Source organism: Promicromonospora iranensis, assembly GCF_028994805.1.
Lineage (GTDB): Bacteria > Actinomycetota > Actinomycetes > Actinomycetales > Cellulomonadaceae > Promicromonospora > Promicromonospora iranensis.
This window is the reverse complement of the sequence record NZ_JAJQQP010000008.1, coordinates 221,877-279,399: the sequence shown is the minus strand read 5'-3', so window position 1 is coordinate 279,399 and position 57,523 is coordinate 221,877. Positions and strand designations below refer to the sequence as shown.

Annotated in this window: 50 protein-coding genes, 1 tRNA gene and 1 riboswitch (2 of these 52 only partly in view); of the genes, 20 read left to right on the top strand and 31 right to left on the bottom strand. The window is 71.5% G+C overall.

Annotation, left to right across the window (positions count from 1 at the left end; genetic code table 11):
- The 3 genes from LUM46_RS15740 to LUM46_RS15730 all read right to left on the bottom strand — a co-directional run.
- Window positions 1-708 carry the 5' portion of an ABC transporter permease gene (locus LUM46_RS15740; RefSeq protein ID WP_274995109.1) on the bottom strand. The gene continues 234 nt to the left of window position 1, outside the view, so only the first 708 of its 942 coding nucleotides appear in the window; the start codon lies at window positions 706-708; its stop codon lies off the left edge, out of view.
- A gap of 105 nt (window positions 709-813) precedes the next feature.
- Window positions 814-1,809 (bottom strand): ABC transporter permease, encoded by a 996-nt coding sequence (locus LUM46_RS15735; protein ID WP_274995107.1) that lies wholly within the window; start codon window positions 1,807-1,809, stop codon window positions 814-816.
- Between the two features lie 3 nt (window positions 1,810-1,812).
- Window positions 1,813-3,444 (bottom strand): ABC transporter substrate-binding protein, encoded by a 1,632-nt coding sequence (locus LUM46_RS15730; protein ID WP_274995106.1) that lies wholly within the window; start codon window positions 3,442-3,444, stop codon window positions 1,813-1,815.
- A 384-nt stretch (window positions 3,445-3,828) separates the two neighbouring features.
- Here LUM46_RS15730 and LUM46_RS15725 point away from each other — a divergent pair.
- Window positions 3,829-3,901 (top strand) — tRNA-Arg (locus LUM46_RS15725).
- Between the two features lie 115 nt (window positions 3,902-4,016).
- Here the strand turns inward: LUM46_RS15725 and ehuA are convergent.
- The 4 genes from ehuA to ehuB are packed head-to-tail and all read right to left on the bottom strand — an operon-like array spanning window position 4,017 to window position 7,165.
- The gene (gene ehuA / locus LUM46_RS15720) at window positions 4,017-4,796 is read right to left on the bottom strand and encodes an ectoine/hydroxyectoine ABC transporter ATP-binding protein EhuA (RefSeq protein WP_274995105.1); all 780 of its coding nucleotides are present in this window, start codon (window positions 4,794-4,796) and stop codon (window positions 4,017-4,019) included.
- Window positions 4,789-5,433 (bottom strand): ectoine/hydroxyectoine ABC transporter permease subunit EhuD, encoded by a 645-nt coding sequence (ehuD, locus tag LUM46_RS15715; protein WP_274995104.1) that lies wholly within the window; start codon window positions 5,431-5,433, stop codon window positions 4,789-4,791. The genes ehuA and ehuD overlap by 8 nt, the downstream gene beginning before the upstream one ends.
- Entirely contained in the window at window positions 5,433-6,215 is a 783-nt protein-coding gene (ehuC, locus tag LUM46_RS15710) for an ectoine/hydroxyectoine ABC transporter permease subunit EhuC (RefSeq protein ID WP_274995102.1), read from the bottom strand. The genes ehuD and ehuC overlap by 1 nt, the downstream gene beginning before the upstream one ends.
- An 8-nt stretch (window positions 6,216-6,223) precedes the next feature.
- Window positions 6,224-7,165 carry an ectoine/hydroxyectoine ABC transporter substrate-binding protein EhuB gene (ehuB, locus tag LUM46_RS15705; RefSeq protein ID WP_274995100.1) on the bottom strand — a complete coding sequence of 314 codons (942 nt, stop codon included), beginning with the start codon at window positions 7,163-7,165 and terminating at the stop codon, window positions 6,224-6,226.
- A 244-nt stretch (window positions 7,166-7,409) separates the two neighbouring features.
- Between ehuB and LUM46_RS15700 the strand changes: the two genes are divergently transcribed.
- Entirely contained in the window at window positions 7,410-8,186 is a 777-nt protein-coding gene (locus LUM46_RS15700; protein ID WP_274995099.1) for a GntR family transcriptional regulator, read from the top strand.
- Here LUM46_RS15700 and LUM46_RS15695 read toward each other — a convergent pair.
- Both LUM46_RS15695 and LUM46_RS15690 read right to left on the bottom strand, forming a co-directional pair.
- Window positions 8,140-9,822, bottom strand: coding sequence for a BCCT family transporter (locus tag LUM46_RS15695; RefSeq protein WP_274995097.1), 1,683 nt, complete (start codon window positions 9,820-9,822; stop codon window positions 8,140-8,142). The genes LUM46_RS15700 and LUM46_RS15695 overlap by 47 nt on opposite strands.
- Window positions 9,823-9,978: 156 nt before the next feature.
- Window positions 9,979-11,208, bottom strand: a complete 1,230-nt coding sequence (locus LUM46_RS15690) for an ROK family transcriptional regulator (RefSeq protein ID WP_274995095.1) — start codon at window positions 11,206-11,208, stop codon at window positions 9,979-9,981.
- An 89-nt stretch (window positions 11,209-11,297) separates the two neighbouring features.
- Here LUM46_RS15690 and xylA point away from each other — a divergent pair, with 89 nt between their 5' ends.
- From xylA to LUM46_RS15670, 4 genes are all read left to right on the top strand, one after another.
- Window positions 11,298-12,452 (top strand): xylose isomerase, encoded by a 1,155-nt coding sequence (xylA, locus tag LUM46_RS15685; protein ID WP_274995094.1) that lies wholly within the window; start codon window positions 11,298-11,300, stop codon window positions 12,450-12,452.
- Between the two features lie 132 nt (window positions 12,453-12,584).
- Entirely contained in the window at window positions 12,585-14,078 is a 1,494-nt protein-coding gene (gene xylB, locus LUM46_RS15680; protein ID WP_274995091.1) for a xylulokinase, read from the top strand.
- A 93-nt stretch (window positions 14,079-14,171) separates the two neighbouring features.
- Entirely contained in the window at window positions 14,172-15,590 is a 1,419-nt protein-coding gene (locus tag LUM46_RS15675; protein WP_274995088.1) for a serine hydrolase domain-containing protein, read from the top strand.
- A 109-nt stretch (window positions 15,591-15,699) separates the two neighbouring features.
- Entirely contained in the window at window positions 15,700-15,828 is a 129-nt protein-coding gene (locus LUM46_RS15670) for a hypothetical protein (RefSeq protein ID WP_274995087.1), read from the top strand.
- A 108-nt stretch (window positions 15,829-15,936) separates the two neighbouring features.
- On the opposite strand, the gene LUM46_RS15665 is transcribed toward LUM46_RS15670, so the two are convergent.
- The 3 genes from LUM46_RS15665 to LUM46_RS15655 all read right to left on the bottom strand — a co-directional run bounded on the left by LUM46_RS15665 (window position 15,937) and on the right by LUM46_RS15655 (window position 17,928).
- Window positions 15,937-16,443 carry a dihydrofolate reductase gene (locus LUM46_RS15665; protein WP_274995086.1) on the bottom strand — a complete coding sequence of 169 codons (507 nt, stop codon included), beginning with the start codon at window positions 16,441-16,443 and terminating at the stop codon, window positions 15,937-15,939.
- Window positions 16,443-17,246, bottom strand: coding sequence for a thymidylate synthase (locus LUM46_RS15660; RefSeq protein WP_274995085.1), 804 nt, complete (start codon window positions 17,244-17,246; stop codon window positions 16,443-16,445). The genes LUM46_RS15665 and LUM46_RS15660 overlap by 1 nt, the downstream gene beginning before the upstream one ends.
- Window positions 17,247-17,307: 61 nt before the next feature.
- Complete coding sequence (locus LUM46_RS15655) at window positions 17,308-17,928, bottom strand: hypothetical protein (protein WP_274995084.1); 621 nt, start codon at window positions 17,926-17,928, stop codon at window positions 17,308-17,310.
- Window positions 17,929-18,075: 147 nt separating this feature from the next.
- Here LUM46_RS15655 and LUM46_RS15650 point away from each other — a divergent pair, with 147 nt between their 5' ends.
- The 4 genes from LUM46_RS15650 to LUM46_RS15635 all read left to right on the top strand — a co-directional run bounded on the left by LUM46_RS15650 (window position 18,076) and on the right by LUM46_RS15635 (window position 22,186).
- Complete coding sequence (locus LUM46_RS15650) at window positions 18,076-18,549, top strand: OsmC family protein (RefSeq protein WP_274995083.1); 474 nt, start codon at window positions 18,076-18,078, stop codon at window positions 18,547-18,549.
- Window position 18,550: 1 nt separating this feature from the next.
- Entirely contained in the window at window positions 18,551-19,330 is a 780-nt protein-coding gene (locus LUM46_RS15645; RefSeq protein ID WP_274995082.1) for a hypothetical protein, read from the top strand.
- A 68-nt stretch (window positions 19,331-19,398) separates the two neighbouring features.
- On the top strand, window positions 19,399-20,889 hold the full coding sequence (gene rocD, locus LUM46_RS15640) for an ornithine--oxo-acid transaminase (protein WP_310243065.1): 1,491 nt from the start codon (window positions 19,399-19,401) through the stop codon (window positions 20,887-20,889).
- A 16-nt stretch (window positions 20,890-20,905) separates the two neighbouring features.
- Window positions 20,906-22,186 carry an aspartate aminotransferase type Ic gene (locus tag LUM46_RS15635; protein WP_274995081.1) on the top strand — a complete coding sequence of 427 codons (1,281 nt, stop codon included), beginning with the start codon at window positions 20,906-20,908 and terminating at the stop codon, window positions 22,184-22,186.
- Window positions 22,187-22,268: 82 nt separating this feature from the next.
- On the opposite strand, the gene LUM46_RS15630 is transcribed toward LUM46_RS15635, so the two are convergent.
- The 3 genes from LUM46_RS15630 to LUM46_RS15620 all read right to left on the bottom strand — a co-directional run bounded on the left by LUM46_RS15630 (window position 22,269) and on the right by LUM46_RS15620 (window position 25,288).
- Window positions 22,269-23,231 carry a universal stress protein gene (locus LUM46_RS15630; RefSeq protein WP_274995080.1) on the bottom strand — a complete coding sequence of 321 codons (963 nt, stop codon included), beginning with the start codon at window positions 23,229-23,231 and terminating at the stop codon, window positions 22,269-22,271.
- A gap of 162 nt (window positions 23,232-23,393) precedes the next feature.
- Complete coding sequence (locus LUM46_RS15625; protein ID WP_274995078.1) at window positions 23,394-24,146, bottom strand: C40 family peptidase; 753 nt, start codon at window positions 24,144-24,146, stop codon at window positions 23,394-23,396.
- A gap of 50 nt (window positions 24,147-24,196) precedes the next feature.
- Window positions 24,197-24,372: riboswitch (cyclic di-AMP (ydaO/yuaA leader) on the bottom strand.
- Window positions 24,373-24,571: 199 nt separating this feature from the next.
- Window positions 24,572-25,288, bottom strand: coding sequence for an iron-dependent transcriptional repressor DtxR (locus LUM46_RS15620; protein WP_274995076.1), 717 nt, complete (start codon window positions 25,286-25,288; stop codon window positions 24,572-24,574).
- 89 nt (window positions 25,289-25,377) lie between these two features.
- On the opposite strand from LUM46_RS15620, the gene serC reads away from it, so the two are divergent.
- The 4 genes from serC to LUM46_RS15600 all read left to right on the top strand — a co-directional run bounded on the left by serC (window position 25,378) and on the right by LUM46_RS15600 (window position 29,322).
- Window positions 25,378-26,481 carry a phosphoserine transaminase gene (gene serC / locus LUM46_RS15615; protein ID WP_374727016.1) on the top strand — a complete coding sequence of 368 codons (1,104 nt, stop codon included), beginning with the start codon at window positions 25,378-25,380 and terminating at the stop codon, window positions 26,479-26,481.
- Window positions 26,482-26,600: 119 nt separating this feature from the next.
- Window positions 26,601-27,452 (top strand): MHYT domain-containing protein, encoded by an 852-nt coding sequence (locus tag LUM46_RS15610; protein ID WP_274995071.1) that lies wholly within the window; start codon window positions 26,601-26,603, stop codon window positions 27,450-27,452.
- A gap of 125 nt (window positions 27,453-27,577) precedes the next feature.
- The gene (locus LUM46_RS15605) at window positions 27,578-28,021 is read left to right on the top strand and encodes a MarR family winged helix-turn-helix transcriptional regulator (protein WP_274995070.1); all 444 of its coding nucleotides are present in this window, start codon (window positions 27,578-27,580) and stop codon (window positions 28,019-28,021) included.
- Window positions 28,018-29,322: an MFS transporter gene (locus LUM46_RS15600; RefSeq protein WP_274995068.1), complete on the top strand. Its 1,305-nt coding sequence runs from the start codon at window positions 28,018-28,020 to the stop codon at window positions 29,320-29,322. Before LUM46_RS15605 ends, LUM46_RS15600 begins: the two co-directional genes overlap by 4 nt.
- Here the strand turns inward: LUM46_RS15600 and LUM46_RS15595 are convergent.
- The 4 genes from LUM46_RS15595 to LUM46_RS15580 all read right to left on the bottom strand — a co-directional run bounded on the left by LUM46_RS15595 (window position 29,319) and on the right by LUM46_RS15580 (window position 34,585).
- The gene (locus tag LUM46_RS15595; RefSeq protein ID WP_274995067.1) at window positions 29,319-30,782 is read right to left on the bottom strand and encodes an NCS2 family permease; all 1,464 of its coding nucleotides are present in this window, start codon (window positions 30,780-30,782) and stop codon (window positions 29,319-29,321) included. The two genes, LUM46_RS15600 and LUM46_RS15595, sit on opposite strands and share 4 nt — an antisense overlap.
- 19 nt (window positions 30,783-30,801) lie before the next feature.
- Entirely contained in the window at window positions 30,802-32,889 is a 2,088-nt protein-coding gene (locus LUM46_RS15590) for an acyltransferase family protein (protein WP_274995065.1), read from the bottom strand.
- Window positions 32,890-33,074: 185 nt separating this feature from the next.
- The gene (locus tag LUM46_RS15585) at window positions 33,075-33,623 is read right to left on the bottom strand and encodes a CAP domain-containing protein (protein WP_274995063.1); all 549 of its coding nucleotides are present in this window, start codon (window positions 33,621-33,623) and stop codon (window positions 33,075-33,077) included.
- Window positions 33,624-33,742: 119 nt separating this feature from the next.
- On the bottom strand, window positions 33,743-34,585 hold the full coding sequence (locus tag LUM46_RS15580; RefSeq protein WP_274995062.1) for a CAP domain-containing protein: 843 nt from the start codon (window positions 34,583-34,585) through the stop codon (window positions 33,743-33,745).
- A 245-nt stretch (window positions 34,586-34,830) separates the two neighbouring features.
- On the opposite strand from LUM46_RS15580, the gene LUM46_RS15575 reads away from it, so the two are divergent.
- Window positions 34,831-37,092, top strand: a complete 2,262-nt coding sequence (locus LUM46_RS15575; RefSeq protein ID WP_274995061.1) for a polysaccharide lyase 8 family protein — start codon at window positions 34,831-34,833, stop codon at window positions 37,090-37,092.
- Window positions 37,093-37,095: 3 nt separating this feature from the next.
- On the opposite strand, the gene LUM46_RS15570 is transcribed toward LUM46_RS15575, so the two are convergent.
- Entirely contained in the window at window positions 37,096-39,186 is a 2,091-nt protein-coding gene (locus LUM46_RS15570) for an acyltransferase family protein (RefSeq protein ID WP_274995059.1), read from the bottom strand.
- Between the two features lie 180 nt (window positions 39,187-39,366).
- On the opposite strand from LUM46_RS15570, the gene LUM46_RS15565 reads away from it, so the two are divergent.
- On the top strand, window positions 39,367-40,323 hold the full coding sequence (locus tag LUM46_RS15565) for a sulfotransferase family protein (RefSeq protein WP_274995057.1): 957 nt from the start codon (window positions 39,367-39,369) through the stop codon (window positions 40,321-40,323).
- Window positions 40,320-41,279 (top strand): sulfotransferase family protein, encoded by a 960-nt coding sequence (locus tag LUM46_RS15560; protein WP_274995056.1) that lies wholly within the window; start codon window positions 40,320-40,322, stop codon window positions 41,277-41,279. The genes LUM46_RS15565 and LUM46_RS15560 overlap by 4 nt, the downstream gene beginning before the upstream one ends.
- 46 nt (window positions 41,280-41,325) lie before the next feature.
- Here the strand turns inward: LUM46_RS15560 and LUM46_RS15555 are convergent, their stop codons facing one another.
- Genes LUM46_RS15555 through LUM46_RS15545 form a run of 3 tightly spaced genes read right to left on the bottom strand, consistent with a single transcriptional unit; the run spans window position 41,326 to window position 44,371 of the window.
- Window positions 41,326-42,177 (bottom strand): glycosyltransferase family 2 protein, encoded by an 852-nt coding sequence (locus LUM46_RS15555; RefSeq protein ID WP_274995055.1) that lies wholly within the window; start codon window positions 42,175-42,177, stop codon window positions 41,326-41,328.
- Entirely contained in the window at window positions 42,174-43,334 is a 1,161-nt protein-coding gene (locus tag LUM46_RS15550) for a hypothetical protein (protein WP_274995054.1), read from the bottom strand. Before LUM46_RS15550 ends, LUM46_RS15555 begins: the two co-directional genes overlap by 4 nt.
- Complete coding sequence (locus LUM46_RS15545; RefSeq protein WP_338109895.1) at window positions 43,331-44,371, bottom strand: glycosyltransferase; 1,041 nt, start codon at window positions 44,369-44,371, stop codon at window positions 43,331-43,333. Before LUM46_RS15545 ends, LUM46_RS15550 begins: the two co-directional genes overlap by 4 nt.
- Before the next feature lie 205 nt (window positions 44,372-44,576).
- Here LUM46_RS15545 and LUM46_RS15540 point away from each other — a divergent pair, with 205 nt between their 5' ends.
- Window positions 44,577-46,355: a tyrosine-protein kinase domain-containing protein gene (locus LUM46_RS15540; protein WP_274995052.1), complete on the top strand. Its 1,779-nt coding sequence runs from the start codon at window positions 44,577-44,579 to the stop codon at window positions 46,353-46,355.
- Between the two features lie 18 nt (window positions 46,356-46,373).
- On the opposite strand, the gene LUM46_RS15535 is transcribed toward LUM46_RS15540, so the two are convergent.
- The 7 genes from LUM46_RS15535 to LUM46_RS15505 form a co-directional block, all read right to left on the bottom strand.
- Window positions 46,374-47,000 (bottom strand): serine O-acetyltransferase, encoded by a 627-nt coding sequence (locus tag LUM46_RS15535; protein ID WP_274995051.1) that lies wholly within the window; start codon window positions 46,998-47,000, stop codon window positions 46,374-46,376.
- The gene (locus LUM46_RS15530) at window positions 46,997-48,133 is read right to left on the bottom strand and encodes a glycosyltransferase family 4 protein (RefSeq protein WP_274995050.1); all 1,137 of its coding nucleotides are present in this window, start codon (window positions 48,131-48,133) and stop codon (window positions 46,997-46,999) included. The genes LUM46_RS15535 and LUM46_RS15530 overlap by 4 nt, the downstream gene beginning before the upstream one ends.
- A 49-nt stretch (window positions 48,134-48,182) precedes the next feature.
- Window positions 48,183-49,673 carry a lipopolysaccharide biosynthesis protein gene (locus LUM46_RS15525; protein WP_274995048.1) on the bottom strand — a complete coding sequence of 497 codons (1,491 nt, stop codon included), beginning with the start codon at window positions 49,671-49,673 and terminating at the stop codon, window positions 48,183-48,185.
- A complete protein-coding gene (locus LUM46_RS15520; RefSeq protein ID WP_274995046.1) occupies window positions 49,670-50,749 on the bottom strand; it encodes a glycosyltransferase in 1,080 nt (359 codons plus the stop codon). The genes LUM46_RS15525 and LUM46_RS15520 overlap by 4 nt, the downstream gene beginning before the upstream one ends.
- A 113-nt stretch (window positions 50,750-50,862) precedes the next feature.
- Window positions 50,863-52,401: a sugar transferase gene (locus tag LUM46_RS15515; protein WP_274995043.1), complete on the bottom strand. Its 1,539-nt coding sequence runs from the start codon at window positions 52,399-52,401 to the stop codon at window positions 50,863-50,865.
- Between the two features lie 127 nt (window positions 52,402-52,528).
- Window positions 52,529-53,089 (bottom strand): hypothetical protein, encoded by a 561-nt coding sequence (locus LUM46_RS15510; RefSeq protein ID WP_274995041.1) that lies wholly within the window; start codon window positions 53,087-53,089, stop codon window positions 52,529-52,531.
- A gap of 126 nt (window positions 53,090-53,215) precedes the next feature.
- Window positions 53,216-54,937, bottom strand: a complete 1,722-nt coding sequence (locus LUM46_RS15505) for a DUF4012 domain-containing protein (RefSeq protein ID WP_274995039.1) — start codon at window positions 54,935-54,937, stop codon at window positions 53,216-53,218.
- Window positions 54,938-55,432: 495 nt separating this feature from the next.
- Here LUM46_RS15505 and LUM46_RS15500 point away from each other — a divergent pair, with 495 nt between their 5' ends.
- Together LUM46_RS15500 and LUM46_RS15495 are read left to right on the top strand one after the other, a co-directional pair.
- Window positions 55,433-55,984 carry an arsenate-mycothiol transferase ArsC gene (locus LUM46_RS15500; RefSeq protein ID WP_274995037.1) on the top strand — a complete coding sequence of 184 codons (552 nt, stop codon included), beginning with the start codon at window positions 55,433-55,435 and terminating at the stop codon, window positions 55,982-55,984.
- 73 nt (window positions 55,985-56,057) lie between these two features.
- Window positions 56,058-56,294, top strand: a complete 237-nt coding sequence (locus LUM46_RS15495; protein ID WP_274995035.1) for a DUF2530 domain-containing protein — start codon at window positions 56,058-56,060, stop codon at window positions 56,292-56,294.
- On the opposite strand, the gene LUM46_RS15490 is transcribed toward LUM46_RS15495, so the two are convergent.
- A protein-coding gene (locus tag LUM46_RS15490) for a sacsin N-terminal ATP-binding-like domain-containing protein (protein WP_274995034.1) crosses the window boundary here: on the bottom strand, window positions 56,291-57,523 show its 3' end. The gene runs 2,031 nt beyond the window's last position; only the last 1,233 of its 3,264 coding nucleotides appear in the window; its start codon lies off the right edge, out of view — the gene reads right to left on this strand; it ends in the stop codon at window positions 56,291-56,293. The genes LUM46_RS15495 and LUM46_RS15490 overlap by 4 nt on opposite strands.

Genomic DNA, 57,523 nt, shown 5'->3' with positions numbered 1-57,523 from the left:
CAGCAGCACGAACGTCATGAAGAGGTAGGAGTACATGTTGGGCGCGACCTCGCGCCGCAGGATCGTGCCCACCCCCACGCCCGACAGCCGGGCCAGGTCGATGAAGTCCCGGGACCGCAGCGACAGGGTCTGCGAGCGGACGGCACGCGCCACCCACGGCCAGGTGAAGATGCCGATGTACAGCGCCTGCATCGGGACGCTGCGCACGCCCAGGTAGGCGTTGATGATGATGAGCACCACGAAGCCCGGGATCACGAGCACCACGTTGGTGAGCATGTTGAGCAGCTCGTCGATCAGGCCGCCGCGGTAGCCGGCCACGAACCCGATGGTCATGCCGATCACCGCGGCCACCCCGCCGCCCAGGAGGCCGACGAGGAACGTGGACCGCAGGCCCGCGACGAACTGCGCGAAGACGTCCTGGCCGAACGTCGTCGTACCGAACGGGAAGTCCGCCGACGGCGGTGCCATGGGCGGGCCGGCGTAGTCCATCGGCGCGTGCCGCAGGAACAGCGGGCCGAGCAGCCCGAGCAGCAGGAACCCGAGCACCACCACCAGACCGATCAGCACCTTGGGGTTGCGCAGGGCGAAGTACAGGGTCTCGCGCACGTCGCCCTGTGCCTTGCGGCCGCCCGACGCCACCGGGCCGGTCACGCCGGGCGTTTCGCCCGCCTCGGCCCCGGGCGCCGCCGTGGGTTGAGTCGCCGTCATGCCTTTCTCCTTCGGCTCATGTCGTTCTCTTTCCGCACGAGCCTGCGGCTCCGCTACGGGCGGGCACCTCGTACCTCGGCCCCCACCCTCCGCTGCGCCTTCGGCTCATGCGGTCGCCCCCGTCAGTCCGGTCCGCGTGCGGGGGTCGACCAGCACGTAGACGATGTCGATCACGAAGTTGGCCAGGAGCACGCCGATCACCACGAACAGCAGGGTGCCCTGCAGCAGGAAGAAGTCCTGGTTCTGGATGGCGGACAGTACGAGCCTGCCCAGCCCCGGGTAGGCGAACACGATCTCGGTCACCAGGGCACCGCCCAGGATGGTGCCGAGCTGCAGCGCGAGTCCGGTGATCTGCGGCAGCATCGCGTTGCGGAACGCGTACTTCCGGATGAGCCGCTTCGGCGCGCCGAGCGCGGCGAGGTAGTTCGAGTAGTCCGACTCGAGCTCGTAGATGATCAGGTTCCGCATACCGATCGCCCAGCCGCCGAGCGCCACCAGGAACAGTGACAGGAACGGCAGCACCCAGTGCTGCAGCAGGTCCAGGGCGAACGACCACGACCACTGCGGCACCAGGCCGAAGTCGTATCCGCCGGCCACGGGGAACCAGCCGAGCGCCACGCCGAAGCCCCACGCGAGCAGGATCGCGAGCCACATGTACGGCATGGCGGTGATCAGGTACCCGATGGGCAGGGCCACGTTGTCGAGCCAGCGGCTGCGCGCCGCCATCGCGCCCACGCTGTTGCCGACCACCCAGCTGAGCAGGATGGCCGGGATCATGATGCCCAGCGTGTACGGGACGGCGTCGAGCACGACCTGGCTCACCGGCGCGGGGAACAGCCACACGCTGGTGCCCAGGTCACCGCGGAACAGCGCAGCCCAGTAGTTCAGGTACTGCTGCCAGACCGGCAGGTCCAGACCGAAGGTGCGCTCGTAGTAGTCGGTCATCGACGCGATCGTCTCGGGGTGCTGGACGGCGGCGCGCGCCACCATCCGCTGAACCGGATCCCCCGGCATGAGCCGGGGGATCAGCCAGTTCAGCGTGACCGCTACGACGAAGGTCAGGCCGTAGACCAGGGTCTTGCGTGCGAGATATCCGCGCATACGTCAGGAGGCCGGTTCGAGGGCGAGCAGCGTGTTGAGACCACCCATCTGCACGTACCCGTTCCACATCACGGGGAAGTAGGCGTCCTCACGCCCCTCCGTGGGCCAGTTCGTCCACTGCGACTCGTTGTACTGGGCCCACGCGCCGTTGTACCAGAGCGGGATGGCGGGCAGGTCGGTCATGAACTTCTCCTGGACCTGGGAGAGCGTCTCGGAGAACTCCGGTGTGCCGCTCTCGGTCCGGGACAGGTCCTGCACCAGGTCCCAGGCTTCCTCGTCCTCGTAGCGGCCGAAGTTACCGGCCAGCATCTGCTCCTGGACGGGCTGGTAGAACGCGTAGTTGTAGTAGGTCCACGGCGTGTTGCTGATACCCGCGTTGCCGTTGATGAGCAGGTCGAAGTCGCCGGTGGCCCGTGCGTCGTCGACGGCGCCCGCGTCGGGGAAGTCGGCGGTGACCTTGATACCGACCGCGGAGGCGTCCTCCGCGATGACGCGCGCCGACTCCATCCAGTCGGTCCAGCCGGCCGGGACGATCAGCTTGAGGTCGATCGTCTCGCCGTCGGGCGTCTCGACGAACCCGTCACCGTCGGTGTCCTCGTACCCGGCGTCGGCCAGGATCGACTTGGCCTCCTCCGCGTCGAACGTATAGCCGTGCTCGGCGGCGACGTCCTCGTCGTAGTACTCCTCGAACGCCGGCACGAGGCCGGACGGGTGAGCCTTCGACACCAGGCCGCCGTAGGCGTTCGCGACGATCTTGTCGACGTCGATCGAGCGCGCCAGCGCCTGCCGGAAGTCGACGTCGTCCATCGGTGCCCGCGTCTGGTTCGGGATCAGGTTCGCCGAGGCTGCCGCCAGCATGTACGGCTCGCCGTCGTAGTAGGTGCTGACCTGGCCGGAGTCGGCGAGCGTGTTGACGCCGGGCAGGAAGTTGTTGCTCAGGTCGAGGCTGCCGGACAGCATCAGGCCGAGCGCCACCTCGTTGGAGGTGTTCACGACGTCGACGATGTACTTCATCGGCATCTCCAGGCCGAGCTCGCTCTTGGCCCACCAGTCGTCGTTGCGCTCCCAGACCATGCGGTCCTGCCCGACGGCGGAGAACTTGAACGCCCCGGACCCGATCGGGTCCTCGTTCGGGTTGGACAGCAGCTCGTCGTCCGACCACTCACCCATGATGTGCTCCGGCAGGATCATGGTGGTGTAGAGCCAGTTGTCCCACTCCTGGTAGCGGGGGTCGGAGAACGTGAACTCCACGGTGGTGGGGCTCGTGGCCTCCACCTTGTCCAGCCAGGTCCACAGGTTGCTCCACGGCACGGCGTCGACCTTGCCGAGCTCCGCGGTGAAGGCCACGTCGTCGGCGTCGAGCGTCTCGCCGTCCTGCCACGTCAGGCCCTCACGGAGGGTGAGCTCGTAGGTGTCGTCGCCGGTCCACTCGCCGCCCTCGGCGAGCCAGGGCTTCAGCTCGAGGGTGATCGGGTCGAACTGGAACAGCGGTTCGTAGAGCAGACCGCCCAGGCCGGTCGCACCGCCGGCACCGGGGATCGGGTTCCACGACGACGGCGGTCCCCACTGGGTGCCGCTCGTGAAGAGCGTCTCCTCGCGGGGGTACTCACCCACGAGCTCGGTCGCCGAATCCATTCCCTCGGCTGTCGCGTACGGGTTGGGCGCTTCCGTGGGTGCGCTCCCACCGCCGCCGGAGCAGCCTGCCAGCAGCAATCCGGTCACCGCGGCCGTCGCCAGGGCCAACGTGCCCCGAGACCTGGTCTGTCGAAGGAACATCATTGATCCTCTCGTCCACCCGCACGGCCGTCGTGCGGACCCGGTGCGCCGTCGCACCGGGTTGCTGAGCATCGTTCTGCCCTATTGGCGGACACGTCAAGGTTTGTCACCCATGTTGCCAAAATGTGACAACGCTGTCGAAGGTCGGACTTCGCGCACGGGGCCGGGCTGACGCTAGGCTGTGTGCGCCGGCCCGGGCACTGCCCGACACCGGACGCGCCCCTCCCCCGGGGAGAGGCGTGAGCGCCTGTAGCTCAGTGGATAGAGCACCGCTCTCCTAAAGCGGGTGTCGGCAGTTCGAGTCTGCCCAGGCGCACCTCTCGCAGGACGCGCCCCTTGGCGCTCCTCGACAGAACGACCCCTCCACTCTGCAGCCCGCCATCGGCGTGTCGCGTGCAGTGTGCAGGGGTCGTCCTACAGCGGGTGGACGGTCAGAGGATCGCGCGGAGGAACTCCTGGGTCCGCTCGTGGGCCGGCGACGTGAAGATCGTCTCGGGGTCGGCCTCCTCGATGATCTTTCCCTTGTCGAACATCAGCACCCGGTTGGAGACCTCCCGGGCGAACTGCATCTCGTGCGTGACGATCAGCATCGTGATGTCCGTGGTCTCGGCGATGTTCCGGAGCACACCGAGCACGTCGGCGACGAGCTCCGGGTCCAGCGCCGAGGTCACCTCGTCGAGCAGCAGGATCTCGGGCTCCATGGCAAGCGCCCGCGCGATGGCCACACGCTGCTGCTGCCCGCCGGACAGCTTGTTCGGGCGCTCGTCCCGCTTGTCCGACAGGCCGACCTTGTCCAGGAGCTCCTCGGCGATGGCGATCGCCTCCGCCTTGGACTTGCCGAGCACGTGGATCGGCGCCTCGATGATGTTCTCCAGCACCGTCATGTTGGGGAACAGGTTGAACTGCTGGAAGACCATCCCGACCCGGCGCCGCACGAGGCTGCGCCGCTTGTCCGGGATGGCTACCCGCTTGTCGCCGCGCATCTCGTGCGTGTACGGGTCGCCGTCGATGTAGATGAGGCCGTCGTTCGCCTCCTCCAGCGTCATGAGCAGGCGCAGGATGGTCGTCTTGCCGGAGCCCGACGGACCGATCAGGGTCACCCGGTCGCCCTGGGCGACGGTGAAGTCCAGGCCGTCGAGAACGACGTTGTCGCCGAAGCGCTTGACGACCCCCTGGAACTGGATCGCAGGGGTGGTGTCATTCTCAGGCAAGGCGGTTCTCCAATCGGCGGACGAGCAGCGAGGTCGGGTAGCTCACCAGCAGGAACAGCAGGCCGACCATCGTGATCGCCTCCATGTAGCGGAAGTTCGAGCCGCCGTACGCCTGGGCGGCCGCGTACATCTCGACGACGTAGATGAAGGCGAGGAACGGCGTCTCCTTGAACATGGAGATCGCGTAGTTCCCGAGGCCCGGCAGGGTGTTGCGGATCGCCTGCGGCAGCACGACGGCCCGCCAGGTGCGCGAGCGCGGAAGATCCAGCGCGATCGACGCTTCCCACTGCCCCTTCGGCACCGCGTCGATGCCCGCGCGGTACACCTCCGACATGTACGTCGCGTAGTGGACGCCGAGCACGACACAGCCGATGGCCAGCGACGGGAACTGCGTGAACAGCAGGTTCGCGAAGACGAGCTGCACCAGCAGCGGCGTGGACCGGATGAACTCGACCAGGAAGCCGACCGGGAAGGTGACCACCCGCATGCGCGAGCGGCGCACGATGGCGACGACCAGACCGAGGATCGAGGCGATGACCATGCCGACCACCGTCGCGAGGATCGTGATCTGCAGGCCACGGAGCAGCTCGGGCAGCACGGCGATGGCGTGCTCCCAGCTCCAGAACTCGGTATCCATCAGACACCACCCTTCGACGTAGGCGGCAGCTGGCTGGTGACCATCGGCTTCGGCGTGCCCACCTCGGCGCGGGTCTGAACGGGAGCCACGCGCAAGATCTCACGCAGCGACGGCCCCTGTCCGACCTTGTTCTTCGCCCGCGCCTCGAGCGCGTTCATGAGCAGCGTGAGCGCATAGGCGATCGCGAAGTAGAGCAGCAGACCCACGGTGTAGGAGAACACCGTGTCGGTCGTTCCCCTGCGCAGCTCCACGATCATGAAGTTGAGGTCGTGGAGCGTGATGTACGCCGCCAGCGCGGATCCCTTGACCAGCTGGATGAGCAGGTTGGTGAACATCGGGATCATCAGGGGCCACGCCTGGGGCAGGATCACCCGGCGCAGGCGGTGCACGGGGCCGAGGTCAAGAGCGGTCGCCGCCTCCCACTGGCCCTTGTGGACCGAGTTGATCGAACCGCGCACGACCTCGGAGGCGTACGCACCGTAGTTGAGCCCGAGCGCGATGATCCCGCAGGCCATCGGGTCGAGCTCCACGTAGAACGGCGGGAGCGGCAGCACGTAGAAGAGCCAGAAGATCTGCACGACGAGCGAGGTGCCGCGGAAGAACTCCATGACCACACGGGACGGCACGCTCGCCCACCGAGTGCGTGCGCGCGCGCCGAGCCCCAGGACGAACGCGACGAGCAGTGCGAGGATCGCGCCGCCGAGAGTGAGCTGGAGCGTGACGAGGATGCCTTCGCCGAACTGCGGCAGCAGTCCGGCGAAGGTCTCAAGGTTTTCCGACACGTGCTCGGTCAGCCGTCCAGGCCGAGCTCCGGAGCCAGCTCCTCGGCCAGCGTCTCGAGGTCACCCTCGCAGAGCTTCTCGGTGGTCAGACCCTCGACGGGACGCTCGGCCGCGGTGAACCCGAACGGGCCCACGATCTCGAGCCAGCGCTCCTCGTCCGAGACGATCTTCGCGAGCTCCTCGTTGTAGGCGTCGCGCAGCTCCTCCTCGCCCAGCGGGAAGGCTTCGGCGCCCGCGCCGATCTGCGGCACACCGTCGATCACGGCCACGAACGACTCGGTGACCTCCACCGGGGCGTCCGTCTGCTCGACCAGGGTGTTCAGCGAGATGGCGGTCAGCGCGGAGGCGTCGGCACGACCGGACGTGACGGCGTCGAGAGCGTCCTGCGGGGTACCCACCGCGATGGTCTCGATGTCGAGCGAGTCGGAATAGCCCTCCTCGATCGCACCGCTCAGGACGGCGAGCTTCACGCCGGCGTCCTTGGCGGACTGCATGTCCGTCAGGTTGTCCGGGTTGCCCTCCGGCACCATGAACGCGGTGGTGTACATGATCTCGGGCTCGGAGAAGAGCGCCTGCTCGCAACGCTCGGGCAGGATGGACATGCCCGCGCTGACGGTGTCGTACCGGCCGGCGGTCAGGCCCGGGATGAGCGAGTTCCACTCGGTCTGGACACCTTCGACCTCGTCGACGCCGAGCGCGCCGAAGATCTCGCGGTCGAGGGCGATGGTGGCGCCGGTGAGGTCGCCGGCGTCCTCGTAGCTGTAGGGACGCTCGCCGTTGAACGCGACGGTGACGGTGCCCTCCTCCTGGAGCTGCTCGAGCGTGCTGGCACCGTCACCACCGCCGGCATCGGGGGCTGTCGACGAGCACGCGGCCAGCGCAACGAGGGTGAGTGCTGACCCTGCGGCGAATACGGCTCTGCGAAGCGGGCGGACGCTTGAAGTAGACATGGTTCCCTTCACGCCACCCGGCGGATCTGGCAAAGCCTGGGTGGGCTGGAGTTCACGGACGAATGGCACCGTAGCGCGCCACCGACGTTCAGACAATCTAGCGTTCGACATTAGTATTGTCTACAATCTGCAAGTTCACCCGGCCGGCGCCGCCCCGGACCTCGCCGCCCTGGACCTCGCCACCACGCTGTCCGCGCACCGGGGATGATGTCGTCATCGACGTGCGCTCACGGAAGGAGCACCGATGTCCCACCCGTCGCGGGCCACCCTGACGACCGCCCCGTCGTTCTCACGTGTGACGCGTCCCTCGACCGTCGACCTGATCCAGGCGGAGCTGCGCAACGCGGTCTACGCGGGAGTGCTCGCCGTCGGCTCGCCGATCCGTGAGGTGGACGTCGCGGCGCAGCTCGGGGTGAGCCGTGGCCCGCTGCGCGAGGCCGCGCAGCGGCTGGTCCAGGAAGGCCTGCTCGTCGCGACGCCAGGACGCGGCATGCGCGTGGCCACCATCGGCCGGGAACGGCTCCCCGCTCTCTACGAGGCGCGCCGGTCGGTGGAGGTCACGGCCGCCCGCCAGCTCGTGCGCTCCGGCGACGCCGCGGCGATCGCCGGCGTCCGTCGAGCCCACGACGAGCTGGTCGCCGCGAACGGCACCGGTGACGCCCGCCGGATCGGCGGCGCCGACCTCAACCTGCACTGGGCGCTCGTCGCGGCGGCCGGCAACCCGTGGCTCACGCGCTGGATGACCACCCTGATCGTCGAGGTGCGGATGGCCACGTTCACCGTGTCCGACGAGTACGTGGTGCGCAAGGACACGGCGGACGCGCACGCCGTGATCGTCGAACGCCTCGAGGCACGGGACGAGCCCGGCCTCGTCAAGGCCATCGTCGAGACGCTCGACGGCGCCGTCGCGCGGCTCCTGGGCCGGGAGGACGAGGCCGTCGAGACGTTCGAGGAGCCTGCCGACGCACCGGAGATCACTCTTGGCCCGATCGACGCACCGGACGAGGCGTCGATCGGCTGATCCGGGTCCGCACGCCCTCGGCCTCCGGCTGCAGGGTCTCCACCTTCGAGCCGGAGATCGGCAGCCGGATGGTCACGAACTTCTCCGTGGACAGACCGCGCCAGAGCGCGAACATCGCCAGGAACATCAGGATGAAGATGGGCAGGCCGATCACCGTGATCACCTGCTGCAGCGCGACCAGCCCGGTCTCGCCCGCCAGCACGATCAGCGCGATGGCGACGGCGCCCTCCGACACGCCCCAGAACACACGCTGACGAACCGGCCCGGAGTCCTCGTTCCCGGTGCAGAGCATGTCCACGACCAGCGAGGCCGAGTCGGACGACGTGGCGAAGAAGATGGCCACGATCACGACCACCAGGCCAGAGACGAACGTGGCCAGGCCACCCACCCCGAGCAGCTGTTCGAAGAAGGTGAACATCGCCGTGGCGGGGTTCTCCATCACCGCCTCGGTGATCGGGTGGGCAGCGTCCGCAGCGGAGCCGATGCCGTCCAGCTCCATGGCCGACCAGCCGAAGATCGCGAACCAGACCAGCGTGAAGAGCGACGGTGCGAGCAGCACGCCACCGACGAACTCCCGGATCGTGCGGCCACGGGAGATGCGCGCCAGGAAGATCCCCATGAACGGCGCCCAGGTCACGGTCCACGCCCAGTAGAAGACGGTCCAGCCGCCCTGCCAGCCCCAGCCCTCGTCGGTGGTGAAGGGGGCCAGCGCGTCGTTCCAGAAGGCGAGCGGCACGATGTTCTGCGCGTAGAGCCCGATGGTCTCGATGATCTCGCGCAGCAGGAAGACCGTGGACCCGGCGAACAGCACGAAGAGCATCAGCGCGACAGCCATGCCGATGTTGATGTTCGACAGCGTCTTCACGCCCTTGTCGAGGCCCGCGACGATCGAGGTCACCGCGATGCCGGTGAGGATGCAGATGATGATCACCTTGGGCACCACCCCGTTCGGGATCGCCGTCAGATCCGCCAGCCCGGTGTTGATCTGCTGCGTGCCCAGACCGATCGACACGGCGACGCCGAAGAGCGTGCCGAGGATCGCGAAGACGTCGATCGTCTTGCCGATCGGCCCGTAGATGCGCTCCTTGAGGAACGGGTAGAACACGGAGCTGACCCGGAGCGGCAGCTTGTGCCGGTAGATGAAGTACCCGAAGGCGAGGCCGGGCAGCGTGAAGATCGCCCACGTGTGCAGGCCGAGATGGTAGATCGAGATGCTCATCGCGTCGTTCGCCGCCTGAGCCGAGAAAGGCACGGCGCCGCGCGGCGCGGAAGCGAAATGGTTGATCGGCTCGGCGACGCCCCAATACATCAGGATGGTGCCGATACCACCGGCGAAAAGCATGGTGAACCACGAGACGTTGGAGTACTTGGGCCGCTCGTGGTCACCGCCGAGCCGCACGCTGCCGTACTTGCTGATGGCCAGGTAGACCAGAAACAACACCCAGACGGTCACACCGAGGATGAAGAACCATCCCAGCCGGGTCACCACCCAGGTCCGGCCCGCGGTGAACAGCTCCCCGATAGGGCCCGGGAAGACGACCAGCAGCAACAGGAAGACGACCATGAGCCCGGCCGCGGAGAAGAAGATCACCGGGTCCGTCTTGAGCCCGAGCCGCTTGGCGAGTGAATCCAGCACAGACAACGCCTCCTCGCGGGGGAACTGGGCGGATTCTTATCGGCCCGATATCCCCTCTCGTACCGGGCCAATGGGCAGGCATGCTGCCAACAATTCGACCTGACGTCTATCCCAGAGGTTTATCTTGCCGCGCCGGACCGCGATCTGCGCCCTGAGTCAGACCCAGGCGGCAGGGTCGGCGAGCACCGCCTGCAGCACCTCCCGCGCACCACCCGTCAGCGCCGCGTGCGGCCCCGCCTGGGCTGCACGGACGTCCAGGTCGACGAACGGCGCGGAGAGCACCCGGTCGGCGAGCACCTCCTCGACGTCGGCCCGGAGCCACGGCAGCAGCTCGGTGTAGGCGCCGCCCAGCACGATGGTGGAGACGTCGAGCAGGTTGACGAAGTCGGCGAGGGCGGAGCCGAGCGCGCGCCCGGCCGGCAGGGTGCGCCTGCCGTCAGCCGGCCGCCCGGCATCACCCGCCTCCGTGAGGCGGGTGATGAGCGCGCTCAGGGCCGAGTCCAGCGGCAGCCCGGCCGCGCGCATCATCGCCTCCTTGCCCGCGTACTGCTCCAGGCAGCCGAATGCTCCGCACGAGCAGCGCGGTCCGGCGGGGTCGACCACGACGTGCCCGATCTCGCCGTTCCATCCCCGCTCCCCCAGGAACAGCGCGCGGTCGACGACGATGGCCGCGCCGATGCCGACGTCGCCCGACACGAAGATGAAGGAGTCGGGCGCCGCGACGTCCGAACCGCCGGCCAGCTCCGCGAGCGCGGCGAGCTTGGCCTCGTTCGCGATCCGGACGCCGAGGTCGCCCAGCCCGAGCAGCGGGACCGGGTCGAGCGACGACCAGCCGAGGTTGGGTGCCACCTCCAGGAGCCCGGTGCGCGGGTCGACCAGGCCGGGCAGCGCGAGACGTGCGCCGGCGACCGTCATGCCGGACGCCGCGACACCGTCGGACACCTCGCGGGCGAGCGCGCCGAGCCGACCCAGCACCACGGTCGGGTCGCTGTCGTGGAGAGCGCCGGGAACCACCTGCTCCGACACGACCTCACCGGTGAGATCGAGCACACGCGCGCCGAGGTAGTCCACGTTCACCTCGAGCCCCAGGCCGACGACGGAGCGGGGCGCCGGGACGAGCGGCACCGCGGGCCGGCCCGCGCGTCCGCCGGTCACGGCGGGCAGCTCCCGGACGAGTCCGGCGGCCACCAGCTGGTCCACCAGCGTCGACACCGTCGCCCGGGCCAAGCCGGTCGCGGCGGCCACGCCTGCGCGCGAGAGTGGTTCGGGCACCTCGTACACGGCGCGCGCAACGAGCTCCAGGTTGCGTTCGCGCAGGGTGTGCTGGCGGGCCGCACCAGGGCCCGTCCGCGTGGTGGTCTCGCGTGCGGTCCCGGCGGTGGTCACGCCTTGACTGTAGCCGAGCCCCGGGTAATAGTTCATTCGTACAACAAAAGCGGCGCCGCACGTCGGGGCCGCCTCGATGAGGAGACCCCGTGAGCGACATCAAGTACTCGTTCGGCCTGTGGACCATCGGCTGGCCCGCTGCCGACCCGTTCGGCACGGCGACCCGCCCCGAGCTCGACCCCGCCGAGTCCGTCCGCAAGCTCGCGGACCTCGGCGCCTGGGGCTTCACGTTCCACGACAACGACGTCTACCCCTTCGGCGCGGACGACGCCGAGCGTCAGAAGCAGATCGACTCCGTCAAGCAGGCCGCCGCCGACACCGGCATGGTCTGCGAGATGGTCACGACCAACACGTTCACGCACCCCGTCTTCAAGGACGGCGCGTTCACCTCCAACAACCGCGACGTGCGCCGCTTCGGCCTGCGCAAGGTGCTGCGCAACGTGGACCTGGCCGCCGACATGGGCGCCTCCACGTTCGTCATGTGGGGTGGCCGCGAGGGCACCGAGTACGACAACTCGAAGGACCTCAACGCGGCGCACGCGCGCTACGCCGAGGGCATCGACACCGTCGCCTCGTACATCAAGGAGAAGGGCTACGGGCTCAAGATCGCCCTGGAGCCCAAGCCCAACGAGCCCCGCGGCGACATCTTCCTGCCGACGATCGGCCACGCCATCGCGCTGATCGACTCGCTCGACAACGGCGACATCGTGGGCCTCAACCCGGAGACGGGCCACGAGCAGATGGCCGGCCTCAACTACACGCACGGCATCGCCCTGGCCCTGCACCTGGGCAAGCTGTTCCACATCGACCTGAACGGTCAGCACGGGCCGCGCTACGACCAGGACCTCGTGTTCGGCCACGGCGACCTGCTGTCGGCGTTCTTCACGGTGGACCTGCTGGAGAACGGCTTCCCGAACGGCGGCCCCCGCTACGAGGGCCCGCGCCACTTCGACTACAAGCCGTCGCGCACCGAGTACCTCGACGGCGTGTGGGAGTCGGCCAAGGCCAACATGGAGACCTACGACATGCTCGCGGCCAAGGCCGCGGCGTACCGTGCCGACGCCGAGGTGCAGGCCGCGTTCGAGCACGCGGGGATCTTCGAGCTGGGCCGGTCGACCCTCGCCGAGGGCGAGACGTTCGACTCCTTCCTCGCCGAGGCCGACCCCGACGTCGACGCGCTGGCCGAGAAGGACTACGGCCTGGTCCGCCTCCACCAGCTCGCGCTGAAGCACCTGATCGGCTGACCCCCTCACCTTGAGTGCTGGCTATTTGTTGTCCCGGCCCGGGAAGACCAACAAATAGCCAGCACTCAACGTGTCTTGTGCGGCGCGCGGTAGCGTGGCCGCCGGTCCCTTCCCACATCTTCTGGAGCACCGATGCCCCTCGTCGCCGGCGTGGACACGTCCACGCAGTCCTGCAAGATCGTCGTCCGCGACGCCGAGACCGGCGCGCTGGTCCGGACCGGTTCCGCCAAGCATCCGGACGGCACGGAGGTGGACCCGCAGCACTGGTGGGACGCCTTCAAGGAGGCGGCTGCAGCGGCCGGTGGCCTGGCCGACGTCGCTGCGCTCTCCGTGGGTGGTCAGCAGCACGGCATGGTCGTCCTGGACGCCGACGGCAACGTCATCCGGCCCGCGCTGCTGTGGAACGACAACCGCTCGGCGCCGTCGGCGGAGGCGCTGATCAGCGAGCTGGGCGACGGTAGCCGCGAGGCCGGTGCCCAGGCCTGGGCCGACGCCGTCGGCTCCGTGCTCGTCGCGTCGCTGACCGTCACGAAGCTGCGCTGGCTGCGCGACAACGAGCCGGAGAACGCCGCCAAGGTCGCCGCCGTCGCGCTGCCGCACGACTGGCTGTCCTGGCGCATCGCGGGCTACGGCCCCGCAGGCGACCCGACTGCCCCGCTCGGGCCGCAGCTGGACAAGCTGTTCACCGACCGGTCGGACGCGTCCGGCACCGGGTACTACGACGCCTCCGCGGGTCAGTACCGGCCTGACCTGCTCGAACGTGCCCTGGGGCGGACCGACGTCGTGCTGCCGCGCGTGGTCGGGGTCGCCGAGGCGGGCGCCGTCGCGCACCCGGCCGTCGCGGGCGGGGCGACCGCCACGTCCCTCGGCTCGAACGGCTGCCTCGTCGGGCCGGGCGCCGGCGACAACGCTGGGGCGTCCCTCGGGCTCGGCATGACGTCCGGCGACATCGCCATCTCGATCGGGACCTCGGGCGTGGTCTCGGCCGTCGCGCCGAAGCGCACCGCCGACGGGTCGGGCGCGATCAACGGTTTCGCCGACGCGACGGGCAACGCCCTCATGCTCGCCGTCACGCTCAACGCGGCACGGGTCCTGGACGCCGCCCGCGAGGTGCTCGACGTCGACTTCGACGGCCTGGCCGAGCTCGCACTGCAGGCCCCGCCCGGGTCCGACGGCCTCGTGCTCGTGCCGTACCTGGAGGGCGAGCGCACGCCCAACCGACCCTCCGCCACCGGCACCCTGCACGGCATCCGCCTCGCCACGTCGACCCGTGCGCACCTGGCGCGCGCCTACATCGAGGGCATGCTGTGCGGGCTCGCGGACGGTCTCGACGCCCTGCGCGCGCAGGGCGTCTCGGTGGACCGCGTGATGCTGATCGGCGGCGCGGCGCAGTCGCCGGCCGTGCAGCAGATCGCCCCGCAGGTCTTCGGCCTGCCGATCGGCATCCCCGAGCCCGGCGAGTACGTGGCCGACGGTGCCGCGCGCCAGGCAGCCTGGGTCCTGGCAGCCGCGGCCGACCCGGACGCCGCGGCTCCGGCGTGGTCCACGACGATCGCCACGACGCTCGCCGCCGACCCGCGGCCGGTGATCCGCGAGCAGTACGCCGCGGTGCGCGACCTCGCATGAGCCAGAGGTGCGGCGCAGGGTGCGGGCCGAGGAACGAGGCACGCGCCCTGAGCGGAACCGCAGACTCATGCGACACGAGGAGAGCCTGAGCCGGTGCCCGCGCATCCTGACAGCACGTCCCTGGCAGGTCTGATCGGCGCGCTCGCGCGCCGGTCGTCCGCGCTCGACATCGCGCTGCACACCGTCCAGGTGAGCGTCCGCGGTGAGACCGTCGCGCAAGCCGTCAGCGAGCCGGCCGGGCTGGACACGCCACAGCGGATGTACTCGGTGTCCAAGACGGTCACGGGCCTGGCTGTCGGGCTGCTCGCGGACGAGGGCGCACTGAGCCTCGACGACCCGATAGTGCGCCACTTCCCCGAGATGGGCCCGGTGCATCCGTGGCTCGAGGCGACGACGATCCGGCACATGCTCGCCATGCGCGGCCCGCACCAGTCGACCACGTACCAGCGCACGGACGGCGCCTGGCTGGAGTCGTACTTCCGGGTGCCGCCGACGCACCCGCCGGGCACCGTCTTCACCTACGACACCAGCGGTTCCTACGTGCTGGCCGCCCTCGTGGAACGCTTGTCGGGCACGTCGCTCCCGGACTACCTGCGCCCGCGCCTGTTCGACCCGCTGGGCATCGGCCCCGACCTGCGGTTCCTCACCGGACCGGAGGGCATCGCCCACGGCGGCTCGGGACTGATCTGCACCCCACGCGACCTGCTGCGTCTGGCGCACCTCCTGCTCTCCGACGGCGTGCACGACGGCGCCCGGCTGCTGCCGCCCGACTACCTCCGCGCCGCGACGAGCCCTCAGGCGGACACCGCCCTGCAGAGCTCCGCCGCCGCGCTGCGCGGCGGCTACGGCTACCAGCTCTGGGTCCCCCGTCCGGGATGGTGGCTGATGTTCGGGCTCGGCGGCCAGCTCGTGTACGGCAACCCCGAACGAGGGCTCGCGGTGGTGGTCACCGCGGACTACCAGGCCTGCCCGACCGGTGACCGCTTCCTCGACGACGTGCTCGGCCTGCTGGTGGACCCGCTCGTCCACCGGCTCGACGCCGGTACCCCGGACCGGCCCAGCACCGCCGTCACCACCGTCGAGCTGGCCTGGCCGGCGCCTCGTCATGCCGCCGCGCACGCCCGGCCCGTCGCCGAGCACTACGCGAAGGCCGCCGACGGGCCCGGGCCCGCCGAGCTCGTGCTGTCGCTGGACGGCGGCGGCGGCCGGCTGACCAGCGTCGGCGGCCTGACCGGTACCGATGGCCGAAGCGCGGCCCGCTGGGACGTGGAGCTGCGGTTCGACGGCCCTGTCCGGACGGTGATCGAGGACCGGCCCGCCGTCATCACGGCCGGATGGACCGGTGAGGACACGCTGGACGTGCGCTGCTCGCTGTTCGGCGACCACCTGACGACCTGGCGCACCCGACTCGCCTGGGCGTCGGGCGGCACCCTGACCGTCCAGTCACAGCTGTTCGGCGAGACCGCCGACCACGGGTGGAACTTCCGCGCCGGCTACCGTCCAGCGCTCTGAGGTCGGCGGCCGTCGAGCCGGCCAGGTGTCAGAGCTCACCCGTGCGGGCGAGGCGGTTCACCTGGTCAGGGGAGAGATGCGGGCCGGTTCGGCGGCAACGCTGGGGCACATGAACACCTCGATGAGAGCCCCCGGCTCCGGACTCACCCGCGCCGGAGGCATCCTGATGATCGTCATCGCCGTCGTGCACGTCGTCTTCACCAGCAGTCCGTACTGGCCCGGCTGGCTCGGGCTCTGACTCGTCCTCCTGGGACCGGCGAGCGGGTTCAGCCTGGCGCTGGTCCCCGTCCTCCTGCTGCTGGCGGGCGACCTGCGTGCGCGGACGTCCCGGGCAGGCGCACGGGGCTCAGCGGCGCCGGTAGGTGAGGTGCCGGAACCGGAGCCCCGATGACGACGTCGTCCACCCGGTCGACGAGGTGACCGTCCACTCGGGGCCGATCTCGGGGGCGAACACGTCGCCCTCGACCTCCGTGTTGATCTCGGACACCTCCAGCGCGTCGGCGACCGGGAGCGCCTCGCTGTAGACCTGCGAGCCGCCGATGACCCAGATCTCGTCGCCGCCCGGTGCGTCGGCCGCGATCTGGAGCGCCTCGCCGATGGTCGCTGCCGGGACCGCGTCGGCGTCCGGCACGCCGTACGGGCCGCGCGAGGAGACGACGATGTTGGTGCGGCCGGGCAGCGGGCGCTTGGGCAGCGACTCCCAGGTGAGCCGGCCCATCACGACCGGGTGTCCCGCCGTGGTGCGCTTGAAGTGGGCGAAGTCCTCGGGGACGCGCCAGGGGATGTCGCCGCCCGCACCGATCACCGGCCGGCCGGCTCCGTCACGTGCCTGTGCCCAGATGAGTCCGATCATCAGACGGCGATCGGTGCCTTGATGGTGGGGTGCGAGACGTAACCGAGCACCTCGACGTCCTCGAACTCGTAGTCGAAGATCGACTCCCGTGGTGCGAGCCGCAGCGAGGGATACGGGTACGGGTCGCGCTCGAGCTGCGTGCGCACCTGCTCCACGTGGTTGTCGTAGATGTGGCAGTCACCACCGGTCCACACGAACTCCCCGACCTCGAGCCCGGTCTGCGCCGCGACCATCTGCGTGAGCAGGGCGTAGGAGGCGATGTTGAACGGCACCCCGAGGAACAGGTCCGCCGATCGCTGGTACAGCTGGCAGCTGAGCTTGCCGTCGGCGACGTAGAACTGGAACAGGGCGTGGCACGGCGGCAGGGCCATGTCGTCCACCTCGGCCGGGTTCCACGCCGTCACGATGTGCCGCCGCGAGTCCGGGTCGGTGCGGATCTGCTCGACCACCTTCGCGATCTGGTCCACCTGCCCGCCGTCGGGCGTGGGCCAGGAGCGCCACTGGACGCCGTAGACGGGGCCGAGCTCGCCCGACTCGTCGGCCCAGTCGTCCCAGATCTTGACCCCGCGCTCCTGCAGCCAACGGACGTTGGAGTCACCACGGAGGAACCACAGCAGCTCGTACACCACCGACTTGAGGTGCACCTTCTTGGTGGTGATCAGCGGAAAGCCCTCGGCCAGGTCGTACCGGATCTGCCGCCCGAACACGCTGCGCGTCCCCGTGCCGGTCCGGTCGCCCTTGTGGGTCCCGTTCTCGAGCACGTCGCGCAGCAGGTCCTCGTACGGGGTGGCGATCTCGGTCATGCGACAACCCTACGTCGAGCGTCCCGGTGGACCGGATGGCACGCGAGCCGACGTCGGGCCATCAGTTCTGCTTCGCCCGGAACTGCTTGAGCTGGTCGCCGCGGCGCCGGTACAGCACGCTCATGGTCACGATCACCGCCGCGACGACACCCCCGATCACCGCGCCCCACGCGGTCCCGCCGCGGAACGCCGGCCCGTCGACGTCGAGGATCCGTTCGCCGGCGTGGGCCGCGGACGACGTGCCCAGCGCGATCCCGAGCGTGAGGAGGTTCGGGATCGCGAACAGCACGGCCAGCACGACGAAGCCGAGCCGGAGCTGCCACGACCGCCTCGGCAGCGCCGCCTGCGCGAGGAACAGGACCGGGACCACCGTGAACACCGCCCCGGTCACGATGCCCCACCAGGCACCGGCGGCGAACGACCCGTCCACCGCGTTGCCGATGACCTGCGCCCACCAGCGCGGCAGGAAGGCCGACAGGAACAGGTAGAGCAGCCAGACCACGACGATCACGGCGACGACGCCGAGCACCCGCTTCAGGGCATCGCGCCAGCTCGGCCTCCACCGCGCGCCGGCCGGGGGCGGGCCGGCCGGGGGCGGGCCGGAGGGCGTCGGGCCGGCCGGGGATGTGCCCCCGGGCGGTGGGCCGGCCGCCTCAGGCTTGTCGCTCGGGTTCTGCGCCATGAGCAGATCGTCGCAGCGCCGGCGCCACCCTGCGCGGCGAACGGGAACGTCACAGGCCGCGTTCGCGTTGTGCACTAGTCCGACCGACCGGGACGCGCGGGGCCTCGCTCCGTGACCGTGTCGGTGACCAGTGGAAGGATGATCCTCATGACGGAGCAGACCACCACCCCGAGCGCCACGAGCGCAGCAACCCCCTCGCCCACGGACCCGCTCTGGGTGGAGCGCAACGGCATACGCACCTACACGGGCTTCTCGGCCCGCGGCGCGCGCGTCGACATCGGCCCCGCCGATGCGGGTGCCGTGTTCACGCCGGGTGAGCTGCTGAAGATCGCGCTCGCCGCGTGCGCGGGGATGAGCAGCGACAGGGCGTTCGCACGCCGGCTCGGCGACGACTACAAGACCACCATCCGGGTCGAGGACCCGAAGGACATGGCCGAGGACCGGTACCCGGTGCTCACGGAGAAGTTCGAGATCGACCTGTCCATGCTCGACGACGAGGACCGCGAGAAGCTCCTCACCATCGCGCAGCGGTCGATCGACAAGACATGCACGGTGGGCCGCACGCTCAAGGCGGGCGCCCAGGTCCCGGACGCGCAGTTCGAGCAGCCGACGGAGGGCTGACATGGCCGATGACAAGAAGCTGACGGCGCGAGGCCCCGACGACCGGTCGGCACCGGGCGACGCGGTGCTCAAGCCGGACAACTCTCTCGAGGTAACGCCCGCAGACTGGGTCAACTACAAGCCGGAGAGCCCGCTGGACCACCTGGTCGGCAGGGCCGTCACCATCCCGTCCGCGACCATCCACAAGCATGTGGACAAGGTGCGGGCACGTAACCCCGACGCCAGCCCGGCGGAGGTCATCCGGCTCCTGGAGAAGGAGTACCTGCGGGTGATCCAGACCACGGGCACCGCCGTCGGCGCGGCCGCGGCGATCCCTGCCGTGGGCACGGCAGCGAGCGTGGCACTGTCCACGAGCGACGTGGCGACGTTCTTCGCGTCGTCCGCCGCGTTCTCCCTCGCGGTGGCGGACGTGCACGGCATCGATGTCCAGGACGTGCCGCGCCGCCGGGCGCTGCTCCTGGCCACGGTGCTCGGCGACCAGGGCGCGCAGGACGTCGAGAACGCCATCGGCGGCTCGGGCGTGGCATGGGGCAAGGTGCTGCTCACGAGCATGCCGCGCACCACCCTGCACCGCGTCAACAAGGCGCTCACCCACCGGTTCATCCAGAAGCAGGTGGCCAAGCAGGGCAGCCTGATGCTGGGCCGCATCCTGCCGTTCGGCGTCGGCGCGGTCGTCGGCTGGGTCGGTGCGCGCGCGCTCGGGCACACGGTGATCGGACAGTCCCGTATCGCGTTCGGCGCTCCCCCGGAGAACTTCCCGCGCGTCATCGAGCACAAGTAGGCGCCGCCGGGCAGCCCATATATGCACTTGCTCGGCGGGATCCTGGGACCCGCTCTAGGCTGCGGGGCATGGCGGACACGACGCACGGCGCACTCGCCCCGACGTACCATCCACTGCCGATCACGATCGCGCGGGCTCACGGTACGCATGTATGGGACACGGACGGCAACGAGTTCCTCGACTTCCTGTCGGGCTACTCGGCCCTGAACTTCGGGCACCTGCACCAAGGCCTGGTCGCGGCGGCGATGACGCAGCTGCGCCAGGTCACGCTCACGTCCCGTGCGTTCGACCATGACCGGCTGGAGGAGTTCGCGCAGCGGCTCGTCGAGGTGGTGGGGCCGTTGACCACCGGTGGCGAGGACAGCCTCGTGGTGCCGATGAACACCGGCGCGGAAGCCGTGGAGACCGCGATCAAGGCGGTCCGCAAGTGGGGCTACGACGTGCGCGGCGTGCCTGAGGACCAGGCGACGGTCATCGTCGCCGCCGGCAACTTCCACGGCCGCACCACCACGCTCGCCGGCCTCTCGGACCACCCGACCACGCGGGACGGGTTCGGGCCCTTCGCGCCGGGCTTCCGGCAGGTCCCGTTCGGCGATCTGAACGCGGTGGCCGACGCCGTGGACGACACCACGGTGGCCGTCCTCATGGAGCCGGTGCAGGGCGAGGCAGGGGTCGTGGTCCCGCCGGAGGAGTTCTGGCCTGGCCTGCGCGAGCTCACCACGACGCAGGACATCGCCCTCGTCGCCGACGAGGTCCAGTCCGGGCTCGGCCGCACCGGCACCACCCTCGCCTGCGAGCTCTGGGACGTGCAGCCCGACCTGGTCTGTCTGGGCAAGGCGCTCGGCGGCGGGATCGTCCCCGTCTCCGCGGTGGTCGGCAAGCCCGAGATCCTCGGCGTCCTGACCGCCGGCACGCACGGTTCGACGTTCGGCGGCAACCCGCTGGCGTGCGCGGTCGGCGTCGCGGCGCTCGACCTGCTCTCGACGGGGCAGTACCAGGCCAGGGCCGCGGCGTCGGGCAAGGTGCTCGCGGAACGGCTCGACGCGCTCGTCGAACGGGGCCTGCTGACGGAGGCCCGCACGGTCGGGCTGTGGGCCGGCATCGACCTGGACCCCGCGCTCGGTACCGGGCGCGAGCTCTGCGAGGCGCTGCTGGAGCGCGGGGTGCTCGCCAAGGAAGCGCGCACCGAGACGATCCGGCTGTCACCGCCCCTGTCGATCGTCCAGCCCGAGCTGGAGATGGCGCTGGACATCCTCGAGGAGTCCCTGGTCGCACTCCGTGGCGAGCGCTCGGCCGCGGCCTCGAACGAGGCGGCGAACGCGGCGACGGTCGCTGCTGCGGACACCACATCTGGCGAGGAGACCTCCGGCGAGGAGTCGTCCGGCGAGGAGACCTCCGCCGTGGCGGACGCCGCCTTCGGCGACGAGCCCGCCGATGACCTGGGCGAAGACCTCGGCACGGCCGACGACGCCCCCGCGGGCACGGCCGACGTCGCCGACATCGAGGCCGCCGCGGAAGGCAAGGACGAGCGCTCCGAACTGTCACCGACCGCCGGCTGAGCGTAGGCTCCCGGGGGTGACCACTACGACGTCGTCCCACACCACCGCAACGCTCCCCGCCCTCCACGAGCTGCAGCAGGCCTACGCCGAGCTTCAGGCCAAGGGGCTGAAGCTCGACCTGACGCGCGGCAAGCCGTCGGCCGAGCAGCTCGATCTCGCCGAGCCCATGCTGGCCCTGCCCGGAGTGGGCGTCCACGCCGACGAGACGGGCACGGACGCCCGCAACTACGGCGGGCTCGACGGCGGACCGGCGATCCGGCGCATCTTCGCCGAGCTGCTCGACGTGCCGGTCGAGCAGCTCCTCGCGGGTGGCAACGCGTCGCTCACGCTCATGCACGACGTCGTCGCGTTCGCCGAGCTGTTCGGCTTCCCCGAGTCGCCGAAGCCGTGGGCGCGCGAGGAGAAGGTGCGCTGGATCTGCCCCGTGCCGGGCTACGACCGCCACTTCACGATCTGCGAGTCCCTCGGCATCGAGATGGTCCCCGTCCCGATGACACCGGACGGCCCGGACGCCGAGGCCGTGGCCGCGCTCGTCGCGTCGGACCCCACCATCAAGGGCATGTGGGTCGTCCCCACCTACTCGAACCCGGACGGCGCGGTGATCGCCGACGACGTCGCCCGTGCACTGGTCTCGATGCCCACTGCGGCACCGGACTTCCGCATCATGTGGGACAACGCGTACGCGGTGCACCACCTGACCGACGACGAGGTGACCAGCCCGAACGCCATCGCCCTCGCGGCCGAGGCGGGCAACCCCGACCGGGTGATCCTGTTCGCCTCCACGTCCAAGGTCACGTTCGCGGGCTCGGGCGTCGCGTTCCTCGGTAGCTCACCCGCCAACATCGCCTGGTACAAGAAGCACCTGTCGGCGGCGTCCATCGGCCCGGACAAGCTCAACCACCTGCGGCACGCGATGTTCTTCGGCTCGGCCGACGGTGTGCGCGAGCACATGCGCAAGCACCGCGCCATCCTGGCGCCGAAGTTCGAGGCAGTGGTGCAGATCCTGACCGAGCGCCTGGGCGGGTACGGCGTCGCGTCGTGGACCGAGCCCAAGGGCGGCTACTTCGTGTCGCTCGACGTGACACCGGGCACCGCGTCGCGGGTGGTCCAGCTGGCCAAGGAGGCGGGGATCGCCCTCACGCCGGCGGGCGCCACCCACCCGTACGGCAAGGACCCCGAAAACAAGAACGTGCGCCTCGCGCCGTCGATGCCCCCGCTGGACGAGGTGCGCACGGCGATGGACGGTGTCGCGACCTGCGTGCTGCTCGCGGCCGCCGAAGCCACCTCACCGAAGTAGAACCACCGCGAGGTAGTCATCTGGCGAGGTAGTCGCCCAGCGGCGATCGGGTGACTACCTCGCCAGATGACTACCTCGGCGGTCAGTCCGTGCAGTGCTTGTTGACCACGAGTACCGGGCACGCCGCGTGGTGGAGCACCGCCTGGCTCGTGGAGCCCAGCAACAGCCCCCGGAATCCGCCCCGGCCGCGCGAACCCAGGACCACCAGGTCCGACGCCGTCGAGAACTCCGTCAGCAGCTCCGCACCGGTACCGTCCAGCACGATCCGCCGGATCCGCAGGCCGGGGTTCTCCGCCTCGTACCGGTCGACCAGGACGTCCATGCCGGCGCCGATGTCGGCGAGGACCTGCTCGCGGTCGATGTTGGACGGCAGCCATGCCAGCATCCCCGCGTTCCCCACGGGCACGCCGGTGACGGCGGTCAGCTCCGCGCCCCACGCGTTGGCCTGCAGGATCGCGTACTGCAGCGCCCGCTCGGCCTGCGGGGAACCGTCCACGCCCACGACGATGCGGCGCACCTCACGGATCTCGGCCGCACCGGGCGCCACCGCGCTCGTCTCGGTGTCCGCACCGGAGCCCGGCGTGTTCCAGGAGACGCCCCGGTTCGCCTCGGTGCGCAGCGGGACCACGACGACCGGGCAGCGCGCGTGCGCGGGCAGCGCGGACGACACGGTGCCCAGCAGCCGCTCCGTGAACCCACCCTTGCCGCGCGTCCCGACGACCGCGAGCCCGTAGTCACCGGACAGCTCCACGAGCACGCCCGCGGCGTCACCGGTGGCGACCTCCGTGGTGGCGCGCACGCCGGCGTCGGCCACCCGGGCCTCCGCCTCGACCAGGACCGACTTGGCACCTTCCTGGATCGTGGTGTCGTCGAGGGCGGCGTACCCGCCGTCGAGCGACGCCGCGGTGAACGACGGCAGTGAATAGCTGCACACGATGTGCAGCGACCAGCCCACGCGATGCGCGTAGGCGGTAGCCCAGTCCAGCGCATGCAGGCTCGCGGCCGATCCGTCCACCCCGACCAGTACGACCTCGGATCGCGTCATCGCCAGCCCTTTCTTCGGCAGTGCACCATTGCACTCCAACGCTACCGGCGGCGCGCGCGTTATGGGTAACCGGTGGCAAACCGACGACAGAAAGATGGCAAAGCAGAGCGCCCGCCCGATCACCGGGCAGGCGCTCTGCTGTGTGGTCCTGCGTGGGTGTGGTCAGCCCATGCGGATGAAGGTGGGGTTCGACTGCCAGATGGTGCGGAAGTCGACGACGGTGCCCGGCTTGGACGCGTCGATCATGGTGTTGCCACCGGCGTAGATCGAGACGTGGCCGGGGGTCCACATCAGGTCGCCCGGCTGCGCCTCGGACGCCGGCACCTGGGTGCCGTAGCCCGGCTGCGCCGACGACGAGTGCGGCAGGTCGATACCGAGCTGACCGTAGACGTACTGGGTGAAGCCGGAGCAGTCCATGCCGCTCGGGCTGGCACCACCGGAGACGTACGGCACGCCGACGTAGCGGCTCGCGATCGAGATCACGGAGTTGCCGATCGCCGACGCGGGAACGTCGACGGAGGTGGCGGTGGAGACAGTGGCGGCAGCGGCCTCGGCCGCCTCCGCAGCCTCGGCGGCGGCAGCCTCGGCTGCCTTCTCGGCCTCAGCAGCGGCGAGCTCTGCCTGGTAGTCCTCGTTCTCGGCGGCGGAGACCACGGAGACCGCGGTCTTCTCCACGGTGAGCTCTGCGTCGGGGGCGACCGAGACGACCGGCGCGTTGGACAGCGCCTCGCGGGCCTGCGTCGTCAGCGCGTTGAGGTCGACCGAGTTCATCTTCGCGTGGCCGGTCTCGACCGGGGCGGCCTGGGCGGCCATCGCGCCACCGAAGGTCGAGACAAGAAGTGCGCCACCGGCGGCGGCGACCGCGGTGCGGCGTCCGACCGCGGCGTTCTGGGCAAACTCGGTGAGCGGAGTCACTGGTCGTCGCGCCGCCCGATGGCGAGCGCGAGTCGTACGTGCAGTCACGTAGTACCTCTCCTTGTACGCCTTCGAGGTCAGCTGTCGGGTTCGGGTGGGAGAAATCACCCGGCCGTCCCATCCCGAAGAATGATCCGGCTTCACCCCGAGGACGCGCCCTGGCGCCCGTTGGTGGGTCCCCCGCCTCTGTCATGCGGTCGTCTTGGGACCTCGGCCGGTGACAGAGTTCGGCGTCCGTCCGAGGACCCCCACGAATAGCTCCGTGGGAGCGGTCTGAACGTACCGGACCTCACCCTCAATGTCACGTTCCGGCAACGACTGCCACGACGTGTCGGAAGTGCGGCTTCGTCTTTCCGACAAAAGGGACGACTCGGGACGCGCTCGGGACCGTCGCGTCGGGCGCGCTCGGGCGCGCTCGGGCGCGCTCAGGCCGTCGCGACAAAGAGGTGGCGCGCCAGGTCCTCGCCCAGCTCGAGCGCCGTGCTCGAGCCGTCGACGGTGACCGTGTAGGTCCCGTCGCTGTGCTCGGCGGTGATCCGGGAGCCGGGCACCAGCCCTGCCTCGGACAGGCGGGCGAGCAGCTCGATGTCCGTCTGCAGCGGCTCCGCGATGCGGGTGAGCGAGGCCGCGAGCGGCTCGCCCTTGACACCCTTCTTCGCCGCCGCCTCGAACGCCGCGGGCAGCGAGATCACGCCGGTCAGGAACGGCACGTCCGTGTAGGCCTCACCGAGCTCCGACAGGCCGGGGATCGGGTTGCCGTACGGGTCGTGGTGCGGGTGGTCGAGCAGGCCCACCAGGCGCTTCTCGACGAGGTCGCTCATCACGTGCTCCCAGCGGCAGGCCTCGACGTGCACGTGCTCCCAGTCGAGCTTGATCACGTCGGTGAGCAGGCGCTCGGCGAGCCGGTGCTTGCGCATCACGCGCATCGCCTTGTCCTGGCCCAGCTCGGTGAGCTCGAGGTGCCGGTCGCCCGTGACGATCACCAGCCCGTCGCGCTCCATGCGCGCGACCGTCTGCGACACCGTGGGGCCCGAATGCCCCAGGCGTTCCGCGATGCGCGCGCGCAAGGGCGTGATGCCCTCCTCGTCGAGCTCGTAGATCGTCTTGAGGTACATCTCGGTGGTGTCGATCAGATCCGTCACGTCAGCTCCCGTCGTGCGCGCAGCCGCCCGGTCGCCCTGGACACGTGCGGCCCGGGCGTCGGCCCAGGTTCTAGTCTAGTTCTGTGCCACTGACTATCCCGACACAGCTGCTGCCCACCGATGGCCGTTTCGGCTCCGGCCCCTCCAAGGTGCGCCCGGGACAGGTCGATCATCTCGTGGCGAACGCGCACGTGCTGGGAACGTCACACCGGCGCCCCCCGGTGAAGGACCTGGTGCGCCGCATTCGTGAGGGTGTCACGGAGCTGCTCGGCGCGCCCGACGGGTACGAGGTGGCGCTGGGCAACGGTGGCTCCACCGCGTTCTGGGACGTCGCCACGCTGTGCCTCGTGGAGCGCAAGGCGCAGCACGCGGCGTTCGGCGAGTTCGGCGGCAAGTTCGCCACCGCGACGTCGCGCGCCCCGTTCCTCGAGCCGTCCCAGGTGGTCTCGGCGGAGCCGGGCAGCGTCGCCTATCTCGAGGCCGCCGCCGACGTGGACACCTACGCCACCCCGCACAACGAGACCTCCACAGGCGCGATGGCCCCGGTGCTGCGCCCGGCAGGGGCCGACGGCGCCGTCGTGCTCACGGACGCGACGTCCGGGGCCGGCGCCCTGCCCGTCGACCTTGCCCAGACCGACGCCTACTACTTCGCCCCGCAGAAGGCCTTCGCCGCCGACGGCGGGCTGTGGCTCGCCGTCCTCTCCCCCGCCGCCGTAGAGCGGGCCGCGCAGGTCGAGGGCTCGGGGCGCTGGGTGCCGGAGTTCCTGTCGCTCACGACGGCGATCCAGAACTCGCGCCAGGACCAGACGCTCAACACCCCCGCCGTCGCGACGCTCCTCCTCCTCGCCGACCAGGTGGAGTGGCTGATCGCCCAGGGCGGCCTCGAGTGGTCGACGAAGCGCTGCGCGACGTCCGCCGAGATCCTGTACTCCTGGGCCGCGTCCCGGGACTGGGCGGCGCCGTTCGTCGCGCGGCCCGAAGAGCGGTCCACGGTGGTCGGCACCATCGACCTGGCCGAGGAGATCGACGCCGGCCGTGTCATCGAGGAACTGAGCGCCAACGGCGTCCAGGACGTCTTCGCGTACCGGAAGCTGGGGCGCAACCAGATCCGCGTCGGTATGTTTCCCTCGGTCGACCCGGACGACGTCGCAGCACTCACCGCCTGTGTCGACTACGTGGTCGAGGCTGTCTGACCAGCACGATCACGTCCGCAATATCCCTTGGTCGGCGAGTTCAGCCTATTGTCCGAGCCGGGGGGACTCTGTAACGTTTCGGCAACCTAGGGAACCATTCGAGGGGCTGTTCTGACACCATGCCAGTGATCGACCACTTCACATTCGGGATCGTGACGCCGTTGCTGGCGTACGCGATCTCGTGCACCGGCGCAGCGACGGGCCTCGCATGCACGTCTCGCGCCCGAGCAGCCTCGGGCGGCACGCGCGCGGCGTGGCTCGTCTTCGGCGCCATTGCCCTCGGCGGTACCGGCATCTGGGTGATGCACTTCGTCGCCATGCTGGGTTTCTCCGCTTCCAGCGTGAACATCAGGTACGACGTACCCCAGACCCTCCTCAGCGCGGCGATCGCCATCGTCGTGGTGGGTGCGGGCCTCTTCATCACCGAGCTGGGCAAGCGCAAGCTGCCCGCGATGCTCGTCGGCGGCGCCCTCGCGGGCGCCGGCGTCGCGGCCATGCACTACATGGGCATGGAAGCGATGCAGATGTCCGCGGAGGTCGTCTACAACCCGGTCTACGTCGTCGCCTCGGTGATCATCGCCATCGTCGCGGCCACCGCCGCGCTCTGGTGCACCGTGCACATCCGCGGAACTCTCGCCACGATCGTGGCCACGCTAGTGATGGGGCTTGCCGTGACCGGCATGCACTACACCGGCATGGCCGGGGTCTCCGTGATCAATCCGGTCAACAACGTGCCCGCCGGCGCTTCGACGATGCAGCTGCTCGTGCCGCTCGTCATGGCGGTCAGTGTCGTGACCTTCCTGCTCATCCTCGGCATCGGTCTCTGGCCCACCGAGGACGAGCTGCGCACGCAGGCCGAGTTCGAGAACCGGCTCAAGGCGCACAGCGAGCAGGGCCAGCGGTTCGAGAACGTCCAGCAGGACCTGCAGCCGGGTCCCGGTCAGTTCGCGCAGACACACCGCGCGCTCTGACGCTCGGCAGCAGCATCGGCGGAGCGCCCGGCCCCCTCGTGGGGTCGGGCGCTCCGCTGTTCTCCGGGTTGCTGTGTGACCGCACCCACGTACCGTTAGCAAGGCTAATGACCTAGAATGGTGCGGTGTCGAGCTCCCGCAGATCCAGCCGAAGCCCGGCCACCGTCGGCGGCGACCTCCGCGTCGCCCTGACCCGGGTCTCCCGTCGGCTGCGTGCCGAGCGCGGTGAGGCCGACCTCCCCGAGGGCCAGTTCGGGATCCTGACGGTGCTGCACAAGCACGGCGAGATGTCCCCCGGTTCCCTCGCCGAGCACGAGCGCGTTCGGCCGCCGTCGATGACCCGGGCCGTGAACACCCTCGCGGAGCTCGGTCTCGTCGAGAAGGTGGAGCATGCGACGGACCGCCGCCAGGTGGTCGTCCGGCTCACCACCGCCGGCGCACGCGAGGTCGCCGAGACCCGTCGTCGCCGGGACGCCTGGCTCACCAAACAGCTGTCCGCCCTGACCGGAGAGGAGAGAGAGATCCTCGCAGGAGCCAGTGAGCTCCTCATCAGGATCGCCGCTCGATGAGCGCAACTTTCGCCAGCCTGAAGTACCGCAACTACCGCCTCTGGTTCGCCAGCGCTCTCGTCGCCAACATCGGCACCTGGATGCAGCGCGTGGCGCAGGACTGGGTCGTGCTGACCCTGCTGACCAACAACTCCGGTGTCGCCGTCGGTATCGTCACCGCGCTGCAGTTCATCCCCCACATCTTCCTGTCCGCCTGGGCAGGTCTGCTCGCTGACCGTGTCGACCGCCGCAAGCTCCTGATGTTCACGCAGGGCGGCATGGGCGTGCTGGGCCTCGGGCTCGGTGTGCTGGTGCTGTCCGGCGCGGCCGAGCTGTGGCACGTCTACGTGTTCGCGACCCTGCTGGGCATCGTGAGTGCGATCGACGGCCCCGTGCGCCAGACCTTCGTCGCCCAGCTGGTCCCGACCACCCGGCTGGCGAACGCCGTCGGGCTCAACTCGACGAACTTCAACGCCGCGCGGCTCATCGGGCCCGGTGTGGCAGGTCTGCTCATCGCCGCCGTCGGCACCGGATGGGTGTTCATCATCAACGGCATCGCGTTCGGTGCCGTCATCATCTCGCTCACCCGGATGCGCGACCTGCACGCCCTGCCCATCGCCTCGCGCGCCAAGGGGCAGATCCGCGAGGGTCTCGCCTACATCCGCGGCCGCAGCGACATCGTCGTGATCATGGTCGTGATGGGCGTGGTCTCGACGTTCGGCCTGAACTTCCAGCTGACGTCGGCCATGATGGCGCGCGTCGAGTTCGGCCGGGGCGCGAGCGAGTACGGCATCCTCGGGTCGGTCCTCGCGATCGGCTCGCTCGCCGGAGCGCTCCTGGCCGCCCGGCGGGAGCGTCCGCGCGTACGCCTCGTGCTGGGCGCAGCCTTCGCGTTCGCGATCGCCATGGGGATCCAGGCGCTCATGCCGACCTACCTCGGCTACCTGCTGATGTGCATCCCCGTCGGCTTCGCGTCCCTGACCATGCTGACCTCGGCGAACGCCGCGATCCAGCTGTCGGTGGCCCCGGAGCTCCGCGGCCGTGTCATGTCGATCTACGTGATGGTCCTGCTCGGCACCACACCCCTCGGGTCACCAGTGGTGGGCTGGATCGGCGAGACGTTCGGACCCCGGTACGCGGTGCTGGTCGGCGCCGTGGCGACACTGCTGGTGGCCGTGATCGCGACCGTGTGGGCATACCGGACGTGGCACGTGCGTGTGCGCGCCCGGCTCTCCCGCTCGCACCGTATCCCCCGGCCGTACCTCCAGGTGACCTATCCGGACCTGGAGCCGGAGCCGAAGAGCCAGGCCCTGGCGGCCTAGATCCCTACCGCCGAGCGGATCGGGCCCAGCAGGAAGTAGAGGAGGAACAGCACCGCCGCCACCCACAGCAGCGGGTGCACCTTGCCGGCCTTGCCCACGGCGATCTTGAGCAGCACGTACGAGATCACGCCGGCCCCGATGCCCACGGTGATCGAGTACGCGAACGGCATGAGCACCATCGTGAGGAACGCGGGGATCGCCACCTCGAGGTTCTTCCAGTCGATGCCCGTCACCTGGACGACCATGAGGAACCCGACGATCACCAGCGCGGGCGTGGCCGCCTCGTGCGGCACCACGGTGACGAGCGGCGCCAGGAAGGTCGTCAGGAGGAACGCCACACCCGTCGTGACGGCGGCCAGACCGGTGCGGGCGCCGTCGCCCACGCCGGACGCCGACTCGACGTACGCGGTGTTCGAGGAGACCGAGCCGGCGCCGCCCGCCACGGCGGCCAGCGAGTCGACGACCAGGATCTGGGTGGTGCGCGGCGGGTTGCCCTTCTCGTCGAGCAGCCCGGCCTCGCCGCCGATGGCGACCATGGTGCCCATCGTGTCGAAGAAGTCGGCGATGAGGAGCGTGAACACCAGCAGGATGACGGCGATCGGGCCGATCTTCTCGAACGACCCGAACAGCGAGAACTGCCCGATGAGCGAGAAGTCGGGCAGCGCCACCACCTTGTCGGGCAGTGCCGGGACGTTGAGCGACCAGCCTTCCGGGTTGTCGTCGGTGCGGTCGCCGATCTGCGCCACGGCCTCGATGACCACGGCGAGCACGGTCGAGGCCACGATCGCGATGAGGATGCCGCCACGCACCTTGCGCACCATGAGGACGGCGGCCAGCAGCACACCGAACGCGAACACGAACAGCGGCCAGGCCCCGAGCGAGCCGCCCATGCCGAGCTCCGTGGGCGTGGCCAGCGAGGCGGGGATGCGCACGAAGCCGGCGTCGTAGACACCGATGAACGTGATGAACAGGCCGATGCCCACGCTGATCGCGATCTTGAGCTCGCGCGGCACGGCCCGGAACACGGCCTCCCGGAAGCCCGTGACCACCAGGACCAGGATGACCAGGCCCTCCAGCACGACGATGCCCATGGCATCGGCCCAGGTCATGCCCGGCAGGGCCGCCACCGAGAAGGCGACGACGGCGTTCAGGCCGAGCCCCGCCGCGAGCGCCAGCGGGAAGTTCGCGACCACGCCCATGAGGATGGACATGACGCCGGCGACCAGTGCGGTCGCCGCGGCGATGGCCGCGACGTCGCCCACCCCGGTGCCGCCGCCCAGGTACTCACCGGTGCCGTCGGGCACCCTGCCCAGGATGAGCGGGTTCAGCACGACGATGTAGCTCATCGTGAAGAAGGTGACGAGCCCGCCGCGTACCTCCGTCCACACCGTGGACCCGCGTTCGCTGATCTTGAAGAACCGGTCGACGGCGCCGCGCGCCTGGGCCTGGTCGTGAGCCATGGTCCGATGTTGCCCTTCGTTACCCGACGGTGCTTGACGGCGTGCCGCGGACGGTGGCCTGGAGCATCTGCTCCACGGACCGCACGCGGGTCAGCACGTAGTCGACGCTGAGATGGTGGTAGTCCCGGTACACGGGGTGGTCGATGTCGCCGACGAAGCAGGTGTTCGCGTCGCACGTCTCCGACCAGACGCCGTCCCAGGTGGGGACACCGTACTTCGTCCAGACGCGCGCACTGATCCCGGGCAGGTCCCCGTTGGAGCGGTCGGCTTCCGCGCGCGGCATGCTGCAGTCGCCGAGACCGGCCAGGGGTCGAGTGAGGCACTCGAGCGGGTCGACGTCGATCCGCGGGTTGTCCTTGACCGCCACCACGTCCGGCGTGACGGCCGTGAGGCGCGCGAACAGCGTCTCGTTCGCGCTCTCCCAGGTGCTGCTCACCTCGTCGTCGGTCATCCGGCTGCCGTCGGCGTGCTGCATGCGGTCGGCATAGATCTGCGCCTGGCTGACGACGACGGCGTCGGGGCGCAGCTCGTCGACGATCCGCAGGGACTCGCTCTGGAACTCGGCGCACGACCCGCGTTCGGAGGGCTGCTGGACATCGACCTGGGCTACGGGGCAGCCGTGCCGCCAGCGGACGGCGAGGCGCAGGCCCGCGTCGGTCGCCGCGGCGTCGAACGCGGGGATCCAGTGCATGGCGTGCGAGTCGCCGAGGAGCAGCACGGTCGTGGTGGCGGAGACGTCGCCCAGGAGGCACACCTTGACGCCCGACGTCGTCTCGGTGGTCTCGGCGCACCCGTACGGCTCGGGCTCGGCGCTGGCCTCGACCGCCGTCGCGTACGGCTCCTGGTCCAGCACGATCCCGGTCGCGACGCGGGTGCCGACGGTCAGGGTGCCCACGGCGAGCCCGATGGTGACGGTGACCGCGGCGGTGCGGCGCCACGACCGCATGGCCCCGCTGAACCGGATCGGGTTCTCGACCCAGCGGTAGGTGGCGACCGCGGCGCCGAGCGCGGCGAGCGTGGCGAGCACCTTGATCCAGATCGCGTCGTCCTGCACCGCTGCCGTGGTGAGCACCACGAACGGCCAGTGCCAGAGGTACCAGGAGTAGGAGACGTCACCGATCCGCTGCAGGGCGGGCAGGCCGAGCACCCGGTCCACCCAGGTGCCTGCCGCGGGGATGCTGCCCGCGGCGAGCACCAGCAGCGTGCCGCCCACGGGCAGCAGGGCGACGGTGCCGGGGAACGGGTCGGTCTCGCGCACGAGCGCGAAGGAGAGCGCCAGCAGCACGAACCCTGCGGTGCCCAGCAGCGCCCGGAGCAGGCGGGGCCGCAGGCGGGAGACCTCGGCGAGCCGGCCCCAGGGCAGGGTCGCGACGAGCGCGGCGCCCGCGAACTCCCAGGCGCGGGTCGGCAGCACGTAGAAGGCCCAGTCGGGGGCGGTCGCCGTGAGCCAGACGGAGGTCGCGAGCGACACGACGAACGTACCGGCGAACAGGAGCTGCAGCATGCGCCGGGCCGGCACGCGGGTGCGCCGGGCCACCGCGACCGCCAGCAGGATGAGCAGCGGCCAGAAGATGTAGAACTGCTCCTCGATGCCGAGCGACCAGGTGTGCAGGTAGGGGCTCGGGGTGACGGCGTCGGAGAAATAGTTCTGGCCCTGGTACGGGAACAGCAGGTTGGAGACGAACAGCATGGCCGACGCCCCGTGCCAGGCGAGGCGCCCCCAGACCAGCGGGGACAGGACCAGGACGCTGGCGAGCAGCGTGACCGCGACGACGAGCGCGAGCGCCGGCACGAGACGCCGCATGCGGCGGGTCCAGAACTCGACGAGGTCGACGCTCCCGGAGCGGTCCACCTCCCGCAGCAGCAGCGAGCTGATGAGGTAGCCGGAGATCACGTAGAAGACGTCGACCCCGGTGAACCCGCCGGGGATCGTGATCCCCGCGTGGAAGACGACGACGGCGAGCACGGCGACGGCACGGAGCCCGTTGATGTCGGTGCGGAACGCGTGGCCGGCACCCGGGGCGCCAGGTGTCGTGTCGATCCCGGGTCCGTGCGGTTCCGGCGACGGTCCGGTGGTCCGGTCGACGGCGGTCGTCGCCTGCGCCATTTTTCTCCTGCGGTCGTTCCGGACGGGTGCGCGGCTCACACCATAACCGGCACATCCGGTGGCGTTGACCGGGTATGGAGGAGGGTGTGGGGAGAGTCAGGCTGTGCTGCTGTCGGTCGAGCCTGCGCTTCCGCCCCAGGCGTGTGCCCCGTGCCTCGGACCGCACCCTGCGCTGCGCCTACGGCTCAACCGAGGAACACGTGGGAGCACGTCAGCACGGGTGCCGCAGCGGTTCCGCCGTCCCGCACGCACCCGATCGCACCGCGCCGCAGGTCGGCGTTCACGAGGTTGTCCCGGTGCGAGGGCGAGTCGAGCCAGGCCTGCACGACGTCCTGGGGCGGGCGCGCGGTCCGGCTGAGGTTCTCCGCGGCGAGCGTGCCGCCCGGGCAGCTCTGCTGCACGGGCGGCAGCGGGGCGTGCGTCAGCCTCGGCTCACCGACCAGCGCCCCCGCCCGGTCGATGGCGACGGCCACGAGGCAGTCGTCATGCTCCAGCTCCGGCACGTCCCGCTGGGCACGGGCCGCGTTCACGCCGTCCTCCAGGGCCGCCGCGTACTGCTCCGGGTCGGCGAGGTCCACGCTGTCGGACGGCGTCCAGGTCGCCTCGGGCGCGGGCGTCGCCTCGCGCGTCGCCTCGGGTCCGCGCGGACCGGTGTCCCGTCCGGTCGAGCAGGCGGTGAGCAGCACGGCAGCGATCAGGACCGGGATCGCGAGACGGGTCAGGGCGCGGAGCACGACGTCGATTCGACACCGCGCACCCGGAGGCCACAACCGGAGGCGCCACGCCGTACACGGTCGCCGCCCCGCGACGCGCTGGGTGCGTGCAGAGGGCTCGGTGCGGAGCGGTCAGTGGCTCAGCCCAGGAACACGTGGGCGCAGATCATGACGGGCGCTGCGGGGTCCCCGCCGTCCGGCACGCAGGCGACGGCGCCACGGGTCAGGCCGCCGTTCAGGATGTTGGCGCGGTGTCCCTCGGAGTCCATCCAGCCCTGTGCCGCCTCTGGCGGTGTCCATCCGCCCTTGGCCAGGTTCTCCGCGACCGCCGAGGTGGGGCAGGTCTGGAAGATCGGGTCGAGCGGCGCGTGCGCCAGCTCTTGCCCGATCAGCGCCTGGGCGCGCTCGAGCGCCACGTCGTAGGCGCAGGTGTCGTGGGCCAGGGCGGCCAGGCCGTTGGCGGCACGATGGTCGTTGACCGCGGCCTCCAGGGCGGCGGCGTACTGCACCGAGTCGGTCAGGTCCGGCTCGGCCCCGCCGTCGTCCCCTCCCCCGCCGGCACCGCCGCCGGGCTCCCCGCCGGGTCCGCCACCAGCCTCGCCGGGGTCTCCCGCGTCTCCGGAGCCGCCCGGTCCGGCGTCGTCGCCCGCGCCGGGAGCCGGCCTGCGGTCCGCTCCGCGCGACGCCGAGCCGCTCGGTGCCGGCTGCACGTCCACCACGGCCGACTCCTGCTCGTGCTTGCCCTGGATCGAGCCCACCGAGGTGGGTCGCGGGGCGGGGGCCAGCTCGACGGGCACCGCCTCGGCCACCACCCCTGGGGCGATCCCGGGCGCGGGCATCGGCTCGGCGCCGGGGGCGAGCAGGCCCGCGCACGCCGTCAGGCTGGTGGCCACGCCGGCCGCGAGGAGCACGCGGGCGACCGCCCCGCGCAGGGCACGCCCTGGCCGGGCCGCGGACGACGTCGTACTGCGCGCTGGGGACACAAGTCCGGACAATACCGGCGATCACGGCGGTACGGAATGCCCGGAAGCTACCCCAGCGCGCACCGGCGCCCAGGTGCGGCCACCATGGTCCAGACCTCCCGCCGACCCGTAGGACCGAAGGAGAGACGAACCTGGCCACGCAACCCGCCCCGCACCCACCGCCGGGCGAGACCGAGCAGAGTGATACCGACCGGAGCCGGACCGGGCAGAGCCGGACCGGCCCGGGCGAACAGGGCGAGCGGGCGGTGACCCGGCGACAGGCGCTGCGGATCGGCGGGATCGCGCTCGGCGCCTCGGTCCTCGTGGTCGGTGGCCTGGCCGCGTGGGACACCGTCCTCGACCGCACCCAGCCGTTCCGGAACGTCCGCGGCCGGTGGCTGGACCAGCTCACCGGGGCGGCGGTCGACGACGTCGACGCACTGGCCGGACGCCTGCTCGGCGTGCTCACACCGGACCAGACCTGGTCCGACCTGGCGCTGAGCGGAGGGGAACGCACCATCGGTCTGCGCCTCAGCTACGAACGGCTCCGGTCGATCGCCCGCGCCTACGCCACGCCGGGGTCCCGCTACGAGCACGACGAGGAGGTCCGCGACGTCCTCCTGACCGCCCTCGACCACCTCCACGAGACCCGGTACAACGAGCACACGCGGCGGTCCGGCAACTGGTGGGACCGCGAGATCGGCATCCCGCTGCAGCTCACGGCGACGTCCATGCTGCTGTACGACGACCTCGGCGCCGACCGGCTCGAGCGGTACATGGCGGCGGTGAAGGCGCACACGCCCGCACCCGCGTACGCCGCGGCGAACCGCGTCTGGACGGCGCGGGTGGTCGCCGAGCGCGCGCTCCTGCTCGACGACGAGGAGTCGCTCACCTCGGCGCTCCGCGGCATCACGCCGGCCTTCCGGCTCGTGACGTCCGGCGACGGGATCCGCCCGGACGGGTCGTTCCTCCAGCACGACGTGCACCCCTACTCGGGTGGCTACGGGCTCTCGCTCCTGACGTCGGCGGCGTCGGTGCTCGCCCTCCTGCGCGACACCCCCTGGCAGCTCTCCGGCACACCCGTGGACAACCTCCTGACCTGGGTCGACGAAGGGCTGGCCCCCTGGCTGCACGCCGGCGCCGTCATGGGGCCGGTCCGGGGCCGCAACATCGCGCGGGTCTCGGCGCAGGACCACGACGCCGGGCGGGCGGCGGCGTCGGCCCTGCGCCTGCTGTCCCGGGCGACGGACGGGGACCGCGCCCGGCGGTGGAGGGGCCTGGCCGCCTACGCGTCCGGTGCGCAGGCCGGGGGCGCGGGCGTCGAGCCGCTCGCCCCGCCCGTGGGGACCACCGTCTTTCCCGCGATGGACCGGGTGGTGCACCGGCGTCCGGCGTTCACGGTGGCGGTGGCGATGTCGTCGGCGCGGATCGCGAGCTACGAGTCGATCGGCGCCGAGAACCGGCGCGGCTGGTACAGCGGCAGCGGCGCGTACTACCTGTACGACGCCGCCGGGTCCCAGTACGACGACCACTACTGGCCGACCGTCGACGCCGCGCGGATCGCCGGTACGACCGTCGCGGCCGGCACGCCCGCCGCCTCCGCCGGGGCGGGTTTCCGCAGCGACAAGCACTGGGTGGGCGGCGTCGCGGTGGGCAGCAGCGCGGCGGTCGGCATGGCGTTCCGCCACCCCGACGACCAGGGCATGCCCGGGGCGACGGGCCAGAAGTCGTGGTTCCTGCTCGACGACGAGGTGGTCGCGCTCGGCGCGGGCATCGCCTCGTCGTCCGGCCGCCCCGTGGAGACCGTCGTGGACAACCGGAGGCTCCTGGACCCCGAGGGCCAGCAGCTCGTCGTCGACGGGCGGCAGGTGCCTCCCACGGGTGGCACGCCCGCGGTCACGGCCGACGGCCCCGGCTGGGCCCACCTCTCGGGCGCCACGCCGGGAACCGGCATCGGGTACGTGTTCCGGACGGGCCAGCGGCTGTCCCTGCTCCGCGAGCGCCGCACGGGCCGCTGGTCGGAGATCAACAGGAGCGCCGTGCACCGGGACCGGACGGTGCGGACGAACAGCTTCGCGACCCTCTGGCTGGAGCACGGTGTCGATCCCGTGGACGCCCGCTACGGGTACGTGCTCCTGCCCGGTGCGACGCCGGAGGGGACGGCCGCGTACGCCGCCGCACCGCGCACGGAGGTGCTCGCGAACGGGCCGCTCGTCCAGGCGGTGCGCCGTGACGGCACGACGGCGCTGAACGTGTGGGCGACGGGGGCGCCGGAGACCGGTGGCGTGTCGTGCGACCGGCCGGCCGCGATCCTGCTGACCCAGGACGGGACGCAGCTGACCGTCGCGGTGGCCGATCCGACGCAGCAGCTCGAGCACGGACTCCGGGTCACGGTCGCGCGCCCGGCGAAGCGGCTGGTCCGCGCCGACGGGCGGGTCACCGTCGAGCGTCTGCAGCCGGGCATCTCGCTCCTGGTCGACGTGGGCGGCACGCGGGGCGGGTCGGTCACCGCGACGTTCGAGGTCTGAGGCTCACTCCGCGAGCGCCGCGCGGATCCGCTCGACCGCGTACGGTCCGAGCGTCCTGGCCCAGGTCCCGGTGATGTGGCCGCCGGTGTCCCGGTACACCACCACGTTGCCGATCACCGACGGGCAGCTGCCCGCCGTGCAGTAGAGGTCGGTCAGGTCCACCACGTGCGCGCCCGGCACCTCGCGTGCCGCGGCGACGAGCGGGTCCGGCTCGGCGAGCGCCCGGGCGGACGACGTCCCGCATCCGTCGTCCACCGAGAAGGTCACCGCCGCGACACACCGCGCGGCCTCGGCGTCGGCGTCAGGGTTGTCCTCCAGCACCACGACCTCGGCCCCGTCCTCCGCGACGGGCCGCATGGCGTCGACGTAGGCGGCGCGGGCCACCTCGCCGTGAGCGCGGGAGGACGTCGTCACGACCACGTCGTACCCGCCGTCCTGCAGCGCCTCCTGGATCTTCGGCAGCCCGGGGCACGTCCGGTCGGACGCCACGAGGTGCCACCGGCACCCGTTCCCGACGTACGTGTCGAGCCGCCAGCCGGCGGCGTCGAGCTGGGGCCTCAGCATCGGCACCAGCTGCGCGGCATGGCTGTCACCGACCACGGCCACCCGGGTCGCCGTCGGCCGGTCGCTGCCGAAGGTGCAGGTCCGCAGCGGCTCACCCTGGTACGCGTAGCAGTTGAAGGCCCCGCCCGTGTCGAACGAGGCGTCCGCCGGGTCGGGCACGACGGCCGGACCGGTGCTCAGCGCGCAGTCGTGCCGGGGGTCGAGCGCGGCGGCGCCCACGCAGTCGGACGGGTCGTCCGGGGTGTGACCGGCCAGGACGACGTCGGGCACCGGGAGGGCAGGCGGGGCGGCCGCCCCGCCTGCCGCCGAGCCGCCGGCACCGAGCAGCACGACGACGGCGCTGGCCCCCGCGAACCGGTACCACCCCGACCGCGGCGCGAGCCGGGCGCGCGCCCCGCGCCGCCGGAACCACGCCGCGTGCCGTGCCGGTGCCTCGAGCCAGCGGTACGACGCGGCCGACAGCACGAGCGTGAGCGCCAGCGCGACCACGAGGTAGACCGCCGAGCCCTGCGGCACGAAGGCGAGCAGCAGCACCGCCACGGGAAAGTGCCACAGGTACAGGCTGTAGGAGATCTCGCCCAGGTACTGGCTCACCCGGTGCGTGAGCGGCCAGAGCGCCACCGGGCCGCCCACGCCTGCCGCGATGACGAGGGCGGCCGACAGCACCGGCAGGAGCGCCCACGGCACGGGGAACCCCGGCCCGGCGGGGGTGATCAGGACCGCCAGCACGATGCCGGCCAGGCCCAGCCAGGCCAGCACCGTCCGTGCCACCGCCGAGGTGATGCCCAGCCGCGTCGACAGGACGGCGACGAACGCGCCGACGCCCAGCTCCCAGGCGCGCGACGACGTGGTGAAGTACGACCAGGTGGGCTGCGCCGCGGTCTCCGCGAGCCCCCAGCCCAGGGAGGCCACGGTCAGCACGGCCACCGCCGCGCCCGCGACCGGCCGGGCGTGCGAGCGCCGCCACCCGAGGCGGCGCCCGCCGACGACCAGGAGACCCAGCAGCAGCCATGGCCACACCAGGTAGAACTGCTCCTCGACCGCCAGCGACCAGTAGTGCTGGAGCGGGGACGGCGGCATCGACTCCTGGAAGTAGTCGACCCCCTGCCGCGCGAAGTGCCAGTTGCCGAGGAAGAAGAACGAGAAGAGGGCGTCGCCCACGACGCCCCGGAAGCGTCCGGCGCCGAGCAGGGCGAACGCCGCACAGACCGTCACCAGCAGGACGAGCACCGCCGCGGGCAGGATCCGCTTCGCACGGCGCACGTAGAAGGCGGAGAACGAGATGGTCCCGGTCCGCTCGTACTCCCGCAGCAGGAGCCCGGTGATGAGGAAGCCCGAGATCACGAAGAACACGTCGACGCCCACGAAGCCGCCGCCCGGCCAGCCGACCACATGGTCGGCGATGACCGCGAGGACCGCCACCGCCCGGAGCCCCTGGACATCCGCCCGGAAGCCCGTCGGCCCCCGCTCCGGCGTGCCGGCCGAGGCAGGCCGGGCTGGTCCGGTCGGCCGGACTGCGCTCACTGCCATGGCTCTTCCCCCGTGATATGCCCGTGCGGCGGTGCGGCACCATCCTGGGGTGACGGCCGCCGTCCCGCAGTTCGGGAATGGCGCGGCGCTCGGACGATTCGGGTCGCACGCGGCACATTCATCGCATATTTTTGCGGGGCACCCAGCACCCTTTTCCAGCCGACCAGCTGAGGTTTCCCGATGTCCGGTACGAGCACGAGCAGCACGCCCTGGAACGACCACCGCATCACCTTTGTCGGTGGACTTCATCGCAGCGGAACCACCCTTGTCGCCCGGATTATCGGTTCAAGCCCGAATGCGTCCGGATTGACCGGAACGGGAGCCGTCATGGACGAGGGGCAACATATTCAGGACACCTATGTCGGCGGCTTAGGCAATACGTCCGAATGGTCGTTTCACACGCAGGCGCACCTGACCGAGGAGGACGCACAGCGGGTGCCCGACGCCGGCGCGCGGCTCTGGGCGAGCTGGTCGCCCTACTGGGACCTCGACAGCACGGTGCTCGTCGAGAAGTCCCCGCCGAACCTGACGAAGATGCGCTACTTCCAGGAGATCTTCCCGAAGTCCCGCTTCATCGTCGTGACGCGGCACCCCGTGGTGCAGGCGCTGGCCGTGCGCAAGTGGGCGACGCGCACCCGCGGCCGGTTCACCTACGGTTTCCCCCGGCTCGTCGAGCACTGGGTGCACGCGCACGACGTGTTCGCCGAGGACGCCCTGCACATCGAGAACCTGCTCGTGCTGCGGTACGAGCACCTGATGCGTGAACCCGCGCGGGAGCTCGGCCGGGTAGCGGAGTTCCTGGACATCGAGCTCGACGCCGCCGCGGTCGACGCCGTCGACGCCGGACGCAGCAACCGCTATGCCGAGCTGTGGCGGACCGGAGGACGCGGGCAGCTGGCGGGGCGGGTCCGCAGCCACGTCGGGAACCTCGGGTCGCGGCGCGGCACACCCCGCGCCGACCTGCTCCGCGACGTCACCGACGCCGCCCTGCTCCCCCGCTACCGCAACGTGGTCAACGAGCACCTCGGGGACCGGATCCGGGCGCACGGGTACGACCTGAGCACGCTGGACGAGGCGGCCCCCTGGGCCCCGGTCGTGCACGGCTCACCGGCGATCCTGACGGCCGACACCCGATGAGCGGCCTCACCCGCGTCGTCTACGTCACCGGCTCCGGCCGTAGCGGCACGAGCACCCTCGCCGGGGTGCTGCGCGAGTTCGGGCTGCACGTCCCCGGCCCCGAGGTGGCCCCGGACGCCTCCAACCCGCGCGGCTTCTCCGAGCCCCAGTGGGTGGTGGACTTCCACAACGGCATGCTGCGGTCGGCCGACGTGCAGACGTCGGACCCGCGCCCCATCGCCTGGCACCTCGTCGACCGGGCGAGCGTCGAGGGGGACGCACGCAGCCAGATCCGGGGCTGGCTCGGCGCCCAGGTCAAGGAGCACGGTGACCTCGTCATCAAGGACCCGCGCCTGCTCTGGTTCCTCGAGGCCTGGCTGGAGGCCGCCGCGTCGGCGGGAGCGGCGGCGTCGTGCATCACGATGCTGCGCCAGCCCACCGAGGTGGTGGGCAGCAAGGCCGCCTACTACAAGGGCCGCGGGCTGGTCGACCGGGTGTCGGGGTGGATCAACCTGATGCTGGGGACCGAGCTCGCCACCCGGGCGACGCCCCGGGCCTTCGTGCGCTACCGCGACCTGATCCACGACTGGGACGAGCCGGTGTTCGGCGCGGCCGCCGCGCTCGACCTGCCGATGGTCGACCCGGACGACACGGCAGCGGTGGAACAGGTCGACGCGTTCATCGACCCGACGCTGCACCGGGTCGACGTCACCTGGCAGGACGTGCCCGTCCCCGCACCGCTGCGTGCGCTGGCCGACGACACGTGGGCAGCGCTCGACGCCCTTCCCGAGCACGACGACGCCGGGACCCGCGCCGAGTTCGACCGGCTGCGCGCGCTGTATCCCTACGTCCACCGCAAGATCGCGGCGTCGCCCGCCCGGCGGATCGCTCGCATGGTGCCCACCGAGGTCGTGCCGCACGGCGTCCGGCAGAGCGTCGCGGGCATGCTCTGGGGCTCGCCGGACACCGCGAGCTGAAGACCGGCCGGCAGGCGCCGTGCGACGCACCGGGGAGCGAGGAGCCTCAGACGAAGAGCGTGCGGTCCGCCAGGCTCCCCGCCACACGGCCGGCCGTCACCGCGAGCCGCTTGACCCCGCGCCGGCGCACGAGCGGGTCGCGCGAGAGCGTCCGCGCGAGCCCGCCGGCCACCGTGGCCGGCACGCGCCACACGGGCAGCCGGGGCAGGCCCGCGGCCCGGAACCGCTGGTAGATCCGCACGGACTGGCGGCCGTACCGGAAGTGCTGCCGGGCCAGGGCGCGCAGGCCGTCGCGCTCGTAGTAGACGACGACGGCGTCGGGAACCGCCTGCGTGCGGTACCCCGCGAGGTGGGCGCGGTAGAAGAAGTCGGACTCGTCGCCGCCCCCGAGCAGGGACTCGTCGAACCCGCCGACGGCGGCGTACGCGGCCAGGGCGAAGCCGCAGTTCGCGCCGATCGGGCGCGGGACCTGCCAGAGGTGGGTGTAGACGCCGGGGTCGGTGGCGACCACCGTCTCGTCGGGCAGCCGCCGCTCGACGACTCCCCCGACGCAGGCGGCCCCCGACCGGCGTGCGCGGTCCATCGCCGAGATCCAGCCCGGGGTGACGACGTCGTCGGCGTCGCACAGGAGCACGAAGTCGCCCTTGGCGTGCGACACCCCGACGTTGCGCGCGTGGTTGATACCCGGCCTCGCGCCGGCGTCGACGCACCGGAAGCGCCGGTCCGTCCGGGCGAACGACTCGACGATTCCGCGGCTCCCGTCCCGCGAGCCGTTGTCCGCGACGACCACCTCGAAGCCACCGCCGAAGTCCTGGCCGGCGAGGGCCTCCAGCTGCCTGCCGAGCGTCGCCGCCCCGTCCCGGCAGGGGATCACCACGGAGTAGACGGGCGGTCTCATCGCGTCTCGACCCAGGTCCGGGCCGAGGTCTCGACCGGGGTACGGGCCGCATCCTCGGCCGGAGTCTCGGCCTCCGTCTCGGGAGCCGGTGCGGCGGAGGCGGGCGAGCGCCACAGGATGACCGCCAGCATCAGCGGCAGCAGCGGCGTCAGGTGTCGCACGTACGACCCGTAGTCGGGCTCGAACACGCTCTGCACCACGGTCAGGCCCAGGACCAGCGCCACCAGCCGCGCCCAGCGCGGGTCGGTCCGCGACTCGGCCGACGACAGGTGCACCGCTCGGGCGAACATGAACCACAGGACCACCAGGAAGGCAGCGACCAGCAGGTAGTACGGCGAGAGCCGGACGATGAGCGGCAGCGGTACCGCGAACGTCAGGAGCACGATCGCCGAGTTGAGGAAGCTGCCGACCGGACCCTCCAGATCGAAGAACGGCTCGATCAGGGTGCGCGTGTCGACGTCGCCGATCCGGACCTCGTTGACCTTGGTCCGGTAGAAGTCCAGCTCCACCCCGAGGTAGTTCTGGAAGACGACGGAGAGGACGACGAGCGCCGCCAGCGCCGCGCCGATCATCCTGCGCACCGAGAACCGCCGGGCCATGACCACCCGGAACCCGATGTAGCCGCCGATGACCAGGTACCAGTAGTCGCGGAACTCGTGCGCGTAGTACGCCATGGCGCCGACGAGCACGACCTCCGGCCAGATCCCGCGGCGGCGCCACAGGGCGATCAGCGCGATCGGGAGCACGAACACGTCCTTGGAGTAGGTGCCCACATACACGACGGCGAGCACCGTCGTGCCGGCGAGGAGTGCGAGCGACAGGAGCCCCGCGTTCCCGAGCCTGTCGCGCAGCGAGACGAGCAGCACCGCCACGAACAGCAGGTAGCCGAGCAGCCCCGCCCACATCGGCTGGTCGGCGAGGCCCAGCTCGCGGTAGATGGTGCCGACCGTGCTGAACGACTTGTCCGAGTCGTAGCCCTGGTAGCCGCCGGCGATCGTCGCGATCTTCTTGCTGTCGTACAGGAACCGCTCCGGGACGAACGGGCTGCCCAGCAGCACGTAGCACGCGCTGCCGACCAGGAACAGCGCCACGAGCAGCTGCTTGATCGCGCGATCGTGGTCGACCTCGCGCAGGGCGGCGACCCGGGCGGCCGTCACGACACCAGGGCCCCTCCGGTGGCCATCGCGTACGCCGTGACGACGCCGTCGTGCAGGGCCGACTCGTCCATCTCGCCGACGAGCCGGTCGCCCGACTCGATCATGCGGAGCCGCCGCCCCGGGTCCACGACGGCGGCGTGCGCGGCGACGGCGGCCTCCGCCGGTGACCCGACGGCGGTGAGGCGCGCCCCCTCGAACGCCGGGATCTCGCGCACGATGGTCGGCAGACCGACCCGGGCGGCGTCGAGCACGCTGATGGGGAACCCCTCGTACGAGGCGCAGTGCAGGTAGACGTCGGAGGCCGCCATCTGGCGCATGACGTCGTCGGCGGTGAGCCAGCCGGTCACCTCGACGCCCGCGTCCCTCAGCTCACGGACGAGGGTCTGGTCGCCGTCGCCCAGCCAGCGGAAGGAGAGCCCGAGGCCGAGCTGCTGGGCGACCCGCGCGGTCTCCGCGAAGAACCGTGGGTCCTTCTGGGCGACGACCCGGCCGACCATCGTGACGGTGCGGTGGCTGCCCGCAGGCGTGCCGGACCGCGCCCCCGCCTCCCGGACCGCCGCCGACGACGGCGCGTTGGGGATGCGCACCACGTCGCGCACGCCCATGGACCGGGCGAGGAGCTCCTCGCGCGGGCTCACCGCCGCGACGACGGAGCCGTTCGCGGCCAGCGCCCGCTCCAGGAGGCGCACGGAGCGGCGCACCGGCCCCACGAGGTTCGGCCGCTCGAAGTAGTAGCAGTGCGGCTGGTAGACGACGGGGACCGGCAGTCTCCGTACCCGCGTGTACAGCCCGGCCCAGCTCGAGTGCGCGTGCACGACGTCGGGCGCCAGCTGGTCGACCGTCCGGCGGACCGCCTGCACGCGCGCCGCGGTCCCGTCCGGGAGCCGGGCGGTGCCGCGGTAGACACCACGCCCGTCCGTGCTCTCGATGCCGGTGGACAACAGATGATGTTCGGCCTCGGGAACCAGTTCGGTAATGCGGTCGATCGCGCGACCGACGCCCCCGGAATACCGGTCCGTGACATGCAGAATTCGCAACTGCGGCCCTCCGTGGCGTCCTCAGATTTCGCCCCGAAAAGGACATAAATCCCAGCGGGCGCGCTTCAACCGAACGTCAGTTAGATTACCAACGGAAGCGCAGGTAGGCGCGGGAACGGACCCAGTATACGAATCTGTGCGAGGCAGATCGGCGCGCTTCTCGGCCGACCGAAACCAAACGATCGTGCATCATCAGGGGAACGCGTTGAACGTTACCGAATACCTCCGGATCATCCGTCAGCACTGGGTTCCTGTCACCGCTATCGCGCTTGCCGGAATCGTGCTGGCCAGCCTGTTCGCATTCACGCGGACACCGATGTACACGACCTCCTCCCAGGTATTCGTGTCGTTCCACGGCGCGGAGTCGACGTCCGAGCTGGCCACAGGGACCACCTATGTCCAGCGCCGGGTCGTGTCGTACGCCAACCTGGTGCGGAGCCCGCAGGTGCTCGACCCGGTGATCGAAGAGCTCGGCCTCGACACGACCCCGGGCGAGCTCGGCTCACGGGTCCAGGCGAGCCCGGTGACCGACACGGTCCTCGTCGACATCACCGCCACCGACGCCGACCCGACCGAGGCCGCACGGATCGCGAACACGGTCGCCGAGAGCCTCGCGGAACGCGTCGACGAGCTGGAGACGCCGCAGCGGACCGGCGACTCCCCGGTCCAGCTGCAGCTCGTCCGCGAGGCCGTCACCCCGGGCTCCGCGAGCTACCCGAACATCCCCGTGCTCGTCCTGGTGGGCTTCCTCCTGGCCACGGCGCTCGGGATCGCCCTCGCCGTCCTGCGCGAGATCGCCGACACCCGGGTGCGGTCGGAGCAGGACCTGCGCGCCGTCACCGACTCAGCGGTCATCGGGACCATCACCATGGACGACGAGGCGAAGCAGAACCCGCTGGTCGTCCAGACGAGCCCCTACCACACGCGGTCCGAGGCGTTCCGGCGGCTGCGGACGAACCTGCAGTTCCTCGACCTGGACGGCGGCCCGCAGGCGCTCGTCGTCACCTCGTCGGTGCCGAACGAGGGCAAGACGACGTCCGCCATCAACCTCGCCATCACGCTCGCCGACGCGGACGCGAAGGTCCTCCTGATCGACGCCGACCTGCGCAGGCCCTCGGTCGCCGGCTACCTCGGCATCGAGGGGTCGGTGGGGCTCACGACGCTCCTCATCCAGCGGGCCACCGTCGACGACGTCGTCCAGCCGTGGGGCTCGGCCGGCCTGTTCGTCATCCCGTCGGGCGCCGTCCCGCCGAACCCCGCCGAGCTCGTCGGCTCGAAGACGATGGCCCGGCTGATCGAGGAGCTGAGCGAGCAGTTCGACTACGTCATCATCGACACCCCGCCGCTGCAGCCCGTCACCGACGCCGCACTGATCGCCCGGATGACCAGCGGCGTGCTCATGGTCGTGGGCGCCGGCCAGATCCGCCGCGAGCAGCTACGGCAGTCGCTGGCGAACCTGTCCGCCGTCAGCGCCCGGGTGCTCGGGATCGTCCTGAACAAGGTGGGCCGCGGGGAGGACGCCTACGGCGCGAGCTACGGCTACGAGTACCAGCCGCGGACCGACGACACCGACGGCAAGCCCGGCAAGAAGATCCGCGGTCCCCTCAGGAGGAAGCCGGCGCGGCCCACGCCCGTCCAGGAGCCGACGGCGGTCCCCCGGTCGACGGACCCCGCACCGGCCCGGCGCTCGACGGAACCGGTCTCGATCGCCCACCCGTTGCAGCCCGTGCAGCCCGCCCGGCCCGGCCCGACCGCCGAGCCCGTCGAGCGCATCCCGCTCGGCGCTCCCACGACCGACCGCGGGCCGGCGAACGGCCTTCCCGCGCGGCACGGCGCCGAGCCCCGGCCCCCGCGGGTCGCCCCGGTCTGGGCGCCGGTCCAGGCCATGGGACCGCGCTCGGGCCTCGCCCCCACCAGCCAGCTGCAGACGATCCGCGTCTCGGACCGCACGACGACCAGCCGGAACGGGCTGGGCCACCGGTAGCCGCGTGACCCCGGGTCGTCAGGGAACGACCCGGGCAGGCACCCCCACGGCGGACGCGCCGTCCGGGACGTCGGCGAGCACGACGGCGTTGGCCCCGACCCGTGCCCGGTCGCCGACACGGACCGGCCCGAGGACGCGCGCGCCCGCGCCGACGTAGACGTCGTCACCGAGCACGGGGTCGCCGTCCACCCCGGTACGCGACCGTGCGGCGCCCAGCGTGATGCCCTGCTGCACGCGGGCGTCGCGGCCGATGACCACACCGGCGCCGATGACGACACCGGTCGGGTGCCACAGCACCAGCCCCGGCCCGATGCGCGCCGACCAGGCGATGTCCGCACCCGTGATCGCGTGGTTGACCTGCTTGACCACCGAGCCGAGCAACGGGACGGAGCTGCCCGCCCGCGCGGAGAGGCGGTACAGGAGGACCGCGAGGAAACGCAGGGTGAGGACCGTCGGCAGCACACCGGCGGTGCCGGGGCGGCGGGGGTCGTCGCTGGTCCGGTTGGCCGGGAGGTCCGCGAAGAGGCCCAGGGGCCCTGGCGCGGCGGTACCGTGCGCCGCGCCGTCGCTGCTGCCGGTGCTCGCGGTGCTGCCGGTGCCGTCCCTCGTACCGTTTCTCGTGTCGTCCGTCGTGTCGTGGGTCATCGCGTGTCCACCAGTCCTTCCGTCGTCGAGTCGGCGGGGCGTCCCAGGCCCCAGCGTGCGCGGCCGACGGCGCGTGCGGCGGCATCGACCACCGCACCGAGCCGTTCGCTCCCCGCTGTCCAGTCGTACGCGGCGACCCGCTCGACGGCGCTCTGCCGTAGCCGGTCGCGGTAGCCGTCGTCCGCGATGAGCCGGGCCACCGCCGCGGCGAGCGCGGCCGGGTCGCCGGGTGGCACCACCACGCCGTTGCCGAGGTCGCGCACCACCTCGGCCTGCCCCGGCACGTCGGTCGCCACCACCGGCAGGCCCGCGGCCGCGGCCTCGATCACCTTGAACGGTGAGGTGCCCTGTGCGCTCGCCGTGACGGCGCCCCGCGTGGCGAAGGCGAGCGTCGCCCCGCCCAGCACGCGTGCGACGTCGGCCCGGTCCAGGGTGCCCCGCCACTCGACGCCGGCGTCGCGAGCCTCGAGAACCTGCTCGCGCTCGACGCCGTCGCCGACCACGACGAGCCGCAGCCCGTCCGGCCAGGCGACCTGCCGCACGGCGGACACGAGGTCGCCGATCCCCTGCCACGGTGCGAGGTTCCCGACGAACACGCCGTAGGGCGGCTGCTCCGGGTCGCGCCGCGCTGCGGCGAACAGGGCGACGTCGGCACCGTTCTCCAGGACCGTCACCTCGTGGGCGGGCCGGCCCGTCACCTGGACCACCCAGCGCGCGATGCCCGCGGAGGGTGCGACCACCCGGTCCGCCACGACGAGCGGACGCAGGGCGAGCCATCGCATGAGCCGGGAGCGGCCGATCCAGGGGTGGACGGCCTCGACCTCGGCCAGGACACCCTGGGCGCAGACGACGGACGCCCCGCCGCGCAGCCGCGCCGCGACCAGGGCGGGCAGCGCGAACGGGTGCCAGCGCACGACGACGACGCCGCGCCGAGGCTGTCGCACCGAGTCCAGCAGCAGCCGGGCGAGCCGGGAGAACCGCCCGCCGGACCGCCCGCGCCGGGCGACCACCCGGTCGGGCCGGATCCCGAGGGCGGCGAGGCGTCTCAGCGTCCCGTCCAGGTGCACGCCGGCGGCGGCCGACTCGGCCGCGCCCTCGAGCCACACCAGGGTCACCCTGGTCCCTGCGTTCACGAGCGCCCTCCTGGTGCTGTCACGAGTGGTGCTGTCACGAGCCGGGGTGTCACGAGCCGGTGCCCTTCCGCGAGAGCAGGCGCGCACCGCGCCGCAGCACCCCCAGGTCCGACCGCAGCCTGCGCCACAGCAGTGCCTGCAGTGCGAGGACCGCGGCCCACACGAGGATCCCGACGACGAGGACGAGCCACGGGCTCAGGTCGGTCAGCAGGCGGGCGACCAGCCCCGCGACCCCGGCGGCGGCGCCGTGGCTCACGAAGGCCCGGGCACCGTTCCAGAACAGCGCCCGCGCCGGCGCCTCGGTGGCCCTGCTGACCCACCAGAGGCCCAGCGGCCACACCACCGCGGTCGACGCCGCGTAGCCGAGCGCGGCGCCGGTCATGCCGAAGAAGCTGCCGCCGCCGATGGCGAGCAGCACCACCGGCCGGGTCACCAGCGTGAACCGCAGGAGCGCACCGGTGCGCCCGGACGACTGGAACACCCAGTTCGGAGCGAAGTTGGCGGCCTCGAACACGCCGCCGACCGCCAGGATCGCGAAGGCCGGGGCAGCGGCCGACCACCGCTCACCGAGCACCACCTCGACGACCGGTCCCGCCAGGGCGGCCGCCAGCATCAGCGCGGGGACGATCGTGTGCAGCAGGATCGTCTGGCCGAAGAGCAGGAACTCGCGGTAGCGCGGCGGGTCGTCGTGGACGCGGGAGAGCACGGGGAGCGCCACCCGGTTGGCCGGCCAGGTGGCCTGCCGGATCGGCAGCGCCATGAGCTGGTACACGCGGCTGTAGAGGCCGGCCACACCCGCGCCGAACCGGACGCCGAGGATCGCGGTGTCGATGTTCCGAGTGGCGTAACCGAGGAGCTGCGCGCCCAGCAGGTTCGAGCCGTACCGCACGAACGGACGCACGGAGACGTCCCGCCGCGGAAGGCCGGGCAGCCACCGGCCGGCGACGATCACTCCTGCCGACATCACGAACGCGGCGACGAGCTGCTGCGCGACGAGCGCCCAGTAGCCGCCGCCCGCCACCGCGATCAGGATCGCCGCGCACAGCCCTGCGACCGGCCCGGCCACGTCGGCGACCGCGGCGGCGCCCAGCCGCATCCCGCGCACGAGGCTCGCGCGGTGCTGCGTGGCCACGCTGTTCAGCACGAAGCTGAGCGAGACCCAGCGGGTCACGTCCGTGAGCTCCGGCTGTCCGTAGAAGGCAGCGACCAGGGGCGCACAGGCGATCCCGGCTCCCGTCAGCACCGCGCCGATGAGGGTGTTCAGCCAGAAGAGGTTGTCGCGCTCGGCGTCGGACAGGGTCTTCGCCTGGACGGCGGCGTTGGCCAGCCCGAAGTCCCGTACCGTCTCGGCGACGCCGACGAGGGCGAGCACCATCGCCAGATACCCGAAGGCCTCCGGAGCCAGCAACCGCGCCAGGACGACGATCGAGACCGCCTGGACACCGACCTTGAGCAGCTGACCGCCCATGGTCACGGCGCCGCCCCGCGCTGCCTGCCTGCCGAGAGGCGCCGGGTCCGCGCCCACGGACGTTCCGCTCACCGTCGCCGGCCGGCACGATGCGGCACTACCCTGCGGTACGCCTCCGCGTGCCGCCGGCCGACCAGCTCCCAGTCGCGCTCGTCCAGGTGGGGCCGGGTCCCTCGCTCGCGGGTCAGCCGTGCGACGGCCATGGCCCGCAGGAGGTCCGCCGGCTGCAGCACGCCGTCGTACATGATCACCCAGCCCTCGCCGACCTCGCGGGCGAGGCCGTCGGTGGCAGCGCTGCGCGGGACCAGCACCGGCCGGTCGAGGGACAGCGCGAGCAGGGCCGCACCCGAGTTGTGCATCTCCCGGTAGGGCAGCACCACGAGCTCCGCACGGCGCACCTCGCGCGCGAGCACGTCGTCGGGCACGAACTCGAGCCTGGCCTCTATCCGGTCGTCGGCCGCGGCGACCGCCGTGATGTGCTCCGCGAGCGCCGCGTCCTGGGACTTGCCGACGATGGTCAGGCGCATCGCCGGGTCGTTGACCGCACGGAACACGTCGAGCAGCCGTTCGATGCCCTTGTACCGGCGGACGAGGCCGAACTGGAACAGCCGGCCCGGCTCGGGCCTGGTGGCGGGGTCGGGCGGGAAGACCGACCGGTAGTGGCCGTGCGGGATCGTGGCGTCCCGCACCCCGGGCGGCAGCGGCGTGGTCGGGTTGAGCCTGATCCACAGCACGGTCCGACGGTCGAGCGCCTCCAGGAAGGAGCGCTCCAGGCGGTCGCCGGACTCGTGCGGCGCGATGTTGTGCGCGGTGCGTACCACCGGGGTCTCGGTGAGCTCGAGCCGCAGCAGGAGCGTGGAGGCGAGCGCTACCTTGACGAACCTGCCGACCGGAGTCCGCTGGCGCACGAGGAACTCCGGCCAGTGCACGTGCAGCACGTCGTACGTCCCGAAGATCGCACGGAACCACGAGAAGGTCAGGATCTCGATCTCGGGCGGCGCCCCGCCGATCATGTGGTCGACGTACTGCGTGGTGCCGTTCGGGGCCGGCAGCACGTGGAGCACACGGATCCGTACGGCGCGTGCGGTCTCGACGTCCACCGGAGCCGCGGACCCGCCGGTCCTGCTCCTACCGCTCTTCCAGCGCACCGTGTCCCTTTCACCATAAATGCCCTATTGCCTACCCGCAGAAACTCCGAAAATCGAACACCGGCAATGGCTATAAATCGTATTCCTGAGACGAATGCCGCGCATCCGGGCGTTCAGTAGGCGCCGCTCGGCGCAAAGACCTCGCGAGCGGTCCGCAGCATGATCCCGATGTCCCCCAGCAGGCTCCAGTTCTCCACGTAGTAGAGATCCAGCCGGGTGCCCTGGTCGATGGTCAGGTCGTTCCGGCCGCTCACCTGCCACAGGCCCGTCAGCCCCGGCTTGACGAACAGGCGGCGGCGCAGCGCGTCGTCGTACTGGGCGACCTCGAGCGCGACCTGCGGCCGAGGGCCGACCAGGCTCATGTCGCCCTTGACCACGTTCACCAGCTGCGGGAACTCGTCGAGCGAGTACTTGCGCAGGAACCGGCCGAGCGGGGTGACGCGCGGGTCGTCCTTGTGCTTGTAGAAGACGCCGACGTCGCCGTCGAGCACCTCGCTGAGGCGCGCCTCGGCGTCCGACCGCATCGACCGCAGCTTGTAGAGCGTGAAGGGCCTGCCGTTCAGCCCGATCCGCTGTTGCCGGAACACGGCCGGCCCCGGGCTGGTGAGGCGGACACAGAGCGCGAGCACGAGCAGCGGCACGGCGACCACGGCACCGATCAGCGTCGCGACCACGATGTCGAACACCCGCTTCATCGCGTGCTGGAGGCCGGTGTAGCCGGGCGGCGAGACCTGCACCACCGGCACGCCGTCCACCGGCGTGATCAGCAGGCGCGGGCTCGCGACGTCGGCCAGCGCCGGGACGACGACCAGCTCCGCGCCGGTGGCCTCGAGGTCCCAGGCCAGCTGCTTGAGTGCCGCAGGGGTGGCACGGTCGGACGCCGTCACGGCGACGACGTCGACCTCGATCGCCCGGGCGGCCTCCGCGGCGTCCTCGACACGGCCGAGCACCGGGACCCCGGTCACGGGCGAGGGCATCCCGGCGCCGCCCGGGATGCAGATGCCCACGACCAGGAAGCCCGCCTCGTGCGCACGGTCCACCCGACGGCAGAGGTCGAGCACCGCGTCACGCGCTCCGACGACCAGCGTGCGCCGCTGGAACCGTCCGTGCGCGCGCTCCGCGTGCAGCCGGGCCGTGAGGATCCGCCGCCCGACGACGAGGAACACCAGACCGACGGGCAGGGTCACCGCCACGTACGACCGGGCGAGGTCGAACTTGACGAGGTAGCACACGATCGCGGTGAGGCCGAAGAGCGCCAGCGTGCCCCGGGCGACACGGACGTACTCCTCACGGCCCGAGCCCAGGATGCGCGGGCTGCGCGTACCGGCCAGGCCGAGCGCGATCACCCACGCCTCGGCCAGCACCACGGAGATGAGCGCGTACTGGCCGCCGCGCGGCTCGAAGAGCTCCACCTGGACCTGCCGGTCGAAGCGGAGCACGTAGCCCATCGTCACGGCCGCCACCACGGCGACGATGTCCACGAAGAGGGCCCTGCCCGTGACGATCTGCTGCCACGGGGCAGCCGGGCCACGGCGTGGGGCGGGTGCGGTCATCGACGCCGAGAGCCGTGCGGCCTCGTGGTCCAGCTGCTTCGTGAGCTCGGCTGCTTCGCGATCGACGTCGGCGGCGTTCGGATGGTTCCCGATGGTCACGGCACTCCCCTGGACAGGTACATCAAGGCTGGGTGCACTGAGAACGGCCGTGCGCCGCGCCTCACCTCGACGGTGAGGTGCGGCGCACGGTCGGTCGGAAGGCCACGCGCAGGCGGCCTCGAGCTGATCAGTTCTGGCGAGCCCGGATCCGGCTCACGACGATCGCGACCACGCCGACGACCAGGAGCCCACCCGCGACCGCGAGGTACGGGAGGCTGGTCGAGCCGGTGGCGGCGAGGCCCGTACCGCCGTCGCCACCGCCCGCGGCGCCACCGGTGCCCGCCGCGACGGCGGTGATCGTGTAGGTCTCGGAGAGCGGCTCGCCGCTCGCGTCCAGGACCTGCACCGTGTAGTCGCCCGCCGCCGAGACGGTGGCGGTCTCGGTGGCCGTGCCGTTGTCGTCGAGCATGAGAGTCGCCGACTCGGCGCCGGCCACGTCGACGGCCTCGTCGGCTCCCGCGGCCTCACCCGCGAAGGAGATCTGCACGGTGACGGTAGCGCCCGCCATGTCCGCGCACTCGACGGTGAAGCCGAAGGGCTCGTTCACCGTCACCGTCTGGCTGTCGAACGTGATGACGCACGGGTACTCGCCGTAGTCGGTGTCCGCCTGACCCGCGTGCGCGGCCCCGGCCGGTGCCAGCACGACCGCCGCGGCGATCGTCATAGCGCTGATAAAGCGTCGAAGCATTGCCCTGTCCCTCTGGATAGTGACTTTCTGCTGCACGTGATAGGTGCCAATGCACCGGTCTGCGTGCCCGGCATATCCAGCGCGGTAACACGCACGCCCGAAATCGGGCCGATCAGCCGGCCGGAGTCATTTCCTTATCGACACTTCGACGGGTCGAGGACCCGGCGTCGTGCGGAGAATGACATCCCCGTCCTGGTGCTTCCCAGAGATAATGGCATAGGTCACAGATGCTGTCTCGCCAGGGTGAAGTTCTATGTCATCGAATACTCTTTGCAGTTCATCGTGCTTTTGCGGCGAAATCCCAATTTTCTCCGAGTTTTCGGACGCCTGGACGACTGCGCCGCCGGCCGGTGCATACACGATGGAACGCAGCCGGATCAGGCCCGGGTCGCTCTCGCCGCGACCGACGATGTAGTCCGGCAGACCGGCGGCGTCGGACTCGTCGACACGCGACGTGTACGTGACGGTGACGTCGAGCTCCCGGGCCCCGTCGGACCGGACGCCCCGCTCGACGACGTCCACCGCGGTGTCGAGGTAGTAGCCGATCTTGGCCATCTGCAGGCCGTGGGTGAAGACGCCGACCACGGGGCGGGAGCCGTTCACCCCACGCAGGCCGCCGTCGAGCACGGTGCCCTCGAGCAGGTCCGCCTCCGCCCGGTCCGCCGACCACACGAGCAGCCGGCCCTGGCGCGCGGCGACCGCCAGGGCGTCGACCATCCCGGACGGCTCGCCCGACCCCGAGGACAAGGACGCGAACGCCGACTCCGCGACGTCGGCGAAGATCAGGTCGGCGCCGTCCGGCGTCTCCGTCAGGTAGATGCCGTTGACCAGATAGCTCACCAGGTCCTCGCCCAGCAGACGCTCGCCGGAGCCGACGGCCACGGGGCCGTCGGTCTTGAGGACCTCGGCCAGCGCGGCCGGGTCGACGGCGAGCACGCCGTCCACCGTCTGCCCCGTCTCCCGTGCCCACATCGCACGCGCGATCTCCGCCGCCCGGGGGAAGTCGGGGGTCGACGTCACGTTCTGCATCCACCGGCCGACCTTGTCGCCGAACACCGCCTGCTCGTCCTCCGTCAGCTCCGCGGGCGGCTGCTTGAACGGGCCCACCTGGCTGGCGGGCATCTGCTCCGTGAGCTCGATCCTGCCCCGGTCGGCATGCAGCACCAGCACGGTCCCGACGATGCCGCCCAGCGCCCGCGGCTCCGCGTTGTTCTGCACGAGCACGAGGTAGTCCCGGGGCCCGTCGGCGCCCAGCATCGGCGGGATGAGCCGCGCCGCACGCGCCGCCGTCGCCGTCGACATCCGCAGGTCGGCAAGCTGCTGCTCCAGGTCGGAGACGGCAGCCGACACCTGCGGCAGCACGGGCGAGCGGTTGATGCCCTCGACGCGCTGCAGGGCGTACGCCACGGACTGGTCGGCGCGCACCACGTCCGGCGCCACGCCCTCCAGGGGCCTGAGGTCCACGCGCCCCCCGTGCGGCGCGAAGGTGGCCGGATCAGCCACCTCCACGACCTCCGCGAGCTGTGGCAACGGCCCTCGGGCGAGCCCGTCGACCACCGTCGCCATCGTCGCGACCGCCTCCACCGTGGGCCCGACGCCGGGCAGCCTCCCGGCCAGCGACCAGTGCGGCCCGCCCGTCGCGTCCTTCGCGTCTGCCGCATGCCTCTGCAGCTCGGTCACGGTGCTGTCCAGCTGCTCCGTGCGGCCCGCGACGGCGTCGGTCTGCAGCGTGGAGACGCCTCGAGCGGCCTGCTCCAGCGAGTCCCGGGCCCGCAGGGCGTCCAGCGCCACCCAGGCGACGAGGACCGCGAGGAGGACGAGCAGCGCTACCAGGCTCAGCGCCGCCACCTTCAGGTTCCGGCGCCGTCGCCGGGTCCAGAATGCCGGCTTGGGCAGCGGCGGCTTCTTCCACGGTGCCGGTGCCGGCGGCGCGGGGCGCGCCCGCGTGACCGTGGCGAGGCGTCCGGCCGCCGGCCCGTCCGGGTCGTCCGGGCCGGGCGACCTGGGCTTTCTGAGCGGCAGAACTTTGGCGCCCTCGCCGGAATTCCTGTCGGTTTGCGTATTTTGAGACGGGCTGCCAGCGAGCGGAAACACCGGCGCGTCCGCCCACTTGTCGCCCCATCCAGGATGTGTCACCGGACCTCCTGATGGCTGTGTCAGCGCGGTGCGCGTCACGTTACCCGTCACCTGCCGAACGAGCGCGGCGGAATTCACCCGTTTGCATTGACGGCGACCATTGCCGGGCGATTTTCCACGTCATGCGCATGACGCCGGGTCAAGGCAAAGTAATGCATGGTTAGAATGGCGCCGGGCTTACCACAGATTTCGAGAGGGGCATCTTTTATGTCGCTTACCGTGCTCGCCGTCTGCACGGGCAACATCTGCCGGTCCCCCGCCGTCGAGACCTTGCTGCGTGGTGTCCTCGACCCGTCCGTCACCGTGGGCAGCGCAGGGACGAACGCGCTGGTGGGTCGCCCGATCGCCGAGCCCATGGCGGAGCTCCTGACGGCCGGCGGCTTCCCGCCCGCCGACTTCGCCGCGCGGCAGCTGACCCCGGACCTGGTCGAGCAGGCCGACCTGGTCCTCGCCCTGACCCCGGAGCACCGCGCCCGGGTCGTCGAGTCGGTACCGTCCGCCGTCCGCCGCACCGTCACGGTCGCGGAGCTGGGGCGGCTGTCCACCACCCTCGTCCCGGGTTCGATCGCCGGGCAGGACGACGCGGCCCGGCTCGCGGCGCTCCTTCCCGCGGCGCTCCTCGAGCGGCCCCGGCACGTCGGCCGCCACCACGACGACGGCGTGGTCGACCCCTACCAGCGCTCCGCCGCCACCTACCGCCGCTGCTACGACCAGATCCTCGACGCCCTGACCCCGATGATGGCGGCGCTGCGCGCCTGACCGGCGCAGTTCACCCGGCGGCGCGCGACCGACGTCGACGGGCTTGACGAGCCCATGTCCGTACACTGGCAAGGTGCCAACGATCCGCTCCCTGCTGGCTCACCCCGAGGAGCGTCGGCCCAGCCCACCGGCTCCGCGCGCCGACCTCTTCAGGGTCTTCGGCGCGGGCATGGTGCTGTTCGCGGTCGGGCTGATCGTGACGCTCGTCCTCCACCTCACGGGGCGAGGCGCCCTGGAGGGCGTGGCCATCTGCGGCACCGGCATCGTGCTCGGCGGGCTCGGCCTGCTCTGGGCGCGGCGCCACCGCTAGTCCCAGGCGCGTTCCGCGCTCAGCTCCTCCGCGCGTGCCGGGTCCCGCAGAGCCGCCTCCAGGAGCAGCGGGTCCGCCCCGGTGATCTCGGCCAGCGCCCGGGCGAGCCCTTCGGGCGAGGTGGCGTGCGCGACCCCGGGACCGTCCACATGGGGCACACCCTCCGACACCCACCACCCGACCCGCGCGCCGTCCACCGTCAGCGCGTCGTGGCGCCGCCAGGTCACCGGCGCGTCCGGTACGAGGGCCCGGACCCGTGGGTCGAGCTCGACCGGCTCCCCCGGTTCGTCGGGGGTGAGGCCGGAGTCGCTCTCGTACGGCAGGTCCAGCAGGTCGGCCAGCACCTCGGCGACGTCGGCGGGTGCGGGCACCACCGGGCCGAGCTGGGCCCACCGCGGCGACCCCGCGACGGCGAGGTCGTCGGTGCTCTCCACGGTGATGCCGGCCGGTCCGAGCGCCGGGAGCCTGGGCGGCGCGATCGGCCGCGGGTCGTCGGCGCGCGCGAGCGCGGCGAGCCCCGACCAGACAGCGCGCGCGACGTCTGCCGGCAGGTGCGGGCGTTCCGCGCCCTGCGCCTCGGGCAGCTGTCCCAGGACTGCCGGCCAGTCGTGTCGGGGCAGGTCGGCCAGGTCGCGCAGGCCACCGAGGGCGGCCAGCATGCTGTCGTCCAGGCCGCGGGTCTCGGGCGGGGCGGGCGGCAGCAGTGGCGTGTCACCGAGCGCGAACGGCGCCCCGAGCCGGCGGCGCAGGAACCATGCCGTGTACGACACCGCCTCGCGGCCCGGGGCATCCGGGGAACGCACCGGGGTCAGCAGCGCGCGGCGCAGCTCCGGGTCGGCGGCGATCCGGTCGAGCGCCGCGGCGAGCGCGTCTCCCGTCGGGAGCGCGTCGAGGTCGGGCACGGCCGGAACGTCGCCGACCCACACGCCGGGACCGAGCTCGTCCGCGAGGTGCACGAGGTGCTCGTCCCAGTCGGAGAGCCACCCGGCGGCGTCGTCCGGCCCGTAGTCGGCGTCGTGGTCGCCATCGGCCGTCACGACGTCGGCCACCTGGTAGACGCTCAGGTCGGCGCGGGCTCCTGCGGCGGCCAGCGCCGTGGCCCCCCAACGCTCGACGACGTCGTCCCGTACCGCTGCGAGATCCAGGTACCGGTCCGCCCAGGACCCGGGCAGGGCCGCCTCGCGCAGCGGCACCACGTCGCCGTCCGCGACGACCGGCAGCTCCCCCAG

What these genes read in the sequence shown, in the direction of transcription:
- LUM46_RS15735 (WP_274995107.1), bottom strand. Translation starts at nt 1,809, where the DNA reads ATGCGCGGATATCTCGCACGCAAGACCCTGGTCTACGGCCTGACCTTC.
- LUM46_RS15730 (WP_274995106.1), bottom strand. Translation starts at nt 3,444, where the DNA reads ATGGATTCGGCGACCGAGCTCGTGGGTGAGTACCCCCGCGAGGAGACG.
- ehuD (WP_274995104.1), bottom strand. Translation starts at nt 5,433, where the DNA reads ATGGATACCGAGTTCTGGAGCTGGGAGCACGCCATCGCCGTGCTGCCC.
- ehuB (WP_274995100.1), bottom strand. Translation starts at nt 7,165, where the DNA reads ATGTCTACTTCAAGCGTCCGCCCGCTTCGCAGAGCCGTATTCGCCGCA.
- LUM46_RS15700 (WP_274995099.1), top strand. Translation starts at nt 7,410, where the DNA reads ATGTCCCACCCGTCGCGGGCCACCCTGACGACCGCCCCGTCGTTCTCA.
- xylB (WP_274995091.1), top strand. Translation starts at nt 12,585, where the DNA reads ATGCCCCTCGTCGCCGGCGTGGACACGTCCACGCAGTCCTGCAAGATC.
- LUM46_RS15670 (WP_274995087.1), top strand. Translation starts at nt 15,700, where the DNA reads ATGAACACCTCGATGAGAGCCCCCGGCTCCGGACTCACCCGCGCCGGA.
- LUM46_RS15665 (WP_274995086.1), bottom strand. Translation starts at nt 16,443, where the DNA reads ATGATCGGACTCATCTGGGCACAGGCACGTGACGGAGCCGGCCGGCCG.
- LUM46_RS15660 (WP_274995085.1), bottom strand. Translation starts at nt 17,246, where the DNA reads ATGACCGAGATCGCCACCCCGTACGAGGACCTGCTGCGCGACGTGCTC.
- LUM46_RS15655 (WP_274995084.1), bottom strand. Translation starts at nt 17,928, where the DNA reads ATGGCGCAGAACCCGAGCGACAAGCCTGAGGCGGCCGGCCCACCGCCC.
- LUM46_RS15650 (WP_274995083.1), top strand. Translation starts at nt 18,076, where the DNA reads ATGACGGAGCAGACCACCACCCCGAGCGCCACGAGCGCAGCAACCCCC.
- LUM46_RS15645 (WP_274995082.1), top strand. Translation starts at nt 18,551, where the DNA reads ATGGCCGATGACAAGAAGCTGACGGCGCGAGGCCCCGACGACCGGTCG.
- rocD (WP_310243065.1), top strand. Translation starts at nt 19,399, where the DNA reads ATGGCGGACACGACGCACGGCGCACTCGCCCCGACGTACCATCCACTG.
- LUM46_RS15630 (WP_274995080.1), bottom strand. Translation starts at nt 23,231, where the DNA reads ATGACGCGATCCGAGGTCGTACTGGTCGGGGTGGACGGATCGGCCGCG.
- LUM46_RS15610 (WP_274995071.1), top strand. Translation starts at nt 26,601, where the DNA reads ATGCCAGTGATCGACCACTTCACATTCGGGATCGTGACGCCGTTGCTG.
- LUM46_RS15600 (WP_274995068.1), top strand. Translation starts at nt 28,018, where the DNA reads ATGAGCGCAACTTTCGCCAGCCTGAAGTACCGCAACTACCGCCTCTGG.
- LUM46_RS15595 (WP_274995067.1), bottom strand. Translation starts at nt 30,782, where the DNA reads ATGGCTCACGACCAGGCCCAGGCGCGCGGCGCCGTCGACCGGTTCTTC.
- LUM46_RS15590 (WP_274995065.1), bottom strand. Translation starts at nt 32,889, where the DNA reads ATGGCGCAGGCGACGACCGCCGTCGACCGGACCACCGGACCGTCGCCG.
- LUM46_RS15570 (WP_274995059.1), bottom strand. Translation starts at nt 39,186, where the DNA reads ATGGCAGTGAGCGCAGTCCGGCCGACCGGACCAGCCCGGCCTGCCTCG.
- LUM46_RS15565 (WP_274995057.1), top strand. Translation starts at nt 39,367, where the DNA reads ATGTCCGGTACGAGCACGAGCAGCACGCCCTGGAACGACCACCGCATC.
- LUM46_RS15560 (WP_274995056.1), top strand. Translation starts at nt 40,320, where the DNA reads ATGAGCGGCCTCACCCGCGTCGTCTACGTCACCGGCTCCGGCCGTAGC.
- LUM46_RS15555 (WP_274995055.1), bottom strand. Translation starts at nt 42,177, where the DNA reads ATGAGACCGCCCGTCTACTCCGTGGTGATCCCCTGCCGGGACGGGGCG.
- LUM46_RS15535 (WP_274995051.1), bottom strand. Translation starts at nt 47,000, where the DNA reads ATGACCCACGACACGACGGACGACACGAGAAACGGTACGAGGGACGGC.
- LUM46_RS15510 (WP_274995041.1), bottom strand. Translation starts at nt 53,089, where the DNA reads ATGCTTCGACGCTTTATCAGCGCTATGACGATCGCCGCGGCGGTCGTG.
- LUM46_RS15500 (WP_274995037.1), top strand. Translation starts at nt 55,433, where the DNA reads ATGTCGCTTACCGTGCTCGCCGTCTGCACGGGCAACATCTGCCGGTCC.